General features: G+C 70.6%; 41 protein-coding genes. 17 read left to right on the top strand and 24 right to left on the bottom strand.

The window, feature by feature from the left end; all coding sequences use genetic code 11:
• On the top strand, nucleotides 1-1,708 hold a 1,708-nt coding region (locus IDM40_RS26040), incomplete at its 5' end, for a serine/threonine-protein kinase (RefSeq protein WP_193124725.1).
• 2 nt (nucleotides 1,709-1,710) lie between these two features.
• Here the strand turns inward: IDM40_RS26040 and IDM40_RS26045 are convergent.
• A complete protein-coding gene (locus IDM40_RS26045) occupies nucleotides 1,711-2,295 on the bottom strand; it encodes a uridine kinase family protein (RefSeq protein WP_193124726.1) in 585 nt (194 codons plus the stop codon).
• A 329-nt stretch (nucleotides 2,296-2,624) separates the two neighbouring features.
• On the opposite strand from IDM40_RS26045, the gene IDM40_RS26050 reads away from it, so the two are divergent.
• From IDM40_RS26050 to IDM40_RS26090, 9 genes are all read left to right on the top strand, one after another.
• A complete protein-coding gene (locus IDM40_RS26050) occupies nucleotides 2,625-3,797 on the top strand; it encodes an ROK family transcriptional regulator (protein WP_193124727.1) in 1,173 nt (390 codons plus the stop codon).
• A 233-nt stretch (nucleotides 3,798-4,030) separates the two neighbouring features.
• Nucleotides 4,031-5,149 carry an ABC transporter substrate-binding protein gene (locus IDM40_RS26055; RefSeq protein WP_193124763.1) on the top strand — a complete coding sequence of 373 codons (1,119 nt, stop codon included), beginning with the start codon at nucleotides 4,031-4,033 and terminating at the stop codon, nucleotides 5,147-5,149.
• A gap of 90 nt (nucleotides 5,150-5,239) precedes the next feature.
• Complete coding sequence (locus IDM40_RS26060; RefSeq protein WP_193124728.1) at nucleotides 5,240-6,031, top strand: ATP-binding cassette domain-containing protein; 792 nt, start codon at nucleotides 5,240-5,242, stop codon at nucleotides 6,029-6,031.
• Nucleotides 6,028-7,305, top strand: coding sequence for a sugar ABC transporter permease (locus IDM40_RS26065; RefSeq protein WP_193124729.1), 1,278 nt, complete (start codon nucleotides 6,028-6,030; stop codon nucleotides 7,303-7,305). The genes IDM40_RS26060 and IDM40_RS26065 overlap by 4 nt, the downstream gene beginning before the upstream one ends.
• A gap of 494 nt (nucleotides 7,306-7,799) precedes the next feature.
• Complete coding sequence (locus tag IDM40_RS26070; protein ID WP_193124730.1) at nucleotides 7,800-9,059, top strand: styrene monooxygenase/indole monooxygenase family protein; 1,260 nt, start codon at nucleotides 7,800-7,802, stop codon at nucleotides 9,057-9,059.
• A 75-nt stretch (nucleotides 9,060-9,134) separates the two neighbouring features.
• Complete coding sequence (locus IDM40_RS26075; protein ID WP_193124731.1) at nucleotides 9,135-9,905, top strand: sulfite exporter TauE/SafE family protein; 771 nt, start codon at nucleotides 9,135-9,137, stop codon at nucleotides 9,903-9,905.
• Nucleotides 9,906-10,106: 201 nt separating this feature from the next.
• Complete coding sequence (gene dxs / locus IDM40_RS26080; protein WP_193124732.1) at nucleotides 10,107-12,020, top strand: 1-deoxy-D-xylulose-5-phosphate synthase; 1,914 nt, start codon at nucleotides 10,107-10,109, stop codon at nucleotides 12,018-12,020.
• Between the two features lie 68 nt (nucleotides 12,021-12,088).
• Nucleotides 12,089-13,492: an FAD-dependent oxidoreductase gene (locus tag IDM40_RS26085; protein WP_193124733.1), complete on the top strand. Its 1,404-nt coding sequence runs from the start codon at nucleotides 12,089-12,091 to the stop codon at nucleotides 13,490-13,492.
• Nucleotides 13,493-13,699: 207 nt separating this feature from the next.
• Complete coding sequence (locus IDM40_RS26090) at nucleotides 13,700-15,133, top strand: alkaline phosphatase (RefSeq protein WP_328807134.1); 1,434 nt, start codon at nucleotides 13,700-13,702, stop codon at nucleotides 15,131-15,133.
• A 110-nt stretch (nucleotides 15,134-15,243) separates the two neighbouring features.
• On the opposite strand, the gene IDM40_RS26095 is transcribed toward IDM40_RS26090, so the two are convergent.
• Nucleotides 15,244-16,392, bottom strand: a complete 1,149-nt coding sequence (locus tag IDM40_RS26095; protein WP_328807130.1) for a neutral zinc metallopeptidase — start codon at nucleotides 16,390-16,392, stop codon at nucleotides 15,244-15,246.
• Between the two features lie 138 nt (nucleotides 16,393-16,530).
• Nucleotides 16,531-17,283, bottom strand: coding sequence for a TetR/AcrR family transcriptional regulator (locus tag IDM40_RS26100; RefSeq protein WP_193124735.1), 753 nt, complete (start codon nucleotides 17,281-17,283; stop codon nucleotides 16,531-16,533).
• A 149-nt stretch (nucleotides 17,284-17,432) separates the two neighbouring features.
• Here IDM40_RS26100 and IDM40_RS26105 point away from each other — a divergent pair, with 149 nt between their 5' ends.
• Nucleotides 17,433-19,664 (top strand): MMPL family transporter, encoded by a 2,232-nt coding sequence (locus tag IDM40_RS26105; RefSeq protein WP_193124736.1) that lies wholly within the window; start codon nucleotides 17,433-17,435, stop codon nucleotides 19,662-19,664.
• A gap of 67 nt (nucleotides 19,665-19,731) precedes the next feature.
• Here the strand turns inward: IDM40_RS26105 and IDM40_RS26110 are convergent, their stop codons facing one another.
• The 3 genes from IDM40_RS26110 to IDM40_RS26120 are packed head-to-tail and all read right to left on the bottom strand — an operon-like array spanning nucleotide 19,732 to nucleotide 20,518.
• Nucleotides 19,732-19,962, bottom strand: coding sequence for a hypothetical protein (locus tag IDM40_RS26110; protein ID WP_193124737.1), 231 nt, complete (start codon nucleotides 19,960-19,962; stop codon nucleotides 19,732-19,734).
• On the bottom strand, nucleotides 19,959-20,204 hold the full coding sequence (locus IDM40_RS26115) for a hypothetical protein (RefSeq protein WP_193124738.1): 246 nt from the start codon (nucleotides 20,202-20,204) through the stop codon (nucleotides 19,959-19,961). Before IDM40_RS26115 ends, IDM40_RS26110 begins: the two co-directional genes overlap by 4 nt.
• Nucleotides 20,201-20,518 carry a hypothetical protein gene (locus tag IDM40_RS26120; RefSeq protein ID WP_193124739.1) on the bottom strand — a complete coding sequence of 106 codons (318 nt, stop codon included), beginning with the start codon at nucleotides 20,516-20,518 and terminating at the stop codon, nucleotides 20,201-20,203. Before IDM40_RS26120 ends, IDM40_RS26115 begins: the two co-directional genes overlap by 4 nt.
• An 848-nt stretch (nucleotides 20,519-21,366) precedes the next feature.
• On the opposite strand from IDM40_RS26120, the gene IDM40_RS26130 reads away from it, so the two are divergent.
• The gene (locus tag IDM40_RS26130; protein WP_193124740.1) at nucleotides 21,367-22,017 is read left to right on the top strand and encodes a hypothetical protein; all 651 of its coding nucleotides are present in this window, start codon (nucleotides 21,367-21,369) and stop codon (nucleotides 22,015-22,017) included.
• A 96-nt stretch (nucleotides 22,018-22,113) separates the two neighbouring features.
• Here IDM40_RS26130 and IDM40_RS26135 read toward each other — a convergent pair whose 3' ends face one another.
• From IDM40_RS26135 to IDM40_RS26155, 5 genes are all read right to left on the bottom strand, one after another.
• Complete coding sequence (locus IDM40_RS26135; RefSeq protein WP_193124741.1) at nucleotides 22,114-24,207, bottom strand: 3-hydroxyacyl-CoA dehydrogenase NAD-binding domain-containing protein; 2,094 nt, start codon at nucleotides 24,205-24,207, stop codon at nucleotides 22,114-22,116.
• Nucleotides 24,204-25,403, bottom strand: coding sequence for a thiolase family protein (locus IDM40_RS26140; RefSeq protein ID WP_193124742.1), 1,200 nt, complete (start codon nucleotides 25,401-25,403; stop codon nucleotides 24,204-24,206). Before IDM40_RS26140 ends, IDM40_RS26135 begins: the two co-directional genes overlap by 4 nt.
• Before the next feature lie 301 nt (nucleotides 25,404-25,704).
• Nucleotides 25,705-26,682: a tetratricopeptide repeat protein gene (locus IDM40_RS26145; protein ID WP_193124743.1), complete on the bottom strand. Its 978-nt coding sequence runs from the start codon at nucleotides 26,680-26,682 to the stop codon at nucleotides 25,705-25,707.
• A gap of 215 nt (nucleotides 26,683-26,897) precedes the next feature.
• Nucleotides 26,898-28,160, bottom strand: coding sequence for a ribonuclease D (locus IDM40_RS26150; protein WP_328807132.1), 1,263 nt, complete (start codon nucleotides 28,158-28,160; stop codon nucleotides 26,898-26,900).
• Between the two features lie 62 nt (nucleotides 28,161-28,222).
• On the bottom strand, nucleotides 28,223-28,801 hold the full coding sequence (locus IDM40_RS26155) for a DUF3000 domain-containing protein (RefSeq protein WP_193124744.1): 579 nt from the start codon (nucleotides 28,799-28,801) through the stop codon (nucleotides 28,223-28,225).
• Between the two features lie 300 nt (nucleotides 28,802-29,101).
• On the opposite strand from IDM40_RS26155, the gene hemE reads away from it, so the two are divergent.
• Nucleotides 29,102-30,070, top strand: coding sequence for a uroporphyrinogen decarboxylase (gene hemE, locus IDM40_RS26160; protein WP_407940048.1), 969 nt, complete (start codon nucleotides 29,102-29,104; stop codon nucleotides 30,068-30,070).
• A gap of 57 nt (nucleotides 30,071-30,127) precedes the next feature.
• Here hemE and IDM40_RS26165 read toward each other — a convergent pair whose 3' ends face one another.
• Nucleotides 30,128-31,198: a DUF4349 domain-containing protein gene (locus IDM40_RS26165; protein ID WP_193124746.1), complete on the bottom strand. Its 1,071-nt coding sequence runs from the start codon at nucleotides 31,196-31,198 to the stop codon at nucleotides 30,128-30,130.
• Between the two features lie 248 nt (nucleotides 31,199-31,446).
• On the opposite strand from IDM40_RS26165, the gene IDM40_RS26170 reads away from it, so the two are divergent.
• The 3 genes from IDM40_RS26170 to hemQ are packed head-to-tail and all read left to right on the top strand — an operon-like array spanning nucleotide 31,447 to nucleotide 34,911.
• On the top strand, nucleotides 31,447-32,760 hold the full coding sequence (locus IDM40_RS26170; RefSeq protein WP_193124747.1) for an RNA-guided endonuclease InsQ/TnpB family protein: 1,314 nt from the start codon (nucleotides 31,447-31,449) through the stop codon (nucleotides 32,758-32,760).
• Nucleotides 32,753-34,207: a protoporphyrinogen oxidase gene (gene hemG, locus IDM40_RS26175; protein WP_193124748.1), complete on the top strand. Its 1,455-nt coding sequence runs from the start codon at nucleotides 32,753-32,755 to the stop codon at nucleotides 34,205-34,207. The genes IDM40_RS26170 and hemG overlap by 8 nt, the downstream gene beginning before the upstream one ends.
• Nucleotides 34,204-34,911 carry a hydrogen peroxide-dependent heme synthase gene (gene hemQ, locus IDM40_RS26180; protein WP_193124749.1) on the top strand — a complete coding sequence of 236 codons (708 nt, stop codon included), beginning with the start codon at nucleotides 34,204-34,206 and terminating at the stop codon, nucleotides 34,909-34,911. The genes hemG and hemQ overlap by 4 nt, the downstream gene beginning before the upstream one ends.
• Nucleotides 34,912-35,012: 101 nt before the next feature.
• Here the strand turns inward: hemQ and IDM40_RS26185 are convergent, their stop codons facing one another.
• The 3 genes from IDM40_RS26185 to msrB form a co-directional block, all read right to left on the bottom strand.
• On the bottom strand, nucleotides 35,013-35,816 hold the full coding sequence (locus tag IDM40_RS26185) for a CDP-alcohol phosphatidyltransferase family protein (protein WP_193124750.1): 804 nt from the start codon (nucleotides 35,814-35,816) through the stop codon (nucleotides 35,013-35,015).
• Nucleotides 35,803-36,471, bottom strand: a complete 669-nt coding sequence (locus IDM40_RS26190) for a phosphatidylserine decarboxylase (RefSeq protein WP_193124751.1) — start codon at nucleotides 36,469-36,471, stop codon at nucleotides 35,803-35,805. Before IDM40_RS26190 ends, IDM40_RS26185 begins: the two co-directional genes overlap by 14 nt.
• 206 nt (nucleotides 36,472-36,677) lie before the next feature.
• Nucleotides 36,678-37,121 (bottom strand): peptide-methionine (R)-S-oxide reductase MsrB, encoded by a 444-nt coding sequence (gene msrB / locus IDM40_RS26195; protein WP_193124752.1) that lies wholly within the window; start codon nucleotides 37,119-37,121, stop codon nucleotides 36,678-36,680.
• 203 nt (nucleotides 37,122-37,324) lie between these two features.
• Here msrB and IDM40_RS26200 point away from each other — a divergent pair, with 203 nt between their 5' ends.
• On the top strand, nucleotides 37,325-37,759 hold the full coding sequence (locus tag IDM40_RS26200) for a hypothetical protein (RefSeq protein ID WP_216631348.1): 435 nt from the start codon (nucleotides 37,325-37,327) through the stop codon (nucleotides 37,757-37,759).
• Nucleotides 37,760-37,902: 143 nt separating this feature from the next.
• Here the strand turns inward: IDM40_RS26200 and IDM40_RS26205 are convergent, their stop codons facing one another.
• The 9 genes from IDM40_RS26205 to IDM40_RS26245 all read right to left on the bottom strand — a co-directional run bounded on the left by IDM40_RS26205 (nucleotide 37,903) and on the right by IDM40_RS26245 (nucleotide 48,778).
• Entirely contained in the window at nucleotides 37,903-38,691 is a 789-nt protein-coding gene (locus IDM40_RS26205) for a GntR family transcriptional regulator (RefSeq protein WP_193124754.1), read from the bottom strand.
• A 165-nt stretch (nucleotides 38,692-38,856) separates the two neighbouring features.
• On the bottom strand, nucleotides 38,857-39,657 hold the full coding sequence (locus tag IDM40_RS26210) for a dihydrofolate reductase family protein (protein ID WP_193124755.1): 801 nt from the start codon (nucleotides 39,655-39,657) through the stop codon (nucleotides 38,857-38,859).
• A 73-nt stretch (nucleotides 39,658-39,730) separates the two neighbouring features.
• Nucleotides 39,731-41,875: a glycogen debranching protein GlgX gene (gene glgX / locus IDM40_RS26215; RefSeq protein ID WP_193124756.1), complete on the bottom strand. Its 2,145-nt coding sequence runs from the start codon at nucleotides 41,873-41,875 to the stop codon at nucleotides 39,731-39,733.
• A 266-nt stretch (nucleotides 41,876-42,141) separates the two neighbouring features.
• The gene (locus IDM40_RS26220) at nucleotides 42,142-43,773 is read right to left on the bottom strand and encodes an acyl-CoA dehydrogenase family protein (protein WP_193124757.1); all 1,632 of its coding nucleotides are present in this window, start codon (nucleotides 43,771-43,773) and stop codon (nucleotides 42,142-42,144) included.
• A gap of 213 nt (nucleotides 43,774-43,986) precedes the next feature.
• Nucleotides 43,987-44,655 carry a pyridoxine/pyridoxamine 5'-phosphate oxidase gene (locus IDM40_RS26225; protein WP_193124758.1) on the bottom strand — a complete coding sequence of 223 codons (669 nt, stop codon included), beginning with the start codon at nucleotides 44,653-44,655 and terminating at the stop codon, nucleotides 43,987-43,989.
• Nucleotides 44,652-46,013: a type III-B CRISPR module RAMP protein Cmr1 gene (cmr1, locus tag IDM40_RS26230; protein ID WP_193124759.1), complete on the bottom strand. Its 1,362-nt coding sequence runs from the start codon at nucleotides 46,011-46,013 to the stop codon at nucleotides 44,652-44,654. The genes IDM40_RS26225 and cmr1 overlap by 4 nt, the downstream gene beginning before the upstream one ends.
• Nucleotides 46,014-46,017: 4 nt before the next feature.
• Complete coding sequence (locus tag IDM40_RS26235; RefSeq protein WP_193124760.1) at nucleotides 46,018-47,652, bottom strand: hypothetical protein; 1,635 nt, start codon at nucleotides 47,650-47,652, stop codon at nucleotides 46,018-46,020.
• 5 nt (nucleotides 47,653-47,657) lie between these two features.
• A complete protein-coding gene (locus IDM40_RS26240; RefSeq protein ID WP_193124761.1) occupies nucleotides 47,658-48,641 on the bottom strand; it encodes a hypothetical protein in 984 nt (327 codons plus the stop codon).
• A complete protein-coding gene (locus IDM40_RS26245) occupies nucleotides 48,638-48,778 on the bottom strand; it encodes a hypothetical protein (RefSeq protein ID WP_193124762.1) in 141 nt (46 codons plus the stop codon). The genes IDM40_RS26240 and IDM40_RS26245 overlap by 4 nt, the downstream gene beginning before the upstream one ends.
• Nucleotides 48,779-48,830: the final 52 nt, after the last annotated feature.

Consider the following 48,830-nt stretch of genomic DNA (forward strand, 5'->3'; position numbering starts at 1 on the left):
GGTGCACCGGGATCTGAAGCCGGACAACATCATGCTGGCGGCGGACGGTCCGCGGGTGATCGATTTCGGGATCGCGCGTGCGGTGGAGTCGACGTCGGTCACGGCCTCCGGGGTGATCGGCACGATCGGTTACATGGCGCCGGAGCAGTTGGAGGGTATGCGGCTGACCTCGGCCGTGGACCTGTTCTCGTGGGGTGCGGTGATGGTCTTCGCGGCGACCGGGCGGGAGGCCTTCCCCGGTCCGACCCAGGCCGCGCGCATCGCGAAGGTGCTGTCCGGGAACGCCGACCTCGACGGGTTGCCCGAGAGCCTCGCCCCGGCCGTGCGCGCCTGCCTGTCCGGAGACCCCGGTGCGCGGCCCGACGCACGGACCCTGCTCGATCACCTGGTCACCGGTGGTCCGCTGCCCGCGCAGGCACCCACGACCGCGGAGCCGAAGGTCGAGCCGACCCTGGTCGAGGGGGTCGACGACGGGCTCACCCGCGGGTACGAGCCCGGGTCCGCGGCCGGGGCCGAGCCGGGCCCCTCGGCCGGGCCGGAGCACCGGGCGCCTTCCGGGGGCGCGTACACCCCGCCGTCCTCCGGGCCGCAGAGCCCGCCGCCGAGCGGGAGCGGGTCCCACAGCCCGCCGTACCACTTCGCCGGGAAGCGGCTGCACACCGTCGAGGAGCTCGCCGCCGCCCTGCAGGAGAACTGGCCGGACGCGGTCAAGGTCATGTCCGACGACCAGGAGCGTGCGGCCCTGGGCGCGTGGATCATCGACGACCTCAACGACACCCTCGTCGACCGGGCCCTGTTCCGCCGCACGGTCAACGACGCCAACGCCGCGGTCGCCACCGTCATTGCGCAGGCACGGCCCGACCTGCCCCCCGTCTTCCGCGGCCACGACTGCAGCATCGCCGGGCTCGGACGCCTCTTCTCCGACCCCCGGCCCCTGCTGTCCGGTGACCCGCGCAGCAACGAACTCGGCCTGCTGGCGCGCCCGCAGGTCCTGCGCCTCATGGCCCAGCACGAGGGGCCCGACTCCGGTGTGCTGCGTTCCCTCGCCGAAGACCTGGTGGAGGCCGAACGCATCGGGGTGCGCTTCCACGAGCAGCTCGCCCGCGGGCTCGGCGGGTGGCGCGGAACCCAGAACCACGTCGACCCCGCGGTGGCGCTGGTCTTCCTCCTGCACCCCGACCTCGTGCGCCGGCCCGACCCGGGGGACCGGCCCGGTGTGGCCGAGTGGGTCGACATCCTCTGGACCCGGGTGGAGCGCTCCGAGGGCGCCGCACGCGCCGGGCACGCCGCCGCGGTGTACGGGGCGCTGGAGACGGTGGCCGTCCTGGCCCACCAGCGTGAGCAGTGGATCTCCCAGCACCGGTCCGTCGCCGTGCAGCAGCGGCAACTGGCCGATCAGGGCGACTCGGACGAGGGGATGCGCCGGGGGAAGGTCTTGCTGTACTGGCTGACCGGGATCTTCGCCTTCATCGCGTTGGTGACCAGCGACGTCGCCAGCTTCGTGTTCGTGGTGTTCGCGTTGGGGACCGGGATCGGCGGCGCGGTGGTGGCCAACCAGCACACCCGTCGCTACGGCACCGCGCAGGAACGGCAGTGGCGCTCCCAACGTGCGGCGCAGCTGCCACGGGTCAGGTCCAGCCTGGACAGCGGCCTGCAGAACATCGAACGCGACCTGGCCGAGGCCCGGCGCATCTGCTCCTCGGGCTGAGCTCAGCCGTTGTCCACCCGGACCCGGGCGTGCTCCTCGGGGCGGTGGAGAGCGAGATGGCGCGCCTCCTGCTCGGCCCAGGCCGCGCGGAAGGGGGAGTACAGGTGTGCGTCCTCGCGCCGGTCCAGCCGCCGGGCGCGCACGGTGTCGGGGGCGTGCACCCACACGAGCAGGTCGACCGGGCCGGGGCGGACGCCGGACCCGGTGCCCTCCACGATCAGGACCCCGTCCCGGGCCACCTCCGAGGGCAGGGACGACGGGGCGGTGGAGAAGGTGCCGTGTTCCCAGTCCCAGCGGTGCCACACCGGGGCCTCGCCGCGCGCGAGCGGTTCCAGGACCCGTCCGCGCAGGAGTTCGGCGCCCTCGGCCAGGCCTTCCCAACCGGCGTAGAGGTCCTCCATGGTCAGGACGTGCACCGCCTCGCCGCGTGACCGCAGGACCTCGGCCAGGTGCGCGGCGACGGTGCTTTTACCCGCCCCCGATCGGCCCTCGACCGCCACCACCCGGGCCCTGCCCTGACCTGGCACCAGTGCCGTCACCGCCCCGGCCCATCCGGGCGTCCCGGTGGCCACCTCCAGCTCGCTCATCCCCGCAGGGTAGGGCCTGCCGGCCCGCCACGGTGCCCCACACCCGACCGCCGCCATCGGCGCCATCAGCACACGTGGTGCACGTCGTCGCTGTCCGTCATGTCCGGCGCCGATGAACGCCCTTCCGGCGGCCCGCTGCCTGTCACCGACCTGGCCGGGGGCACGTGCGTGGTCGGTGAGCTACCTGGACGGGCGCCTCGGGCGTCGTGTCCCGGGCGCGTTCGGGCGGGAAGGGCGCAGTGGCCGGGTTCTCAGGTCCGTTCACGGCTTGTAACATGCTCGGGCGCAGCATGCACAACACGGACGAGCGACGGACGAGGGGCCGCCCGGTGACCGAGGCCGACACGACCCCGGGTTCGCAGTCGGCGCTGCGCCAGGCCAACGAACGCCGCGTCGTCGACGTGCTGCGCCGCGAAGGCACCTGTACCCAGGCCGAACTCGCCCGCGCCACCGGCCTGTCGGCGGCCAGCGTCTCCAACATCGTGCGCGGCCTGCGCGCCTCGGGCACCGTCACCGCCCGGGCGACCTCCTCCAACGGCCGCCGCGCCCGCGCGGTCACGCTCGTGCGCCCGCCCGGAACCGTCGTGGCCGTCGACTTCGCCGCCGACCGCCTGCGGCTGGCCGTGGCCGACCACGAGGGCGGCCTCCTCGAACGGGAGTCCATCGACTACGACGTGGCCGCCGACCCCGGGCGTGCGGTGCGCCGCGCCGCCTGGCTCACCGAGACCGTGCTCTTCCGCGGCCGCATCGACCTCGCGTCGGTCGCCTCGGTCGTGGCCTCCGTGCCCGGCCCGCTCGACTCGTCCACCGGGGCCGTCGGCGCGGTCTCCTGCCTGCCGCGCTGGACGGGCTTCCGTCCAGCCCAGGCCCTGCAGGAACGCCTCGGCCGACCCGTGCGGGCCGAGAACGACGCCAACCTCGCCGCGCTGGCCGAACGCCGGCGCGGGGCCGCGCGCGGGGCCGACACCGTCATCCACCTGCACCTCGGCGAAGGGGTGGGGTCCGGGCTGCTCCTGGACGGACGGCTGCTGCGCGGCGCCGACGGTACCGCCGGGGAGATCGGGCACATCGGCCTGGACCCGCGCGGACAGGTCTGCCGCTGCGGCAACCGCGGCTGCCTCGAGACCTTCGTCGGCATCTCCTACCTGCTGGCGATGGTGCCCCGTGACAGCGGCCCTGCCCGGGACGGCCGCGCCGCGCTGCCCCAGCTCATGGCCGCGGCACACGAGGGAGACCCCGCCGCACGCCGCATCCTCTCCGAGGCCGGGAGCGCGCTCGGACAGGGCACGGCCGTGGTCGCCAACCTGCTCAACCCCGACCGCGTCGTGGTCGGCGGGCCCCTCGCCGCCGCGGGCGACCTGCTCCTGGACCCCATGGTGCGGGCGATGCAACTCGGCACCCTCGGCAGCGCCCTGGAACGGTTGCAGGTGGTCACCGGCGAGCTCGGCGAACACGCGGCCCTGTACGGAGCGCTCCTGACCGCCGCCGAGACCCCCGCCTGAAACACGGTCCGGCGCGGGGCGGGACCGCCGCCGAGCACACGCGCGGCCTGACCAGCCCACCTGCGTGTTCACAGCTTGAACGCAAGATCTGTGATGTTTCGGTTATGTGTTCAGGAGTTGACCCCAAGCCCGGGCCGCGGTTTGACTGCACTGCACCGAACGCGGTGCCGCAGATCACCTCCCCCCACGAGAAGGGCCCGGCGTTGACGACACGACGCTCCTCCCACACACGCATGGTCACAGGCGGGCTCGCCGCCGTGACCACCGCCCTCGCACTCGTCGCCGCCACCGGGTGCGACGCCATCACCTCGGCCGGGGGAGAGGGCGAGGGCGAGACCCACTCGGTGGAGGAGGGCTTCCACGTCGGGCTCCTCCTGCCGGACCTGTACACAGCCCGGTACGAGGCCTTCGACTACCCCTACTTCGAAGAGGCCCTCGAGGAACAGTGCCCCGCCTGCGAGCTCTCCTACGCCAACGCCGACGGCGAGGTCGACGAGCAGCAGACCCAGGCCCAGGCCATGCTCACCGACGGCATCGACATCCTCGTGCTGGACGCCGTCGACGCCGAGGCCGCCGCCGGCACCGTCAACGAGGCCTCCTCGCAGGGAGTGCCCGTGCTGGCCTACGACCGCCTCGCCGAGGGCGGAGTCGACGCCTACGTCTCCTTCGACAACCACCGCGTCGGCCAGGTCCAGGGCGAGTCCCTCCTCGCCGCCCTGGAGGAGGACGGCACCGCGGGCGACGGCCAGATCGTCATGGTCAACGGCTCACCCACCGACCCCAACGCCGCCGACTTCAAGGCCGGCGCCCACGAGGTGCTCGACGGCCAGGAGGAGATCGGCCAGGAGTACGACACCCCCGACTGGTCGCCCGAGGAGGCCACCACCCAGATGGAGGGCGCAATCACCTCCCTGGGCGCCGACGAGATCACCGGGGTCCTGGCCGCCAACGACGGCATGGCCTCCGGTGTCATCGCAGCCCTCCAGAGCGCCGGGGTCTCCACCGACGACCTGCCGCCCGTCACCGGACAGGACGCCGAACTCGCCGGCATCCAGCGCATCGTCGCGGGCGAGCAGTACATGACCGTCTACAAGGCCATCCGCCCCCAGGCCGAGCTGGCCGCGCAGATCACCGTCGACCTGGCCACGGGTTCGGACCTCCAACCCGGTGAGCACACCCTCACCCAGCTCGAGGACGGCGGCGGCGAGGAGATCGAGTCCGTGCTGCTCGAACCGGTCGCCCTCACCATCGACAACATCGACGACACCGTGGTCTCCGACGGCTTCTACACCGTCGAGGAGATCTGCGAGGGCGAGTACGCCGACACCGAGTACTGCCAGGAAGCCCTCTGACCCCGGCCACCGCCGGCACCCTCCGCCCGGGCCGCCCCGCCACCGTCCGGCGGGCGCCCGGGACGGCGTGAGGAGAAGGAAGACCGCCCCATGAGCACACCCGTCCTGGAACTCTCCGGGATCTCCAAGACCTTCGGGGCCGTGCGCGCCCTCGACGAGGTCGACCTCCACGTCCAGGAGGGCGAGGTCGTCGCCCTGCTCGGCGACAACGGTGCCGGCAAGTCCACCCTCGTCAAGGTCATCGCCGGCGCCCACGCGGCCGACACCGGCGGAACCGTCGCCTGGGACGGCCGAGCGGTCGACATCAGCGCCCCCGCCGACGCCCAGCGCCTGGGCATCGCCACGATCTACCAGGACCTCGCCCTCTGCGACAACCTCGACATCGTGGCCAACCTCTTCCTCGGCAACGAGCACCTGCACTTCCCGGGCACCCTGGACGAGGTCGAGATGGAACGCCGCGCCTGGGAACTCCTGCGCTCACTCTCGGTCGACATCCCCGACCTGCGGGTCCCCGTGGCGTCGCTGTCCGGTGGCCAACGCCAGATCGTGGCCATCGCCCGCGCCCTGCTCGGGAAGCCGCGGGTGGTCATGCTCGACGAACCCACCGCCGCGCTCGGTGTCGCCCAGACCGCGCAGGTCCTCGACCTCATCGAACAGCTGCGGGACCAGGGCCTGGGCGTGATCCTCATCAGCCACAACATGGCCGACGTGCGGGCGGTCGCCGACCGGGCCGCCGTGCTGCGCCTGGGCCGCAACGCCGGTGACTTCCCCATCGCCGGGACCAGCTACGAGGAGATCGTCGCCGCCATCACCGGGGCGGCCGACAACCCGGTCGCACGCCGGGACGGACGGCAGACCACCGGGGCGGAGGAGAGCCGATGAGCCGGAACACCCCCGTCACCGATCCGCCCGCCACCCCGGAGGAACCCGGAGCACGCCGCGACCCCCGCCTCCTGGAGACCGCCGCCTCACCCAGCGGATGGTGGGCGGCGATCAAGCGCAACGTCCGCGCCGGCGAGCTGGGCGCCGCGCCCGTGATCATCGGGCTCCTGCTCATCGCGCTCGTCTTCCAGGGCCTCAACGACCGGTTCCTGTCACCGCAGAACCTGTCCAACCTGACCGTGCAGATCGCCGCCATCGGGCTGATGACCACCGGCGTCATCGTGGTCCTGCTCCTGGGGGAGATCGACCTGTCCATCGGGTCGGTGGCCGGGCTCTCGGCCGCGATCCTGGCGGTCACGGTGATGCGGCACGGGTGGCCCGAGTGGGCGGGGATCGCCGCGGCCCTGGGCGTGGGCCTGCTCGTCGGGCTCTTCCACGGCTTCGTCTTCGCCAAGATCGGGGTCCCGGCGTTCGTGGTCACCCTCGCCGGGTTGCTCGGGTGGCAGGGGCTCCACCTGTGGGTCATGAGCCCCGACGGCACCATCAACACCCGCTCCGAGGGTCTGATCGCGTCCCTGACCCAGACCTACTTCGTGCCCTGGATCGGCTGGTTCCTGGTCCTGGTCACCCTCACGGTGTACCTGGCCGCGTCACTGGCCACCGAGAGCGGCCGCCGCACCTCCGGGCTGCCCTACCGGCCCCTGGCCGAGACGCTGCTGCGCACCGGCCTGTTGGCGGTGCCCCTGGTCGTGGGCGTGTGGATCCTCAACCAGCACAACGGACTGCCGCTGGCCTTCCTCATCTTCGTCGGGGCGGTCGTCGTCCTCGACCTGATGCTGCGCAAGACCCGCTACGGCCGCATGATCTACGCGGTCGGGGGCAACGCCGAGGCCGCGCGCCGGGCAGGCATCAACACCGTACTCATACGCATCTCCGTCTTCGGGATCGCCTCGACCCTGGCCGCCCTGGGCGGGGTCATGCTCGTGTCCCGCAACATCGCCGCCAGCACCACCACCGGCGGCGGCTCGGAGCTCATGATGGCCATCGCCGCCGCGGTCATCGGCGGCACCAGCCTGTTCGGCGGGCGCGGCAACGCCTACTCCGCGCTCCTGGGCGGCCTCGTGCTGGGCGCCATCACCTCGGGACTGCTCCTACTGCCCGGTGTCGACACCTCCGTGCGGTTCATGATCACCGCCGCGGTGCTCCTCGTCGCGGTGATCATCGACGCGGCCTCGCGCCGGGGCCGCGCGACCCATGCCCGGGGCGGAGGCTGACCACTCCCCACCTCCTCCCCGCCCGCCCCCGGCCGCGTCCTCCCGTGCGGCCGGGGGTTCCCCGTGTCCGGGGCCGGGGGAGCCGGTCCGAAACCGATCCTGCACCGAAGAGGTCGGACCTCCGTGGGTGGGATCACGTCACGGTCCGGCAGCTCCGCGCACGTGCACCTGCCCGTACACAATCCGGTGCGACGCTCACCGTCAGTGACCTGCGCCGACATCGGCCCGGCGGGTGTGCGCGGCGTTCGGTCAACGTGGCCTGTGTCGTAAAGCAGGCATGGAGTCGCAGGTCCCAGGGGTGCAGGGTCGAAGGTCCCACCTGCGGGGGCCGCGTCCGAGCGCCTCGTCGGGCGCTGTTAGGTTCCCTCACGTGGCAACGGAACGTGACCGGACGCGGTGTTACAAGCACCCGGAACCCGGTCGCCCCGCCCACGAGAGATCGGACCACCTCGTACCCGTGACCCCGCACAGGGGCGGGCCGAAACAGGAGACCCATGCGTAAGATCCTCGTCGTCGGAGCCGGGCAGTCCGGCCTCCAACTCGCCCTCGGCCTGCTGGCCGAGGGCTACGACGTCACCCTCGCCACGCTCGCCGGTCCCGAGGAGGTCCTCGCCGGCAACGTGATGTCGACCCAGTGCCTGTTCGGCCCCGCCCTGCGCCGTGAACGCCGCCACGGTCTCGCCCTGTGGGACGACCATGCCACCGGCATCGGGGGTGTGGGCGTGCGCGTGGGCGACCCCGGCGGCGCCACCCCCGCGATCTCCTGGCTCGGCCGCCTCGAGGAGCCTGCGCAGTCGGTCGATCAGCGCGTGAAGATGTCCACGTGGATGCGCCTGTTCGTCCAGGGCGGGGGAACCCTGCTGCGCCGCCGCGTCACCCCCGAGGAGCTGGCGGAGACCGCGCGGGGGTACGCCCTCGTCGTCGTGGCCGCCGGCCGAGGAGACCTGGCCGAGCTCTTCCCCCGGGACGAGCAGCGCTCCGCTTTCCGCGCACCCCAGCGCCGCCTGACCCTCGCCTACGTGACCGGGGTGGAGGACGACCCCTCGGGCCCCGTGCTCGAGCGCACCTCGATCACCGGGGCCGGCGAGGTCTTCACCCTGCCCACGCTGTCGGTGTCCGGCCCCTGCCACGCGCTCATGGTCGAGGCCGTCCCCGGCGGCCCCATGGACCGTCCCCTGCCCCGTGAGGCCGGTGGCGAGGAGGTCGTGGCCGCGCTCCAGGGCGTCCTGCGCCGGCACGCCCCCTGGTACCGCGACCGGTTCGCCCGGGCGCGCCCCGCCGACCGCGGCGCGACCCTGCACGGCGCCTACACCCCGGTCGTGCGCGAACCCGTCGCCCACCTGGCCGACGGCACCCCCGTCCTGGGCATGGCCGACTCCGTGGTCAGCAACGACCCCATCACCGCCCAGGGCGCCAACATGGCCTCCCTGGCCGCCGACGTGCACCGGCGTGCGATCGTCGACCACGGCAGCCGCCCCTTCGACGAACGGTTCATGCGCGCCACCTTCGCCTCCTACTGGCGGTACGCGCGCCAGGTCACCGCGTGGAGCAAGGTCATGCTCACCGGCCCGCCCCACGTGTGGGACCTCTTCCGCCTGGCCGAACGCCACCAGGAGACCGCCGACCGGTTCGCCGACTCCTTCAGCGACCCCACCGGGCTCATCGACTGGTTCCTGCACCCGGAGCGCGCCTCCGCCTACATCGACGGGGTTCGCCGTACCCATCCCCGGGTGGGTGAGCACGTCGCGCTCTGACCGGGACGGGGCCGCCGCGCCCCGTCCCGACCCGGCCCCGGGCCGGGACGGGGCCACGGTGTAGTTTGCGCTCTTATGCTCTCCGACCTCCTCAGACCCGTCCCCGGAAGCCTGTTCGCCGCGGCCGACCCGTGGGTGCTGCTGACCGTCGCCGCCCTCGCCGTCCTCGTCGGCGCCGCCGTGCAGAGCACCGTCGGTCTCGGGCTCGGCCTGGTCGCCGCCCCCGTCATCTCCTTCCTCGACCCCTCGCTCATGCCGGGGGCGATGCTCATCACGGTGGTCCTGCTGCCGGTGCTCACCCTGGTGCAGGAGTGGCGCCACGTGCACTGGCGCGGGATCGCCTGGGGGGTACCCGCCCGCCTGCCCGGAACCGTGCTGGCGGTGTGGGTCGTGGCCGTCCTGGAACCGCGTGCGCTGGCCGGCGTGGTCGGGGTGATGGTGCTGACCGCGGTCGTGCTCACCGTGTGGTCCTTCCGCGTGCGCATCACACCGGCCTCGCTCACCGTGGCCGGAGCCCTCTCCGGGTTCGCCGGGACCGCGACCTCCATCGGCGGACCGCCCATCGCGCTGCTCTACCAGTACGAGGACCCTCCGCGCGTGCGTGCGACCCTGGCCGCGTTCTTCCTCGTGGGATCGACCATCTCGCTGACCGCGCTCACCCTCGGCGGACAGATGGACCTGCGCACCGTCGTGGCCGGGCTCGTGGCCGTCCCGCTCGTCGCGGTCGGGTTCGTGCTGGGCAACGTGCTGCGCGGCCGTGTACCGCCCCGGACCCTGCGCCTGGGCATGCTCACCGTGGTGACCCTCTCGGCCTCGGGCCTGCTCGTGCAAGCGGCTCTCGGATAGCCTCGACAGCGCGTACCGGGGCCAGAGGGACCCGAAGAGCGAGTAATGTACGCGAAAACCCGGCAACGGGGGCGGGTACACCCGTGGGCTCACGCCCATAGGATCGGGTGTGCATACCCGCCAGTAGCCATGTGCGGGCCACCTCCCGGGCCCTCGATGGCAAAGGCAACGGACACGCTGGACGAGGGGACTGACGAGACAGTGGCACTGTTCGAGTCGATACACAATCCGGATGCGCTCAAGCGGCTGCCCGCCGACCAGCTCCCCGAACTGGCTCGGGGCATCCGCGACTTCCTCGTCGACTCCTGCTCACAGACCGGCGGCCACCTGGGCCCCAGCCTGGGCGTGGTCGAACTGACCGTCGCACTCCACCGGGTCTTCGACTCCCCCCAGGACCCGATCCTGTTCGACACCGGCCACCAGGCCTACGTGCACAAGGTGCTCACCGGGCGGCACGACTTCACCGCGCTCAAGTCCGAGGGCGGCCTGTCGGGTTACCCCTCGCGCGAGGAGTCCGAGCACGACTTCATCGAGAACTCCCACGCCTCCACCGTGCTGTCCTACGCCGACGGCATGGCCAAGGCCAACGAGGTCCAGGGCGACCGCGAGCGCACCGTCGTGGCGGTCATCGGCGACGGCGCCCTGACCGGCGGCATGGCCTGGGAGGCGCTCAACAACATCGCCGAGCGCAAGGACCGCCGCCTGGTCGTCGTGGTCAACGACAACGGCCGCTCCTACTCGCCCACCCGCGGCGGCCTCGCCGAGCACCTGTCCTCGCTGCGCATGGCACCCGGCTACGAGCAGGCCCTCGACCTGGCCAAGTCCACCCTCAACCGCACCCCGGTGGTCGGCCAGCCCCTCTACGAGGCCCTGCACGGCCTCAAGAAGGGCGTCAAGGACGCCATCCAGCCGCAGATGATGTTCGAGGACCTGGGCCTGAAGTACCTGGGCCCCATCGACGGCCACGACGAGCCCGCGCTGGAGAAGGCGCTGCGTCAGGCCCGCGACTTCGGCGGACCGGTGATCGTGCACTGCCTCACCCAGAAGGGCAAGGGGTACGCACCCGCCGAGAACCACGACGAGGACCAGTTCCACGCGCCGGGCCCCTTCGACGTCACCACCGGCCAGGCCAAGCCCGGCCCCAAGGTCGAGAAGTGGACCGGGGTCTTCTCCGAGACCATGGTCGAGCTCGGCCGCGAGCGCGAGGACATCGTCGCGCTCACCGCCGCGATGCTGCACCCCACCGGCCTGAACAAGTTCGCCGACGCCTACCCCGACCGCATCTTCGACGTGGGCATCGCCGAACAGCACGCGGCGACCTCCGCCACCGGCATGGCCATGCAGGGCCTGCACCCGGTCGTGGCGGTCTACGCGACCTTCCTCAACCGCTGTTTCGACCAGGTGCTCATGGACGCGGCCCTGCACGGCCAGGGCGTCACCTTCTGCCTGGACCGCGCCGGCATCACCGGAAGCGACGGGGCCAGCCACAACGGCATGTGGGACCTGTCGATCCTCCAGGTCGTCCCGGGCCTGCGCATGGCCGCACCCCGTGACGCCGAGCGCCTGCGCACCCAGCTGCGCGAGGCCGTGCAGGTCGACGACGCCCCGACCGTCGTGCGCTACCCCAAGGGCGCGGTCGCCGAGGAACTGCCCGCCGTGGGCAAGGTCGGCTCCATGGACCTGTTGCGCCGTGCCGAGGACTCCGGTCACGGCAAGGACCTGCTCATCGTCGGCGTGGGCACCATGGCCCAGGTCGCCGTCGAGGTCGCCGACCGCATGGCCGACCAGGGCATCGGCGTCACCGTCGTCGACCCGCTGTGGGTCAAGCCCCTGGACGAGGCCCTGGTCGCCGAGGCCGCCGAGCACAGCGTCGTCGCGGTCGTGGAGGACAACGGCCGCACCGGCGCCGTCGGGGACGCCGTCTCCCGCCTGCTGCGCGACCACGAGGTCGACGTTCCGGTGCGCTCCTTCGGCATCGAGCAGGAGTTCCTCACCCACGCCAAGCGCGAGCGCATCCTCGAGGAGCAGGGCCTGACCCCGCAGGAGCTGTCCCGCAAGCTCACCGAGACCGTCGCCCGCCGGACCGAGAACGAGCCGGCCGCCGAGCCCGCCTGACCCGCTCCGGCGATCCTCACCACGGCAGTACCGGGGTGGCCCGGCCCCGGTACTGCCAGAATGAGGGCATGACCTCTCCCGTGCCCGAGCCCCGTGAGACCGAGTCCGTGCCGTTGAGGGTGGCCGTGATCGGTTCCGGCCCCGCCGGCATCTACACCGCCGACGCCCTCACCCGCCAGCAGCGGGTCCCCGTGGCGGTCGACGTCCTGGACCGCCTGCCCACCCCCTACGGGCTCGTGCGCTACGGGGTCGCGCCCGACCACACCAAGATCAAGGGTGTGGCGCGTGCCCTGCGTGCCGTGCTCGAACACCCCGACGTGCGCTTCGTCGGGGGAGTGGAGTACGGCCGGGACCTGACCCGCCAGGACCTGGAACGCTCCTACCACGCCGTGGTCTACGCGACCGGGGCCAGTGTGGACCGCCGCATGCACGTGCCCGGCGAGGACCTGGCGGGCAGCGTGGCCGCCACCGACTTCGTCAACTGGTACTGCGGCCACCCCGACAGCGAGCTCGAACGGTTCGTGCTGGATGCCCAGGAGGTCGCGATCGTGGGCGCGGGCAACGTCGCCCTGGACGTGGCCCGCATCCTCGCCAAGACCGCCGACGAGCTGCACCACACCGACATCCCCCAGCCGGTGCTCGACGTGCTCGCCGCCAGCCGTGTGCGCACCGTGCACCTGCTGGCCCGCCGGGGCCCGCTCCAGGCCAAGTTCACCGCGCCGGAACTGCGCGACCTGTTGGGCCTGCCCGGGGCCGACGTGGTCATCGACCCGGCCCAGATGGACATCGACCCCACCGCCGTGGGCGGGGGAGGGGCCGAGACCGCGCAGGTCTCCCGCGCCGCCCGCACCAACCTCAGGCTCCTGCGCGAGCACGCCGACAGGCCGACGGGGGAGGCGCCCCGGTCGGTGCGTCTGCACTTCTGGTCCCGCCCGGACGAGATCGTGGGCGAGGACGGCCGTGTGCGCGCGGTCCGGGTCGAGCACACCCGCCTGGACGCCGACGGGCGCCTGCAGGGCACCGGCGAGACCACCGAACTGCCCGTCGGCATGGTGCTGCGCTCGGTCGGCTACGCCGGGGTGCCCCTGCCGCAGGTGCCCTTCGACGAACACGCCATGACCGTGCCCCAGGAGGACGGGCGCGTGCTGGACGCCGAGGGCCGCCCCGTGACCGGCTCGTACGTGGCCGGGTGGATCAAACGCGGTGCGACCGGGGTCATCGGCACCAACAAGTCCGACGCCGCCGCCACCGTGCGCACCCTGCTCCAGGACGCCCCCGCCCTGCGCGAGGGGCAGGGCGACCTCGTGCCCCTCGAGGAGGTCCTCGACGAGCGGGGGCTGGCCCACAGCGGTTACGAGGACTGGCTCCGCATCGACACCGCCGAGGCCCGCCAGGCCGCCGACCTGGAACGCGGGGAACGGGTCAAGCTGCACGGCTGGGAGGCCTATCGCCGGGTGCTCGGGGACTCCTGAGCCCCCCCGTGCCGGACGCCCGGGGCCCCACGTGTGGGGAGATCGGGGACGGGAAGGACACCGGGCACGGCGGCGCCGCCCCGCCGGTGGTACCCCGTTCGCCCGGAGGTGTCCGGGGCTTCACGCGCGGGCCACCGGGGCTCCTTAGCGTGGTGCCGCACGTGAGCACGTGCACGCTTGCCCCCGATCCCCCAAGGAGCAGTGTTGGTGCTTCACAACCGGGCGCGCCCAGCCCCGGCCCCCTCGATCGCGACCGCTGCGGCCCTGGCCTTCGGCCTGGTCGCCGCCACCGCATCGCCCGCCCTCGCCGACGACCCCGAGGCACAGGGCTTCGGCCCGGACAACGTCATCGTCCTCATCGGCGACGGCATGGGCTACGACCAGATCGACGCGGCCAGCCTCTACCGCGACGGGACCTCCTACAACCAGTTCGGGGTCGACCCCGACACCGGTGAGGTCGAACGCGAACCCTCCGAGGCCTCCGCCGTCTACGAGGACTTCGACGTCCAGCTCTCGGCCGCCACCTACCCCGAGGGCGGCAGTTACGACCCCGCGACCGCGTGGTCGGACTTCGACTACGTCAACAACGGCTACACCGACTCCGCCGCCTCCGGAACCGCCCTGGCCACCGGGGTGCACACCGACAACGGGCTGGTCGGCCTCGACCCGGACCTGCTCCCGGTGCGCAACCTGACCGAACGCGCCCAGGAGACCGGGCGGGCCAGCGGAGTGGTCTCCGACGTCCCCTTCAGCCACGCGACGCCGGCGGCGTTCGTCGCCCACAACGAGGACCGCAGCGCCTACGACCAGATCGCGCGCGAGATGCTCACCGAGCACGAACTGGACGTGGTCATGGGGGCCGGCCACCCCCACCGCGACGAGGACGGCCGGCCGGTCGACGAAGCCCAGTACGACTACGTGGACGAGGACACCTACGAGTCCGCGTCCGCGGGCGAGACCGGCTTCACCTTCGTCGAGGAGGCCGACGACTTCGCCGACCTCGCCGAGACCTCCACCCCGCCCGAGCGCGTCTTCGGGCTCGCCCAGGTGGCCGCGACCCTGCAGTACGACCGCAGCGGGCCCGACCTGGACGAGGACGGCGAGCCGATCGAGGGATCGGAGCCCTACGACGCCGCGTTCAACGAGGACGTGCCCAGCCTGGCGGAGATGGCCTCCGGTGCGCTCAACGTGCTCGACCACTCCTCGGACGAGGGCTTGTTCCTCATGGTCGAGGGCGGTGCGATCGACTGGGCCGGCCACGACAACAACATCAACCGGCTCATCGAGGAGCAGAACGAGTTCGACCGGGCCGTGGAGGCGGTCGTGGACTGGGTCGAGGCCGAGAGCAGCTGGCAGGAGACCCTCGTGGTGGTCACCGCCGACCACGAGACCGGCTACCTGGCCGGCCCGGGCGCCGGTGAGGACGGCGGCTGGACGCCCCTGACCGGCGAGGCCGGCGAGCTGCCCGAGCACTCCTGGCACAGCGGCGACCACACCAACATGCTGGTCCCCGTCTACGCCCAAGGGCCCGGCGCGAGCCGTATGCAGCACCACGCCCACTACGAGGACCCGGTCCAGGGCGCCTACCTGGAGCACACCGACATCGCCAACACCGTCTTCGACTTCTGGGGACGCGGCTGACCGCGGCCTTCCCGGCCGTGTGACGGGGCCCGGGGCGCCGCCGGAACACCGGTGGCCCCCGGGCCCCGCCCGTGTGCGGTGGCCCGGACCCTCCGGAGAACGGCGCGGGGTCAGGTCACTCGGCGCTGCTCGGCCTCGTAGGTGTTGCAGCCGCCGACGGTGTCCTGGGCCCACCCCTGCTCGAGCCAGAACGCGCGGTTGGTGGCCCGGCCGTGGGTCTCCAAGTCGCCGCCGCTGTTGAAGTGCTCGTTGACCGTCTCCAGGTCGCCGGACCCGACCTCGGCGATGCTGCCCAGGGCCACACCCGCCATGCACTCGGCCTGCAGCTCGGTGCGGCGCAGGGTGTCCAGCTCCTCGCTGTCGTTCTCGGCGTCGCGGCGCAGGTCGTGGGTGACGGGCAGGATCCCCGTCGCGTACTGCACGTGGTGGCCGTACTCGTGGCCCATCAGGGCGAGCCACACCATTTCCTGCTCCGAGTCGGGCACGTTCTCGCCGAGCTCGCGCACGTTGGGCAGGACCACGGTGATGCGGTGGTGGTCGATCTCGTAGTAGGCCAGCGTGTACCCGTCGGCGTTGTCGGCGTCGGGTGAATCCGTGGAGACCTCGAACTCCACGGGCTCGGGGTGCAGGCCCAGGTCCTCCATGACGGGGGCCCAGACCGTGTCCAGGCACTCGCCGGCCGCGGTGGAGAACTCCAGCCACGACTCGTCGGAGGAGGTCTCCAGGGAGGGCAGGTCGCAGTCCACGGCCTCGGGCATGGGCGCGTCGTAGAGCGGGTGTTCGACCAGGTCGATCTCCATGGGCACGGGCCGGTCCAGCAGGTCCTCGTCGTAGTGCGTGGACAGGTCGGTGCCGGGGACGGGGGAGGGATCCTCGCGCGGGCCGTTGACCACCATGAGCACACTCGCGGCCATCGCCGTCACCGCCACGGCGCCCGCGGTGACGGCGCCGAAGACCACCCCGGGGATGCCCTCGTCGGGCGGGCGCGGCGAGGGCGGCGGCGCCCACGCGGGCGGCTGCGGCCCCCGGGTGTCCCACGCTGGGGGCGGATGCCCGTGGTCGTGGGGGTGTCGCCCGTCCCACGCGTGCGGGTGGAACCCCTGCGGCGGGGGAGGGGACCGGGGGTGCTCCGGCTGTGGTGGAGGCTGTGCCTGCGGGTGCTTCGGGGCGTACGGACCCTGAGCCCCGTGGGCGGCGTAGGGCACCGGGGGAACGTCGAACGGGGGCTGCCGGTGGTCGGGTCCGGGTCGGTTCTCCACGGTCCGTCCTCGCCATCGTGCCAACGCGTTCCGGGCCCGGCCCACGGTCGAAACCGGCAAGTTTCGCAGACCCCCATTATGCGGCCCAACCGGGCATCACGATGGTAGCGGACCCGCGCGGTGCGGGCCGTCGCGCCCCTACCCGGCCGGCGGGCGGTACTCGACCCCGATCCGCTCCAGCACGCCGCGCAGCTCCGACTCGAACAGGGGCTCCATGTCGGCCATCACGAAGTTGAGGTGCTGGAAGATCTCCATGCACACCACCCCGTACAGGCGCACCCAGCAGGAGCTCAGCACCATCACCGCACCCAGTGGCGCGTGCGGTGTGGACACACCCACCGTGTCGGCGAAGGCGCGCAGCTCACGCGCGAGGTCGGCGGGTACCTCGTCCTCGGGCGGCACCTCGAACCGCTGCTCGGCCACCAGCCGGTCGAAGAGCGTGAAGAACGTGGCACCGAACCTGCGCCCGGCCTCCAGGGCCGCGGTGATGTCGGCGTCGGGGTCGAGCCGGCTGCGAGGGCCGAACATGGTCGAGAACTCGGCGCGGTGCTCCAGCGCCCAACCGCGGAAGGCCCGCAGCGAGGTGAGGATGCGCTGGTCGGTGTCGTGCTCGGGGACGCTGGCGTCGGCGGCGGCCACGCAGTCGGCGAGGTCGTCGTACATGTCCGCGGTGATCAGCACGAGCAGCGCGTCGATCCCCGAGACGTAGCGGTACAGCCCGGGTGCGGTCATGCCCATCTCGCGCGCGACCGCTCGCAGGGAGACCCCCTGGGACCCGTGCTCGACGAGATGGCGCCGGGCGATCTCCTTGATCTCCGCGAGTGTGGCTTCACGCACACGTTCGCGGCGGCTCGTTCTGACCCCGGAGCGGTCGAGCTGCGGTTTTGTCATGTGTGGAGGTCCACCTCGTCTCACGCGCCGGGGCAGGGCGCTCTCGGTCGTCGTCGGTGACATTGACATAGTAACGCCCAGACGCTTTAGTGAACGCCGTTAGCAAACACTGTTCACGGACATGACGACCGTTCGCTCAAGGGGTACTCATGCCAGCACGAACCGGGCTCTTCGGCCGCATCGGCCACGGCGCCCACCGGGGCCGCTGGTGGGTCCTGGCACTGACCGGACTGTTCACCGCGTTCTCCCTCGTGTGGGGTCTCGGGGTCTTCTCCGACGTCAGCGACAGCGGCTTCGAGGACCCGGGCTCGGAGTCCACCAGGGCCATGGACGTGCTCCAGGACGAACTCGGGCACGCCGACATCGACGTCATCGCGGTCTTCCGCAGCGACGAGATGGAGGTCGACAACCCCAGCTTCGCGGCGGCCATGGAACGGATGGCCGACGACCTCCCCGAGGACGTCATCGCCGACTACGACATCTACCTTGACGAGGACCTCTCCGAGATCGAGCGCGGCATGCTCGTGGCCGAGGACATGCAGGCCACCTACATGCCCATCACGCTCACCGGGGAGACCCACCAGGAGCGTCTGGACCAGTTCGAGGACGCCGCGGCCGCCCTGGAGGCCGGACCGCTGGAGACCGAACTGGGCGGGCCCATCGCGGTCGAGCACGAGCTCTCCCACACCGCCGAGACCGACATCGTGCGCGCCGAGCTCATCACCCTGCCGCTGCTGCTCCTGCTCCTGGTCATCATCTTCGGCGGGCTCGTCGCCGGGCTGGTCCCGCTGGCCGTCGGCGGGCTCGCGATCCTCGGCTCACTCACCGTGCTGCGCGCCCTGACCCACGTCACCGAGGTGTCGGTCTTCGCCATCAACGTCGCGACCCTCCTGGGGCTCGGGCTGGCCATCGACTACGGCCTGTTCATGGTCAGCCGGTTCCGGGAGGAGCTGAACAAGGGCCGTGCGGTGCCCGACGCGGTACGCCGAACCGTCGACACCGCCGGGCGTACCGTCGCCTTCTCCGGAATCACGGTCGGGATCGCCTTCGCGGGGCTGCTGTTCTTCCCCCAGCCGATCCTGCAGTCCATCGGGTGGGGCGGTATCGCCGTCGTCGCCTTCGACCTCGTGGCCGCGCTGGTGTTCCTGCCCGCCCTCATGTCGGTCGTGGGCCACCGGATCGACCGCCTCAAGCTGCCGCTGCCCGGGCGCACCGTCACCGGGAAGATCGACGAGAGCACCGGTACCTGGGCACGCCTGGCCCGCACCGTCATGCGCGGACCGGCCGTCTCCCTCGTGGCCGTGGCCTGCGTGCTCATCACCTTCAGCGCCGGACTGTTCTCCGCCGACCTGGGCTCGACCGACCAGCGCTACCTGCCCGCCGACGCCGAGGCCCGCGCGGGCACCGAGGCGATGGGGGAGGAGTTCCCCGCCGGCCAGGTCGGACGTGTCGAGGTGGCGGTGCTCGGCGAACCCTCCGAGGAGGCCGTCGAGGACTACGTCGAGCGCCTGGACGACCTGCCCGCAGCGGTGCGCACGCAGGTGGAGCGCACCGGCGAGGGCATCACCCACGTCGAGGTCGCCTACCAGGGCCACACCGACGACCCGGAGATCAGTGCGCTCGTCGAGGACGTGCGCGCCGAACCCGGGCCGGAAGGGGCCGACGAGGTCCTGGTGGGGGGTGTGGCCGCCCAGCAGCTCGACAACCTCGACGCGATCGTCGACAACGCCCCGGTCACCGTCGCCTTCATGGTCGGCGCCACCCTGGTGCTGCTCTTCCTGGCGTTCGGGTCGGTGGTGCTGCCGATCAAGGCGGTGCTCATGGGCGCCTTGTCGTTGGGTGCCTCGCTGGGTGTGGTGATCTGGGGGTTCCAGGACGGGCACTTCGCCGGGATCCTCGGCTTCGACGCGGTCGGAACGATCGACCCGACCTACCTGGTCCTGATCACGATCGTCTCCTTCGGGCTGGCGATGGACTACGAGCTGTTCCTGCTCAGCCGGGTGCGCGAGGAGTACCTGCGCAGCGGGGACAACGCCCGTTCGGTCCAGCTCGGCCTGCAGCGTACGGGCGGCATCATCACCAGCGCGGCGATCCTGCTGGGCGTGGTGCTGCTGGCGATGGGCACCTCGGGGCTGCTCTTCCTCAAGATCATCGGCGTCGGCCTGGCGCTGGCGGTCCTGGTGGACGCCACCCTGGTGCGTGCCGTCATGGTCCCGGCGACCATGCGCCTGCTCGGGGACTGGAACTGGTGGCTGCCGCGCCCCCTGCGGTGGCTGCACGACCGGGTCGGGATCTCCGAGGGCAGCGATGACGAGGACGAGGAGCCCGCGCGCCCGGACGCCCCGACCCAGGCCCCGGAGAAGGCGCCCGCGAACGCCTGACGGCGCTCTCACGCACGGTGGGCCCCGGCCTCGCGGCCGGGGCCCACTCTGCTGTCAGGGGCAGGGGTCAGCCCGTGAGCTCCTGGTGGATGACGGTCGTCAGGGCTGCATCGAACCACGTGTGGAACTGGTCCGGGTCGGTGCAGGAGAAGATGCGGTCGCGGGTCTGGTCCGTGAGGGTGTGCCCCCGGCTCTCCAGTACCATCACCAGCGCCTCTGCCATGCCCAATGCCTTGCCCTTGGCCTCGCCTTCGGCCTTCAGGCTCTCGGTCCACGCACTGGTGTAGGGCGGGATCATGCGTCGAAGATCTGGTCGAAGGGGACACCGCTCCCGGCCCGGACCAGCCAGGTGTCGATCTGGTCGGGGTCGGTGCAGGTGAGGATGCGGTTGCGGGTTTCGTCCGTGAGGACGTCATCCCTGCCTTCGAGAACCAGGATCAGTGCATGTGCCTTGCCCTTGGCCGCGCCCTTTACCTCGCCTTTGGCCTCGCCTTCGGCCTTCAGACGCTCGGTCCACGCACTGGTGTACGGCGCGATCATTCGCCGAAGATCTGGTCGAGAGGGGCGTTGCTCAGGGCTCGGGCGAACCAGGTGTCGATCTGGTCGGGGTCGGCGCAGGTGAGGATGCGCTCGCGGGTCCCGTTCGTGAGCGTGCGGCCCTGGCTCTCGAGGAGCAGCAACAGCAACTGGGACTTCCCCTCGGCCTTCCCCTCGGCCTTTCCTTCGGCCTTCAGACGCTCGGTCCACGCACTGGTGTACTCGTAGGTTTCCGTCATCATCAGTTCCTCCAGAGCCCGCTGGCCGGTGCTGTCGGTGAGCAGGTGCAGCGCGTATCCAATGTACTTCGTCGCCATGTCCCGGTCGATGGAGTCCAGGCCGGTGTGCAGGGCCTCGAGCACCGCCGGCTCGGCCGGCCNTCGTAGGTTTCCGTCATCATCAGTTCCTCCAGAGCCCGCTGGCCGGTGCTGTCGGTGAGCAGGTGCAGCGCGTATCCAATGTACTTCGTCGCCATGTCCCGGTCGATGGAGTCCAGGCCGGTGTGCAGGGCCTCGAGCACCGCCGGCTCGGCCGGCCCGTGTGCCGCGGCCGAGAGCACGCCCACGGTCGGACGGCGGCCGACCTCCTCCGGCGAGGTGATCAGGGGGATGCGGTCCGGCCCCAGCACGATGGGGTCGAGCACGAACCCCGGATGCCCGAGGGGGATGGGGGCCTCGTACCAGTCGGCCACGTCCTGCCGCGGACAGATGACCAACAGGGTCACCGGGCATTCGTGCTTGGCACGCAGCGCCGCGACGTACTCGGGCCAGGTGAAGCGCTTGCGCCCCTTCTGGTCGCGCTGGACCTCGACCACGACCCCCATCACCTTGCCGAAGGGGTCCTCGCCGACCTTCCCGCGCAGCATGATCGCCACGTCCGAACGGCGTTCCACCGGGTCCACGTGCCCGAGGTCGCACGAGGTGAGCTCACTGCGCGTGTAGTGCGGTACCTCCACTCCGAGGTCTCGTAGGAATGCCACCGCTGTGTCCGGGGCATCCGCGAACAGTTCTGCGTAGATCTGGTGTTCAGGTGTGATTGCCACGGGAGAACCGTACGGAGCGTGTGTGACATTTTGCGTTGTGTCATGACGGCTGCTCCGCGGCGGTTCTGGAGAGCCCGTGAGTCGAACCGGACACTCGGGTACTTCCATCACATGGATACCTCTGTGACCACCAAGGGATTCGGGTTCCTCCCGGTTGCGGCTGTCGCCGCGGCGCTGGCCCTGGCGTCGGCGACCACCGCGTGCGAGGGCGACCGGGCTTCCCAGGACGGGACCAACCCGGGCGAGGGGCCGGACAACCCGCCCGACGAGGACGGCGGCCGTGAGGAGATCGCGCACCACAGCATCGACCTCGGGGAAGAGGGGTCCGAGGTCTGGGACGAGGAGCTCCTGGGGGAGGCGCCCCGCGCCGACCTGTCCATCGTGGACGAGGGCGCCGACGTGACCTCCTTCGAACTGGACGTCACCGGCTTCGGGGGCGACGAGTTCTTCCTCGCAACCGCACACGTCGGGCCGTGCGAGGGAGACCCGGAGGATATCGGTGACCTCTACGAGGGCGACCAGGACGATCAGGAGGAGGACGACCAGGACACCGAGGAAGCGCCCGAGAGCGAGACCCACCAGGGCGCCGTCATGATCCAGCTGGGCACCGACGCCGAGGGCAACGGCACCGGCCAGATCCAGATCGACGGCGAGGTCGACGGGGACGACATCGGATCGATGGTGATCTCCGCCGACCCGACCTCCGGTTCCGAGCAGCCCGACCCGGAGGACGGCGAGCCGGTCGCCTGCATGGACGTGGAACTGGAGAGCTGACCGCGGGGCAACGCGCCCCAAGACGCAGAACGGGCCCGGTACCCCCGAAGGGGTGCCGGGCCCGTCACCGTCCTCGCAGGACCGCCGGGGCGGCTCCTAGAGCGCCTGCGGGGCGCCCTCGTGGAACGGCTTGCCGTTGACGGCCTCGGAGACGCCGACCTTGTCCAGGTACGGCGTGATGCCGCCGGTGTGGAAGGGCCAGCCGGCGCCGGTCAGCAGGCACAGGTCGATGTCGGCGGCCTCGGCCACGACACCCTCGTCCAGCATGATCCGGACCTCCTTGGCCAGCGCACGCAGGGCGCGGTCCAGGATCTCCTTCTCCTCGGAGGGGCTGTCGCCGCCGCTGAGCAGCTCCTTGACCTCCGGGTCGATGCTGAGGTCGGGGCCGAAGATCTCGTTCTTGCCGGCCTCGACGACCTTGCCCAGCTGCGGGGAGACCGCGAAGCGCTCGGGGAACGCCTCGTGCAGGGTCTCGGACACGTGCAGGGCGACCGCCGGGCCGACCAGCTGCAGCAGCATGAGCGGCGACATCGGCAGACCCAGCGGCGCCACCGAACGGTCGGCCACCTCGGGCTCGGTGCCCTCGGAGATCGAACCGAGCACCTCACCCATGAACAGGGTGAGCAGGCGGTTGACGACGAAGGCCGGGGCGTCCTTGCACAGGACCGCGGTCTTCTTGAGCTTCTTGGCGGTGGCGAAGGCCGTCGCCAGAGCGGCGTCGTCGGTCTTCTCGCCGCGCACGATCTCCAGCAGCGGCAGGACCGCGACCGGGTTGAAGAAGTGGAAGCCCACGACCCGCTCGGGGTGCTTCAGCTTCGAGGCCATCTCGGTGACCGACAGCGACGAGGTGTTCGTGGCCAGGATCGCCTCGGGGGAGACCACGGCCTCGACCTCGGCGAAGACCTGCTGCTTGATCTCCATCTTCTCGAAAACGGCCTCGATGACGAAGTCGGCGTCGGAGAAGGCGTCCTTGCTCAGCGAACCGGTGACCAGGGCCTTGAGGTGGTTGGCCTTGTCCTGGTTGATGCGGCCCTTGCCGAGCAGCTTGTCGACCTCGCCGTGGACGTAGGCCACGCCCTTGTCCAGGCGCTCCTGGTCCAGGTCGGTGAGCACGACCGGGACGTCCAGGCGGCGGGCGAACAGCAGCGCGAGCTGGCCGGCCATGAGACCGGCACCCACGACGCCGACCTTGGAGACCTTGCGGGCCAGGGACTTGTCGGGGGCGCCGGCCGGACGCTTGGCGCGCTTCTGCACCAGGTCGAAGGCGTACAGGCCCGCCTTGAGCTCCTCGCTCATGATGAGGTCGGCCAGAGCCTGGTCCTCGGCGGCGAAGCCCTCGTCACGGCTGCGGGTCTTGGCCTCGGCGACCAGCTCGACCGCGCGGGCCGGGGCCGGTGCGGCGCCGTGGAGCTTGCCCTCGACGCTGAACCGGGCCATGTTGACCGCGTTGTCCCAGGCCTCGCCCTTGTCGACCTCGGGGCGCTCGACCGTGACGTCGCCGTTGAGGACCTTGGCGGCCCAGCGCAGCGACTCCTCGACGAAGTCGGCGGGCTCGAAGATCTCGTCGGCGATGCCCAGCTCGTGGACCTTGGGGCCCTTGATCGTCTTGTTCTGGGCGAGCGGGTTCTCGATGATCAGCTTGAGGGCCTTCTCGGCGCCGATCAGGTTGGGCAGCAGGTAGGTGCCGCCCCAGCCGGGGACCAGGCCGAGGAAGGTCTCGGGCAGCGACACGGCCGGCACACCGGAGGAGACCGTCCGGTAGGTGCAGTGCAGCGCCACCTCGAGGCCGCCGCCCATGGCCGCACCGTTGACCAGCGCGAACGTGGGAACGTCCAGCTCACCGAGCTTGCGGAAGACGTCGTGGCCCAGCTTGCCGATGGCCAGCGCCTGCTCGTGCGTCTCGATCCGGGGCACACCGGTCAGGTCCGCGCCCACGGCGAAGATGAACGGCTTTCCGGTGATCGCCACGGCGACGATGTCCTTGCGGGCCTTGGCCGCCTCGATCTGCTCGTCGAGGCTGAGGAGCCCGCCGGGGCCGAAGGTGTTCGGCTTGGTGTGGTCGTGGCCGTTGTCCAGCGTGATCAGGACGGCGGTACCGGCCCCGTAGGGGAGCTGGACGTCACGGGAGTTCGCCTTGGTGACGACCTCGTCGTTGAACAGTTCTCGTGCCTGCTCGATCGCGGTGCTCACTTGCCCCCCTCGTAGTTCGGGTTCTCCCACAGGATCGTGCCGCCCATGCCCATGCCGACGCACATGGTGGTGAGGCCGTAACGCACGTCGGGACGCTGCTCGAACTGGCGCGCGAGCTGCATCATCAGGCGGACGCCGGAGGAAGCCAGCGGGTGGCCGATGGCGATCGCGCCGCCCCAGGGGTTCACACGCGCGTCGTCGTCGGAGAGGCCGAAGTGCTCCAGGAAGGCCAGCACCTGGACGGCGAAGGCCTCGTTGATCTCGACGAGACCGATGTCGTCGATCGAGATGCCCTGGCGGGCGAACAGCTTCTCGGTGGCCGGGACCGGGCCCACGCCCATGACCTCGGGGTCCACACCGGCGAAGGAGAAGTCGACCAGGCGCATCTTGCCGGTCAGGCCCATCTCCTCGGCCACGTCCTCGGCCGCGAGCAGCGCACCGGTGGCGCCGTCGTTCAGGCCTGCGGCGTTGCCGGGCGTCACGTTGCCGTGCGCACGGAACGGCGTCTTCAGGGAGGCGAGCGACTCCATGGTCGTGCCCGGGCGGGGCGGCTCGTCCTCGGTGGCCAGGCCGTAACCCTGCTCGATGGAGCGGACCAGGACCTCGACCAGGTCGGGCTGGAGGTTGCCGTCGGCGTAGGCCTTGGCGACCTTCTCCTGGCTGCGCACGGCGTAGGCGTCGGCGCGCTCCTTGGTGATGCTCGGGAACCGGTCGTGCAGGTTCTCGGCGGTGTTGCCCATGACCAGCGCGTCGGGGTCGACGAGCTTCTCGGACAGGAACCGCGGGTTGGGGTCGACGCCCTCACCCATGGGGTGGCGCCCCATGTGCTCGACGCCGCCCGCGATCACGACGTCGTAGGCACCGAAGGAGATGCCCGCGCCGGAGGTGGTCACGGCGGTGAGCGCACCGGCACACATGCGGTCGATCGCATAGCCGGGCACGCTGCGGGGCAGGCCGGCGAGGATCGCCGCGCTGCGCCCGATGGTCAGGCCCTGGTCGCCGATCTGGGTGGTGGCGGCGATGGCGACCTCGTCGACGCGCTCCGGGGGCAGGCCCGGGTTGCGGCGCATCAGTTCGCGAATGACGCGGACGACGAGGTCGTCGGCGCGCGTCTCTGCGTAGAGGCCCTTGCCAGACTTGCCGAACGGGGTACGGACCCCGTCGACAAACACGACATCGCGGGCAGTTCGCGGCACGATGGCCCCTCCTTCTCCAAAGGGGTGGGTGGACTGTCAGAGCCATGCTACTGGCCAGTAACAAAATGCGCGAGTACGGGTGTGTGCTCCCCGTCACACTAGTGTCCTCGTGATGTCCTCGCTGGTGCGACCGCATGCACACGCCCGGCGCCCGCACACGCGGCAACGTCGACGGTCCCGCCCCGATTCCGGCCCCGGGAGCGCCGGTCCGAGAACGCCGCGGACTCCGAAACCCCCGGACACGAAGAACGGGCACGCCCCGAAGGAACGTGCCCGTCTCGAACGCTGTGCGCCGGCGCCCTCACAGGAGAGCGTCGGCCTCCCTGCGGCGCCCCGCGGCGCTGTAGGCCCCGGCGAGGTCGCGGCGCAGGCGCATCGTCAGCCTGCGCACCTCGGGGTCGCCCGAGGAGTTGAGGGCCGCGCGGTAGGCCTCGCGCAGGGTGTCCACCGCGTCGTCGGAGCGGCCGGCCTGCGTGTAGCAGCGGCCGAGGCGGTGGTGCACGGTGAGCGTGTCCAGGTGGCCCTTGCCCAGTCGGCGGCGGCGCCCGGCCAGCACCATCCGCAGCTGCGTGATGGCCTCGTCGTAGCGGCCCGACATGTTCAGCGCGGCGCTCAGGCCCAGGCGCAGCTCCTCGCGCGCGAGCGTGCCGGCCACGTCCTCCACCGCGCGCTCGTAGTGGATGACCGCCGCGTCCAGACGGCCGCTGCGGCGGTAGCAGACGGCCAGGCGCGTGCGCGCCTCCACGGTGTCCTCGTCGGCCGAACCGAACTGCCCCTCGCGCTCGCGCAGGAGCCCCTCCCAGTGCTGGGCGGCGTCGGCCGGGCGGCCGGCGTCCTCCAGGGCCCAGGCGAGGTTCTCGCGGATGATCTCGGTGCGGGGGTGCTCCTCGCCGTAGACCGCGACCGCCTCGTCCAGGGCCAGCTCGAACTGCTGCACCGCGGCCTGGCGGCGCCCCATCTGCGCGTACTTGGTCGCCAGGTTGTTGCGGGCCGTGATGGTGTCCGGATGCTCGGTCCCGTGCCGCTCCACGAGGGAACGCAGCGTCCGCTCCAGGGCGGCCGCGCGCATGCCCGCGGTGGGCGCGGAGCCCTCCTGGTCGTGCTCGGCCTCCGGGGGAGGGCCGAGCGGGGCGGGGGACCCGGCAGGGGCGGGGACGGGAACGCCGGCCGGCTGCTCGGCCACACGTTCCTCGCGAGAGGGCATCGCGGTATCGACCGACTGCTTCTCGGTCTCAGCCGTCAGACCGGTCCCGCGCAGCAGGGCACGCCAGAACGACAAGCAGACTCACCACACTTCCCTCATCGCGACGAACGGCTCCGGGAGCCGCCATCGTCCGTCCTCAGAAGTGCCCCGTCAGGTCAAGTCGACCTGAGCAACGAGGGCACGTTTCTATAACTTAATCGGACACGCGGCTACGGACCAGACGTACAAGGGGCTTTGTGTGTGGTGAGTTCGGTCACTTCTGGGTTTGGTGCGTCAGAACGGGGTAAAGATCAGCTCTTTTGGGCATCCGTCAGCGCTGTGGCCAGCGGCTGCGCGGTCAGCCCGATCTGCCACTCGCGGGCCCCGCGCGAACGCAGGAACTCGCCCACCGACCCGGGTTCGACCTCTTCGGGCGGGGTCCATGCCAACCGCCGCACCGTGTCGGGCAGCAGCAGGTTCTCCGCCGGCATCACGACGTCCTCGGCCATCTGCGCCACCGTGGCCCGGGCCGACTCCAGGCGGCGCGCGGCCTCCGGTGAACGGTCCGCCCAGCGGTTGACCGGGGGAGGTCCGTCGCCCGGGGCGTTGGGGCGGGGCAGTTCGGACTGCTCCATGTCCCGCGCCCGGTTCACCGCCGAGATCCACGTCGGCACGTAACGCCGCGCGAGCTTGATCCCGAACTGCCGGATCTTGGTCAGCTCCGCCGACGTGCGCGGCATCGTCGAGGCCGCCTCCACGATCGCCGCGTCGGGCAGCACACGCCCGGGGGAGATGTCCCGCTCCTGCGCGATGCGGTCGCGCTCGTACCAGAGCTCGCGCACCGCGGCCAGGGCACGCTGATTGCGCACACGGTGGATGCCCGACGTGCGGCGCCAGGGGTCGCGGCGCGGCTCCTTGGGCGGGGCGTTCAGCACGGACGCGAACTCCTCCAGCGCCCACGGGAGCTTGCCGGACTCCTCGAGCTCGGCCTCCAGGCGGTCGCGCAGGTCGACGAGGATCTCCACGTCCAACGCGGCGTAGCGGAGCCAGTCCTCGGGCAGGGGGCGCTGCGACCAGTCGACGGCGGAGTGCTCCTTGGCCAGGCGCACATTCAGCAGCCGCTCGACCATCGAGCCCAGGCCGACCCGGTGGTAACCCAAAAGGCGGCCGGCCAGCTCGGTGTCGAAGAGGCTCTCGGGGCGCAGGTACACCTCGGTCAGGCAGGGGAGGTCCTGGTGCGCGGCGTGCAGCACCATCTCCGTGTCCCGGAGGGCGGAGTTGAGCTCGCTGAGGTCGGGGCAGGCGATCGGGTCGATCAACGCCGACCCGGCGCCCTCGCGCCGCAGCTGGACCAGGTAGGCGCGCTGTCCGTACCTGTAACCCGAGGCCCGCTCGGCGTCCACGGCCACGGGGCCGCTCCCCGAGCTCAGCGCCGAGACCACGTCCGACAAGGCGTCGGGGTCGGCGGTGACCTCGGGCAGACCCTCGCGTGGTTCCCGCAGGAGAGGTGCCGTCTCCTCGTCGTCCTTTTCCGGTTCGCGGGATTCTGTCTTGGGGTTCAACGCGTTCGCCACCCCTCTACGGTATGTGCTGTGGCCACCGGACGCCGAAGAGGGCCTTTCCCGTGGCCACCGCCTCAGGGGCGCGAACGCTGTCTGCTGATGTCGGCCACGTCCAGAGGGGGCAGGCCCGCGGCCGACGCCAGCAGGGCCAACCACGCGTTCACGTGGCCCGAAAGGTCGTCGCTCTCGGGGGTCCAGGAGGCACGCAGTTCCACCTCCGTGGTGGAGCCCTCGTCGGCCTTGGTGCCGAACCCCTCGGTGGTGGCGCGGGTGACGGTGCCGCTCAGGGTGTGATGGGTGGCGCCCTGGGCCTCCAGGGCATCGGTCAGCCAGCTCCAGGCGACCGGGCCCAGCAGGGGATCGGTCGCGATCTCCGATTCCAGCTCGGAGTTGACCTGGCAGACCACACGGAAGGGTCCGGGCCAGTCGCGGGTGTTCTCGGGGTCGTAGAGGAGGATCAGACGGCCCCAGGCGACCTCGTCACCACGGACCTCCACCGCCGCCGAGGACGCCGCTGTGTGAGGGGCGAGCCGCTGCGGAGCGGGGATCTCCGCAACAGAGATCTCGGGGCGGGTGAGGAGGGGTTCGCGGAGGGCCTCGACCGCTCGCCGGAACGTCTCAGGCGCGTTCTCGGCGCTACCGACATCGGGCATTGTGGAAACGTCAGCCTTCGTCTTGTGGTGATCACGGATCGACGGACATGTCCCGGACGCGCGCGGTGCGCACCCGTGGGACACGGCACCGACCGTGGCACGAGTCACGGCCCCGGAGACGTAATCGGCCCGGCGTGTCGGTGTTTTGTGATGATCTCGGTACCGGCTCGCCGCACCGGCTCCACGGCTTCGGCGATCCGAGTGAGAGCACCGCGGACGGCATGGCACGATCAAGGGGTGACGCTCCAAGATTCTCCGTTCCTCCGCGCCTGCCGGCGCCTGCCCGTGGACCACACGCCGGTGTGGTTCATGCGCCAGGCCGGGCGCTCTCTGCCCGAGTACCGCCGCGTCCGCGCCGACGTGCCCATGCTGGAGGCGTGCGCGCGGCCCGACATGATCACCGAGATCACGATGCAGCCGGTGCGCCGGTACGGCGTCGACGCCGCGATCTTCTTCAGCGACATCGTCGTGCCGCTCAAGGCCATCGGGATCGACCTCGACATCAAGCCCGGTGTCGGCCCCGTGGTGGCCGAACCGATCCGGGACGCCGGCGGTGTCAAGCGTCTGCGCGAGATCGAGCCGGACGACATCCCCTTCATCAGCGAGGCCGTGGGGCAGCTCACCGGTGAGCTCGGCGACACCCCGCTCATCGGGTTCGCCGGCGCACCCTTCACGCTGGCCTCCTACCTCATCGAGGGCGGCCCGTCGAAGAACCACGAGCACACCAAGGCGCTCATGTACGGCGAGCCCGAGCTCTGGGACGAGCTCATGCGCCGCCTGGCGAGCATCACCCTCGGCTTCCTGCGCACCCAGATCGAGGCCGGCGCCAGTGCCGTGCAGCTCTTCGACTCCTGGGTGGGCGCGCTGAGCGCCGAGGACTACCGCACGTCCGTGCTGCCCTACACCTCGTGGATCTTCGGTCAGCTCAGCGAGTACGAGGTGCCGCGCATCCACTTCGGTGTGGGCACCGGCGAGCTGCTGGGCCTGCTCGGCGATGCCGGGGCCGACGTCGTGGGCGCCGATTGGCGGGTCCCGCTGGACCAGGCCGCCGAACGCATCGGCCCGGGCAAGGCGGTCCAGGGCAACCTGGACCCCGCCACCCTGTTCGCGCCGTGGGAGGTCGTGGCCGAACGGACCCGCGACATCCTCGCGCGCGGCCGCGAGGCCGAGGGCCACGTGTTCAACCTCGGCCACGGCGTACTGCCCAGCACCGACCCGGACCAGCTCCAGCGGCTGACCGAGTTCGTGCACGAGCAGACCGCTTCCTGAACATCCGCCGCGGGGGCGCCGGGCCGTGCCCGGCGCCCCCGACGTGTGTCCGGCGGGTCAGCGGGGATCGGACCCGTCACCGTCCGTGTCCGCGCTGCCGGAGGCCTCGTCCCCGTCCCCGTCAGGGGAGCCGTCGGTCCCCGGGTCGGTCGTGGACGACCGCGTTTCCTCCGAGTTCTCCGCGTCCGGGGCGCCCCGTCCGGACCCGGAGCCGGAGACGAGCGCGGTCAGCTCGGCCCGCTCCTTCCGCCGCTTGCGCCACTGCAGGGCCGGCCACGCACCGATCACGGCCACCACGAGCGCGAACGGCAGCAGCCAACCGACGCCGGCGGCCAGGAAACGGGCCGCCGTGAGCAGGGACTCCGCGCCCGAACGCAGGCTCTCCAGGAACCCGGGCGCCTCCGCGGCCTCATCGTCCTGTGTGGGCGCGTCCGGCGGCAGCAGCGTCAGCTCCACCGTCGAGTAGGCGGTCCGGTCCTCCAGCGACGCCAACCGGGCCTGGAACGCCTCCAGGTCCTCCTGCCGCTCCAGGATCCGCGACTCGACGTCCAGCAGCTCCTCCACGCCGTCGGCCTCGTCGAGGTACCCGCGCAGGGTCTCCAGGGAACGCTCGGCCGACTCCGTGCGGGCCTCCACGTCGGCGACCTCCTCGGTGACGTCCTCCACCGACCGCTCCAGGCCGGTGCGCTCACCCAGGTCACTCAGCTCCGCCAACACAGCCTCGTAGGAGTCGGTGGGCACACGCAGGGTCATCGACGAGCGGGTCGGGCCGGACGACGGGTCCTCGTAGGACTCGCGGGACACGTGGCCGCCGGCCTCGCCGGTCAGCTCCTTGGCCGCCTCGCTCGACGCGTCCAGCTCGTCCACGCGCACGGTCAGCTCCGCATGGTGCACCAGGTCGCGGTCGTCGACCTCCACGTCGTCGCCGACCGCGGAGTCCTCGCCGTCGCCTTCCTCTCCGCCACCGTCGCCGTCCTCCTCGGCCGGCAGGGCCTCCTGCTCGGCCGCATCATTGCGGGGCGCCCCCGCCCCGTCCGACTGCTGGGTCGACCCGCACCCGGCCAGCAGCAGGGCCACGAGGAAAGCCGCGAACAGACTGCCGGGGGTACGCCACTTCGCTGAATCCATGCACGGTCGGACGGCCCCCGCCCCGCCTTCGTTCCGGGACGTCCGGTCACGACCGCGCAACGGGACGGGCGGCGGCCCCGGCCTGCGACGAAGGACCGTGCGCGGGAGCGCCCGGGTACCCTTCCGAGTACACACGGGGCCCGCGAGACTGGTGCAGCGACAGGGGCGCACGTGCGCCGGTTCAGGGTTCCCCCGTTTTAACGATCTAGGCGCAGGGCCACGAGGACCGCTGCGAAAGGAGGTGTTCCATGCTGTCGGGTCGCCGCTACCGGCTTGCTCTGACCGATGAGCAGGCTGAGCAGTGCCAGAAGTTCGGTGATGTGTGCCGTGCGGTGTGGAACGCCGCCTTGGACCAGCGCCGCCAGTACGTGGACCGGTTCACGCGCGGGCGGCGGGGCCCATTCTGTGGATACCACCTCCAAACGAGTGAACTGGCCGAGGCCAAGGCCGAAGCGCCCTGGCTCAAGGAGGCCCCCTCGCACGTGCTCCAGCAGACGTTGAAGGACCTGGACCGGGCCTGCCGGGACAGGGGCGCCTTCAAGGTCCGGTGGCGGGCCAAGCACCGGTGGAGCCCGTCGTTCCGGTTCCCGGCCGGGAACCGGATCAGGGTGCAGAAGCTGAACCGCAGGTGGTCCCGGGCCAAGCTTCCCAAGCTCGGATGGGTGCGGTTCCGGTCCTCCCGCCCCGTAGGCGGCGCCATTCGCTCGGCCACGCTCTCTCGCAAAGGCACCCGCTGGTTCGTCTCGTTCCTGGTGGAAGACGGTCTGCTCACCCCTGAACACCACCCGGGTACTCCGGTGGGGGTGGACCGGGGCGTGGCCGTGGCGGCGACCACCAGCACCGGACAGTTCCACGACCGCGAGTTCGCCAGGCCCGGGGAGAAGGCGCGACACCTCAAACTCCAGAAGAAGCTCTCCCGGCAGAAGAAGGGGTCGAAGAACCGGGCCAGAACGTTGAAGGCCATGGGCGCCGTCTCCACCCGTGCGGTGGATCGGCGCGGCGATTTCTGCGCGCAGCTCGCCCGCCAGCTGACCACCCGCCACAACGTGGTGGTGTTGGAAGAGCTGCGCACGACTAACATGACCGCTTCTGCCCGGGGCAGCGTCGACGCCCCTGGCAAGTATGTGCGGCAGAAGGCGGGCCTGAACCGGGCCATTCTCGACAAGGGATGGCACCGCCTCGAAATGGCGCTGCGCAACGCAGCCCGCAAGAGCGGTACCAGGATCGTGTTGGTCAATCCGGCCTACACCTCGCAGACGTGTTACCCGTGCCGGGTGGTGGATGCCGACTCGCGCAAGAGCCAAGCCGAGTTCGTGTGCACCGCCTGTGGCCATACCGACCACGCTGATGTGAACGCTGCGAAGAATGTCTGTCGCGCCGCAGGGCATGCGGTGCCAGCCTGTGGAGACTTCGGGGTTGCCCGGTCTGTGAAGCAGGAACCCCCGGGAACCCGCGAGGAAGTACCGGCCCAGCCAGCTCTTGAGCTGGCCGGAAACCCCCGCGCCCATGAGGTGCAGGGAGGAAGCCAACCACAGCATCTGGGAAGCTGGAGACATGCCTGAAGCACCGCACGTCGTCGTGGTCGGGGGAGGGGTCTCCGGACTCACGGCCGCGCACCGGCTCCGCGGCCACGGAGCCGCCGTCACCGTGATCGAGGCCGCGGACCGCCCGGGGGGCAAGCTGCAGGCCTCACCCGTGGTCGGCGCCCGCGTCGACGCCGGTGCCGAGGCCGTCCTGGCCCGCCGTCCCGAGGCCGTCGACCTCTTCGAGGAGCTCGGACTGGGCGACCGCGTCGTCCACCCCGGCCAGGGCTCGGCCTCCCTCTACAGCCGTGGGCGCCGCCGCCCCCTGCCCAAGGGCCAGCTCATGGGCGTACCCGGTGATCTGCGCGCCCTCGCCCGGAGCGGGGTGCTGTCCTGGGGCGGCGTCCTGCGCGCAGGGCTCGACCTCGTGCGCCCCCGCACGCCCGTGCAGGGCGACGTGTCCGTGGCCGACTACATCGGGACCCGCATGGGCCACCAGGTCGTGGACCGCCTCGTCGAACCGCTCCTGGGCGGGGTCTACGCCGGACGCGCCGACCGCCTCTCCCTCGACTCCACGCTGCCGCAGATCGCACCCATGGCCCGCACGGAACGCTCGCTCCTGCGCGGGGTCCGCACCAGCCTGGCCGGACGCGGCAAGGCCCCCACCGCGCCGGGGCCCGTCTTCGCGTCCCTGCGCGGCGGCGTGGCCGGGCTCGTGGAGACCCTCGCCGAACGCCAGGGCGAGCGCCTGCGTACCGGAACCCGCGCCCGGGCCCTGGAACGCCGCGAGCACGGCTGGCGGGTGCACCTGGAGGGCTCCGATCCCCTCGACTGCGACGGTGTGCTGCTGGCCTGCCCCGCGCCCGAGGCCGCCCGTCTCCTGCGCGAGCACGTGCCCGAGGCCGCCTCCGGGCTCGAGGGCATCGACTACGCCTCCATGGCGCTGGTGACCTTCGCACTGCCCGCCTCGGCCTTCCCCGGCCCCCTCACCGGAACCGGGTTCCTCGTGCCGTCCGGCGAGGGGCTGACCGTCAAGGCCGCCACGTTCTCCTCCAACAAGTGGCCCTGGCTCGCCGAGGAGGTCGCCGAGGCCAACCCCGGGGAGGACCTCGTCGTGCTGCGCTGCTCCATCGGCCGGTTCGGGGAGCACGCCACGCTGCAGCGCTCCGACGACGAGCTCGCCGAGGCCGCCCTGGCCGACCTGGCGCGCGTGACCGGCCTGTCCGGAACCCCGGTGCAGACCCGCGTCACCCGTTGGGAGAACGGCCTGCCCCAGTACTCGGTCGGCCACGCCGACCGCATCGAACGTGTCCGCGGCGCCGTGGGCCGCCACCCCGGCCTGGGTGTGTGCGGCGCCGCCTACGAAGGCGTGGGGGTGCCCGCCTGCATCGCCGACGCCGGACGCGAGGCCCGGCGCCTCGCCGAGGGCCTCACCGCCCACCCGCACACCACCGACGCAACTGACCAGCAAGGAGCCAACCCGTGACCGGCCAGAACGAAGCCCGCTCCAACGACGGCACCGACCTCAACGCCCTCATCCGGTACACGATGTGGTCGGTCTTCAAGGTCGACCTGCCCGAGGGCACCGACCGCACCACCGCCGCCGGCGAACTCCAGGCCTTCCTCGACAAGGCCGCCGAGAGCGGTGTGACCACCCGCGGCAGCTACGACGTCCAGGGCCTGCGCGCCGACGCCGACATCATGTTCTGGTGGATCGCCGACGACCCGCGCCAGCTCCAGGACGTCTACTCCGCCTTCCGCCGCACCGAGGTCGGCCGCGCCGCCACCCCCGTGTGGTCGGTCATGGGCCTGCACCGCCCCGCCGAGTTCAACCGCGGACACGTGCCCGCCTTCCTCGCCGGCGAGGAGCCCAAGGACACCATCTGCGTGTACCCGTTCGTGCGCTCCTACGAGTGGTACCTGCTGCCCGACGACGAGCGCCGCTCGATGCTCGCCGAGCACGGCAAGATGGCCGCCCCCTACGCCGACGTGCGCGCCAACACCGTGTCCTCGTTCGGGCTCAACGACTACGAGTGGCTGCTGGCCTTCGAGGCCGACGAGCTGCACCGCACCGTCGACCTCATGCGCCACCTGCGCGGCGCCAAGGCCCGCCTGCACACCCGCGAGGAGCTGCCCTTCTACACCGGGTTCCGCAAGCCCGTCGCCGAGCTCGTGGAGTCCCTGGCCTGACCGCCGGCGCCGGGCACGCCCGCCCGGCGCCGGTACCGCACATGAAGGAGCCCCCGTACACGTCCTGGTGTACGGGGGCTCCTCCGTGTGTCCGGGGTCGGTCAGGCCGCGTTGGCCCGCCGCACCGCCAGTACGTAGAAGGGGATGGTCACGATGAACAGCAGCACCAGGGCGCTCATGAGGTAGATGAGCACGTCGCCGGCGGGCACACCCAGCGCCCAGGCCGCCAACAGCGCCACGGCCACACCGATCGCACCCAGCACCGCGTAGATGCGCTTGCCACGCGGCTTCGGGTACTCCATGCGGCTCACCATGAGCCAGGAGATCAGCAGCACCGCGGCCAGACCCCCGTAGACCGGCGGGTCCAACAGCACCACGGTCACGATCGCCATCGCCCCGAAGGGCGAGGGCAGCCCGGTGAAGTAGTCCGTGCCCGGCGCCTGGCAGGAGAACCGTGCCAGGCGCACGATCGCGGCGGTCAGCACCGCACCGCCGGCCAGCACCGGCAGAACGTTCATCCCGCCGGAGAGCACACCCCAGGTCACCACGAAGAAGGCCGGGGCGAACCCGAAGCTGATGACGTCGGCGAGGTTGTCCAGCTCCGCGCCCATACCGCTGCCGCCGAACCGGCGGGCGATACGGCCGTCGAGCACGTCCAGGGCCGAGGCGGTCAGCAGCAGCGCACCGGCCGTGGCCACGGCGGCGCGGGGCAGCGACCCCTCGGCGCCCGCGGCCAGGTGCCCTGCCTGGGCCATGGCCAGCGCCCACACCGCGAGGAACCCGCAGAGGGCGTTGCCGAGCGTCAGGTAGTCCGCGACGCCTAGACGCAACCGCGGCGCGTCGTCGGTCTCGGCGGGGGGAGGTGCCTCGGCATCGGGGTCGACGGCGTTCTCAGTCGGCGTCAAGGCGTGTTTCTCCGGCCCGGACCTTCTGGCCGACCTCCACCGCCGGGGTGACACCGGGCGGGAGGTGGATGTCGACCCGGGACCCGAACCGGATGAGGCCGATCCTCTCGCCTTGCTCGACCTTCTGCCCCGCAGCGAGATACGGGACGATACGCCGGACCATCGCGCCGGCGATTTGAACGACCGTGATCTCACCGATCTCGGTTTCAAGGGTCCAGATGACGCGTTCATTACGCTCGCTGTCCTTGTCGAATGCGGGACGGAAGCCTCCGGGGCGGTGTTCGACACCGGTGATGACACCGGCCAGCGGCGCACGGTTGACGTGCACGTTGAGGGGGTTCATGAACACCGCGACGCGGGTGCGACCGTCGGGCTGGGGATCGATGCTCTGAACGACGCCGTCTGCCGAGGACAGCACCCGTCCGGTGGCCGGCCCTCGTTCCGGGTCGCGGAAGAACCAGGTCATGCCGGCCGCCAGGGCGACGACGGGTGCCGCCGCCAGCGCCCGTGCCCGTGATCCGCGGGAGGCCAGACCGGCCGCGGCGGCAGCGCCCAGTGCGGGCAGCAGCCAGGGCGCCGACCCCTGGGCCATGCCCATGCGCGGGCGTGCCGGGGGCCGGTGGGCGAGGGCGGTGTTGGGTGAGTCGTCGGTCATCGAGCGCTTTCGTCGCGGGTGGGTCTGGTCGCCCGCACATCGGATTCCGCTGTGGGGGACGGGCCCCGGGGTCGCCGGGCCCTCTGGTGCGCGGACAACCCGGGTGGTTCACCCATTCCGCGCGGCGCTCCTCGGCCGGCGAGGGCCGGCTTCGGTGCACTGGTTGCGATTATCCCTGATCCCGGGGGAGGACCAGGCTGGTAAGACTACTGCCTCGGTTCCAGGGACAGTGCGACGGAGTTGATGCAGTACCGGGTGTCGGTGGGGGTTCCGTGCCCCTCACCGTAGAAGACGTGGCCCAGGTGGCCCTCGCAGGTGGCGCACCTGACCTCGGTGCGGACCATGCCCATCGAGCGGTCCTGGTGCAGGGTGACGGCGTCGGTGTCCGCCGGGTCGAAGAAGCTGGGCCATCCGCAGCGGGAGTCGTACTTCTCGTCCGAGCGGAAGAGTTCGGCGCCGCATCCGCGGCAGCGGTAGACACCCTCGGTCTTGGTCTCGACGTAGTCGCCGGTCCACGCGCGTTCGGTCGCCGACCTGCGAAGGACCTCGAAAGCCACCGGGTCGAGGCGCTCGCGCCACTCGTGGTCGGTCCTGGGAAGCTCTGGGGCCCCGTCGCCTCCGGCCGGGGTCCGATCCGCTGAGTCAGCCATGCATACGACGCTACCCGGAATCGTGCGCGAACGCTGCCAGGGTCTTCGTCCACGCGAAAGGGGACCAAGCCCCACGGAGGAAGATAAATCGTCCTTACGTGCTACATAAACCTAACTTCATCCCTGGCCACGTTCAGTACCCAAAGTGACGGGTAGGGGCTAGGTAGAGGGTCAGTGTTCAGTGGATCACTGAGGCAGGTGGCATGGCAGTAACCGTTCAACAATCACTAGGAGTGACTAAGCAGCCGCTACGCGTAGGAAGAATCCGATACGGATTGTGGTGGCTCGAAGAAGCAACCGCAGGGGCCCGCGCCCGGGTCCGTGCCGTCGCCGACGGCACGGCCACCGCGGGACGGGAACTGCGTTGGGCGGCAGAACTCAGTGTCCGGGCCGCGACCGTACAGATCGACCACGTCCGCCCCGAACCCCTGAACGACCGCGGACTCCTGAAGCTCATGGCGTTCCTCGCCTTCGCAGCTCTGGGTATCGCGTTCGTCCTGGGGATCGGGGTGTCCCAGTGGTTGATGACCGCGGAGAACAGCATGGTCTTCGCGGCCGCCGGCGCCCTGGCGGTCGGGCTCGCGGTGCTCGCACTGGCGTTCCTGGTGTTCGCCTCCAGACGGAGGCGGAACCGGTAACCCGCGACACCCGGGGCGGCGCCCGGGGGCGGACGGTACCCGTCGGTACTCTCCGCCCCCGGGCGCCGTCGTGTCACGGCAGGGGGCGGACGAGCCCGGCGGGCGCGGCCGGGCGGGGCCCGGTCCGCACGGGGCCGCTGCGTTCAGGCCTCGAAGTCGTACTGCAGCACGTAGGCCGAACCGTCCATCGTGATCTGGTTGAACTCCACCGGACGGTGTTCCGAGGCCAACGCCGTGCGCGCCACCTCCAGCACCGGTGTCCCCGCCGCCAGGTGCAGCTCACCGCTCTCCTCCGGCGTGGGCATCCGCACACGGATCTCCTCGGTGAAGTGCACCGGCGCCATCCCCAGCTCCGACAGCCGGGCGTAGATCCCTCCCGGGCCGGTGTCCTGCGAACGGATGCTCCGCGCCGCCGGATGGTCCGCGTGCTCGACCAACAACGCCAGAGGGAGGAAGGACACCGCCGTCTGCACCGGCCGGTCCTCCACGAGGTAACGACGGGAACGCCGCAGCACACCCGCGCCCTCCTCCAGGTCCAGAACGCGCGCGACGTGCTCCCGGGCGGCGGCCTCCTCCACCCGGAGGTCGTCGACCCGGTAGGCGCGGTCGGCCCCGTCGGTCTGCCAGATCGCCCGCCCGTTGCCCCACAGCTCCTTCGACAGGCGCCGGGCCCCGTGTCTTCGCACGGGGCGGAACAGCCGGACGTAGATGCCCGACCCGCGCACGGCCACGGCCAGGCCCTCGTTGATCAGGACCGACAGAGCCTGGCGCGCCGTGGCCCGCGCGACGCCGTGGCTCTCCATGATCGTGTTCTCCCCGGGGAGACGGTCGCCGTCGGCGTACTGTCCGGAGCGGATCAGCGCGCGTATCTCCTCGGCTATCTCTCGGTAGACCGGAGGGGACCCGTTTTCGGACGTCGGCACTACGTTCATCCTCTCGGCCGGGGGGCCAAGCCGATAAGCCCCGTCAACACTGATGTGTGAAGTCGCGGTGAGTCCATCAAGGCACACATCGGGTATGTCCGGTTGCGGGGCCGTTCATGCGTCGTTGTGGGGTGGCCGAAACCGACCGGTTACGGGGCCGTCACGCCCCTTTCCTCAACCACGCAGGTAACGGGCGAACAGGTGCCCGTCCGACTCCAACAGACGCGCCAGGCGGACCGGGGTGCTGCGCGCCGGCACGTGCTCGGGGGCACCGGGAGTCCCAGGGCCACCGGCCACCACACGCGGCGGCCCCGACCCCAGCAGGAACGGGCTCGTGGTCAGGCACAACTCGTCCAACAACCCCGCCGCCACGAACTCCGCCAGCAGGTGCGGGCCGCCCTCGGTCAGCACCCGGTACAGGCCGCGCTCGGCCAACGCCTCGATCACGTGCACCGGTGTCACCGAGGCTCCCTCGACGACCACCACGTCCGCGTGCTCGGCCGCCCACCCCCGCCGTGCGGCCGGGGCGCGGTCCGTGGTGAGCACCAGGGTGCGCGCGTCCTCGGGGGCCTCCGTCAGCAGCGCCTCGGGCACGTCCAACGACCGCGAGACCACCGCCACACGCGGACTCGGCGACCGCCCCTCCCGCAGGTGCTGCCACGCAGGACGCGGCCGCACCGGGCCGTAGTCCTCCACACGGGCCGTGCGGGCACCCACCACCACGACGTCGCACAGCCCCCGCAGGGTGCCGAGCACACGCCGGTCCGCGGGTGAGGACAGGTCCCGGCTGCCCCCGGAGGTGCCCACCGCCCCGCCGTCGGCGCTGGCGACCATGTTGGCGCGCACCCAGGGACGGTCCAACCCCGCCGGGTACGCGTAGGCCTCGCCCAGATCCACCCCCGGTGCCCCGGGGTCGGGCAGGAGTTCACGGAAGGCGATCTGTTCGGGCGCCGCCGCGCCGGTGCTGTGGGCCATGGTCACCCAGGGTAGGACCCGGAACCGCTGCGGCGGGGGAGGGGTCGCCGCCCCCGCCGCCCCGCGGGCCGGGTCAGTCGCCGCGGTGGGAGACCCGCCGCAGCAGCACCAGGGCCCGGTCGATGACGCGCACCGGACCCGACGCCGACACGTAGGGGCGGCCCGCCACGTCCGGCTCGGCGGTGTCCAGCACCGTCTCCCACGCCATCCCGTACTCGGTGCCGGGGAGCGTGAAGTCGACCGCGTCCGCACCGCTGTTGAACAGCATCAGGAACGAATGGTCGCGGATGCGGCGGCCGCGACGGTCCGGTTCGGTGATCGCGTCGCCGTTGAGGAACACCCCCAGCGCCTGGCCCGCGTGGTCCCAGTCGCCGCCGGCCATCGGTTTGCCGTCCGGTCGCAGCCACGCGATGTCGGGCAGGCCGTCCTCACCGGTGGCCGAACCCTCCACCGGGCTGCCGCGGAAGAACCGGCGGCGCCTGAACACGGGGTGCTCGCGCCGCAGCCGGGACAGTTCCCGCACGTACTCCAACAGGTCGTCGGCGGGCTCGTCCTCGCCCAGACCGGCGCCGGACCAGTCCACCCACGCGATCTCGTTGTCCTGGCAGTAGGCGTTGTTGTTGCCGCCCTGGGTGCGGCCGATCTCGTCGCCGTGCGAGAGCATGACCACGCCCTGGGACAGGAAGAGCGTGGTCAGGTGGTTGCGCACCTGCCGGCGACGCAGGGTCAGCACCGCCGGATCGCGGGTCGGGCCCTCCACCCCGTGGTTCCAGGACCGGTTGTCGTCGGTGCCGTCCCGGTTCTCCTCCCCGTTGGCCTCGTTGTGCTTGTGGTCGTAGGAGACCAGGTCGGCCAGCGTGAAGCCGTCGTGGCAGGTGATGAAGTTGATCGAGGCCACGGGGCGGCGCCCGTCGTCCTGGTACAGGTCGCTGGAGCCGGACAGGCGCGAAGCGAGCTCGCCCACGACCGCGTGCCCCCGCCAGTAGTCGCGCACCGTGTCCCGGTACTTGCCGTTCCACTCGGTCCACAGCGGGGGGAAGTTGCCGACCTGGTACCCGCCCGGTCCCACGTCCCAGGGTTCCGCGATGAGCTTGACCTGCGAGATCACCGGGTCCTGCTGGACGATGTCGAAGAACGTGCTCAACCGGTCGACGTCGTGGAACTCCCGCGCCAGCGCCGAGGCCAGGTCGAAACGGAAGCCGTCCACGTGCATCTCGAGCACCCAGTAGCGCAGGGAGTCCATGATGAGCTGCAGTGAGTGCGGGTGGCGCACGTTCAGGCTGTTGCCGCACCCGGTGTAGTCCAGGTAGTAACGCTGGTCCTCGTCGGAGACCCGGTAGTAGCTCAGGTTGTCGATGCCCCGCAGCGACAGGGTCGGGCCCATGTGGTCGCCCTCGGCGGTGTGGTTGTAGACCACGTCCAGCAGCACCTCGATGCCGGCCTCGTGCAGCGACCGCACCATCGCCTTGAACTCCTGCACCTGCTGGCCCCGTGAACCCAGAGCCGCATAACCGCTGTGGGGTGCCAGGAAGGACAGAGTGTTGTAACCCCAGTAATTGGTGAGTCCGCGGGCCACCATCGCGTGCTCGGGAACAAAATGGTGCACCGGCATCAGTTCCACCGCGGTGACCCCCAGGGAAGTGAGGTAGTCGATCACCGCCGGATGAGCCAGGCCGGAATAGGTTCCTCTCTGGTGTTCGGGGATACCCGGATGCCGCATCGTCAGGCCGCGCAGGTGCGCCTCGTAGATCACCGTCTGGTGGTAAGGCGTGTTCGGCCTCGACTCGTTGCCCCAGTCGAAGAAGGGGCTCACCACCACACACTTGGGCACGTACGGAGCACTGTCGGCGGTGTTCTTGCGGGCGGGGTCGGAGAAATGGTAACTGAACAGCGATTCGTGCCAGGTCAGATTGCCGTTCAGGGCCTTCGCGTAAGGGTCGGTGAGTAGTTTGTTCGGGTTGCAGCGCAGGCCGTGCTCAGGGGCGTAGGGCCCGTGGACCCGGTAACCGTACTGCTGTCCCGGGCCGATCCCCGGAAGGTAACCGTGCCAGACGAAACCGTCGTACTCGGTCAACGGGACACGTGTCTCGCGCCCCGCATCGTCGAACAGGCACAGGTCCACCCGTTCTGCGGCCTCGGAGAACAGGGAGAAATTGGTGCCGGAACCGTCGTAGGTCGCACCGAGCGGATAGGAGTTTCCCGGCCAGACTTCCACCATAGGCGTCGTCAGTCTCTTGGTCTCTCGGCCCTCGCGGGCGTGGGCAAGCGGACGCCTTGTTCCTTCCGCTCACCCAGCCGAAGTATGCCGACCTGGCGCGATGATCATTCGTCGGCTGTCCCGCCACGGGGTTTCATGGGCCGATTGTCGGTACAAGGAACGACGAGAGGGGACGATGTTTCCCAAGAGAAAGAAAACGGGACGACAGGTGACAGAACGGCCGGGCCCGGGGAGGCGGGCACAGAAACACGGGCCCGGCCGCGGAATCACCGGCGCGGACGCGCCCGGTCCAGGATCAGCTCCGTGTCGACGTCCGTGGGCAGCGTGCCGAACACCCGGCCCGAACCCCCGCCCAGGCGCGAGAGCGTGAACGCCTCCGCCACCGGTGTGGGCGCGTATCGCAACAGCACCGAGGCCTGAAGCGTCACCGCCATCAGCTCGACCACCGACCGCGCACGGTACTCGAGCTCGTTCAGGTCGCCCAGGCTCTGCTCCAGACGCTTGACCGCCGCGTCGTAGTGGTCGTCCACGCCCCGGGCCGCCGCGAGCTCCGCGGTGAAGGCCTCCACCGACTCCGGGCTGCGCCCCATCGCCCGCAGCACGTCCAGCGCCGCCACGTTGCCCGAACCCTCCCAGATGGAGTTCAGCGGCGAGTCCCGGAACAGCCGCGGCATACCCGACTCCTCCACGTACCCGTTGCCGCCCAGGCACTCCAACGCCTCGGCCGCGTGCGCCGGCTGGCGCTTGGTGACCCAGAACTTGCCCACGGCCACACCCAGGCGCCGGAACGCCGCCTCCGACTCGTCGCCGCGCACCGAGCGGTCCATCGCACCCGCCAGACGCATCATCAACGCCGTGGCCGCCTCCGACTCCAGCGCCAGGTCGGCCAGCACGTTGCGCATCAGCGGCTGCTCCACCAGGCGCTTGCCGAAGGTCTGGCGGTGCTCCGCGTGGTGCAGGGCGTGCGTGAGGGACGCGCGCATCCCCGCCGCCGAACCGATCACACAGTCCAGACGCGTGCAGTTGACCATCTCGATGATGGTGCGCACACCCCGGCCCGGCTCACCCACCATGTGTGCGACCGCGCCGTCGTACTCCAGTTCCGCCGACGCGTTCGACCGGTTGCCGAGCTTGTCCTTCAACCGCTGGATGTGGAGCGTGTTGCGGCTGCCGTCCGGCAGCACCCGCGGCACCAGGAAACAGCTCAACCCCTCCGGCGCCTGCGCCAGAGTCAGGAACACGTCGCTCATCGGCGCCGACGTGAACCACTTGTGCCCCGTCAGCCGGTGGAAACCCTCCGACGTCGGAACCGCGCGCGTGGTGTTGGCGCGCACGTCCGAACCGCCCTGCTTCTCGGTCATCGACATGCCCGCGATGAGGCCCCGCTTGGTCTCGGGGGCACGCAACCCGAAGTCGTACTCGCGCGCGCTCAACAGCGGCTCGTACTGCTGTGCCAGCTCGGGGGAGTGGCGCAGCGCCGGGACCGCCGCGTAGGTCATCGAGATCGGGCAGCCGTGGCCCGCCTCCGGCTGCGACCACAGGTAGAACTTGGCCGCGCGCGCCACGTGCGCGCCCGGGCGCTCGTCCGCCCACGGGGCCGCGTGCAGACCGTGGCCGACCGCCTGGTCCATGAGCACGTGGTAGGCGGGCTGGTACTCGACCTCGTCGATACGGTGCCCGTAGCGGTCGTGGGTGTGCAGCACCGGGGTGTAGGTGTTGGCGGCCTCGCCCCAGGAACGCACCCGCTCCGACCCGGCCGCCTCGCCCACCTCCCGGACCTCGTTCTCGGCCCACTCGGCGCCCTCGCGGCGCAACCCCTCGACGAGCGCGGGGTCCTCGGCGGCGGAGTGGTCGCCGAGCGGTGCGGCCTGGTTGAACACCTCGTGGGTCGGGGGCATCGCGATTACCGCCCTTCTTGGTTCGCGGAGGGGACGTCGTGGGGGGAAAGTGCCGGAATCCTATCCCTGCGGTGCGGGCGGCGGCAGCAGGAGGTCGTAACGTACGCGAAACGGTTGGCGGAGGTGGGGGAGGGCGTGGGCGCGTGCCTGGCGGGGGTGCCGGGGCCTGACCGGCACCCCGGCTGTTCCGGGGGTTCTGGGCGTCCTGGGGGGTCAGGGCCAGAGGAGCCCGCGGGTCCACGCGTCACCCGGTCCCGTGCGCTCGTACCGCAGGCGTGTGTGCCGCCGGTCGGGGTCGCCCTGCCAGAACTCGACCTCGTGCGGGACCACGACGTACAGGCCCCAGTCGTCCGGGGCGAGGTCCGGCTCCTGCACCAGGCGCTCGCGCGAGGCGTCGGCGATCCGGTCGATCTCGCCGAGCTCCTGCAGCGGCTCGCTCTGGCGGCCGTGCAACCCAGCGACCCGTGACTCGAGCGGGCGCCGGCGGAAGTCCTCCGCGCTCGCGCCGGTTCCCGCGTACTCGGCCACGCCCTGCACCCGCACCTGGCGGCCCTGCTCCTTCCAGTGGAAGACCAGTGCTGTGCCCGGGTTCTGCGCGAGTTCGCGGCCCTTGCGGGAGGTCGTGGTCGTGGCGAACCACCAGCCGCGGGAGGAGAGGTCCTTCATGATCAGCACCCGCGCCGACGGGGCACCGCGCCCGTCGGCGGTGGCCACCACCATCGCGTGCGGCTCCGGGACGCCCGCCTCGACGGCCCCTGCGAACCAGGAGCGGAAGAGGTCGAGCGGGTCGTCGGGTGCCCCGCCCGGGTCGAACGGGGGCGTTCCGGAGGCGAACACCGGGAGGCCGGTGAGGAGGTCGCGGATGCTGTCGGAGTTGGTCATGGTCGGTCCCGGTCGTCTTGAGTAGTGCCGCGGACGAAGGTCTCGCCCTTGGAGAGCGTCTCGATCCATTGATCGGTCAGGTTGTGGGCGTCCTCGGCCCGCACGTCGAGCTTTCGTCCGTCCGCCCGACCCCCGAAGATCTTCACGTCGGCGTCGGTAGGCAGAAGTGCACTGCGGAACCCGAAGGAGAACAGGCGCCACCCCCTCTGATCATTACCGACCGGGAACATCCTGAGTGGTGAGGCGCGGCGGAGCTGTTGCTCGTTGTCCCCGCGCCCCCGGGTGACCCGTACCTCCTGGCCGCCCTTGTAGACCAGCGGAAGGCCCAGCGCTGCTCGGAGCATCCGCGTCTCCCCCTGGACCTCTCCGCCGATGATGTCCGTCCAACCCTGGGTCTTGATCTCCGGGGGGAGGTACGTCCCGTTCTCCTTCCGGGCAATTCTCCCCGCAGTGTGTTCCCGGTTCCTCTCGGCCCGGAAGAAGCGCAGCTCTCGCCCGGCGGAGCTCAGGGCTTCGTGCCACTTGGTGAACCGTTCGGAGCTGATACCCGCGACCGTGTGTCCTGCCCCCATCACAGGAAAGGGCGTGATCGCGCCGTCCGGCCACACGTCGCGCGAGAGTTGCTCGGGGGAACAGCCCATGACTTTTGCGCAGATCGCCCGCAGAGCAGGTTGGCAGTCCTCGGCCGGCCCTGACCGTTCGAGGTGGTCCAAGCCCTCGAAGAAGTCCAGCGAGGGTGTGTCCATCGTGCTCGACCACCCGTCAGGCAGGCTCTCTCCCCGGTCGGTGATGCTCAGCCGACCGAACCCTCGTCTTGTCCGCGCGCCTACGCCGCCATAGGCCAGGAGCAGCCAGAGAGCACCGAGAGCGCACTGGTAGGCGCGATCCGTGTCCTCGTTGTTGCTGCCGTTACGCGCGATCCTCAGCGTGTATGTCACGCCTGGTGGGATGAAGGTTCCTTTGGGCAAGTTGCCTTTCTTGGCCAGCCCCGGGCCGAGCATGTAGGCCAACCACATCCGCTGGTGCGTCTCCTGAGGGAAAGTATCGTGCGGCTGCTTGCGGTGGCCCGAGGAGGAAGAGCTAGGTCCCTCGGCAATGCGCATCCGAACAGGTGACGAGAGACGTTCATCTGAACTCTCCGTGCGTGCGGTCGTCCCGAAGACCAGGTCCTCCACCTTCCGTAGACGACGAGGGTCATCGCCCACGTACATGGCGGCCATGGCGCGCAACCAGAACCGCATGCCGCCACGTAGCGAGGGCACTCGGATCTCCGGCGGGGTGTGCAGATGGGGTACCCCCTCGGTCCCGGCCGAGTTGAACACCGGTGTTTCTACACGGAGCTCGAGCGTGTGCCACATGGGTTCACCTTTCTTCCGCGCGCCAGTGCGCGTGGGCGAGGGGAGCGGTGAGGGGACGGTCGTCCCACAGGATCTGGGAGAAGACACCTGCGACGAGGCACCAGGCGCTCGCCTGGAGCAGGGCGGTGACGGCGGCTTCGGGGTGTCCCGACCACACAGCGACGAACACGTCGCCGTCCTCGCTGAAGAGGGGCACCACCCAGGTCAGGCCGAACAGCGCGACAAGCACGGAGTGGACGGCAGAGACCACCCACACGGCGAGCGCGCGCCCAGCTGCCATCACGCCGCCGACCCCGGTGTTGCGTACGTTGACCAGCAGGTACGCGAACGCTGCCGCTGCCAGGAGTAGGGCCACCCAGAGCGGGTGCGGACCGGACCACGACGACGGGACGTCCTTGGACACACCGGTGCCGGCGAAAGCCGCGTGCCACCAAGCGGGGTTCATGGTGGTCAACATGAGCAAGCCGATGGCGGCGGCTGCTGGGACACGGAGCATCCAGGGCATGGCCCACAGTCGGCCGAATGTAGCGACCCCGACCAGGCCCACGGCGGCAGTCAGCGGCGCCGCCCACATAGCTGTCCCGTCCGCGGGGGGCAACGGAAGCAGAGCGAAGGCGGAGAAGGACAGGGAGACGGTTCCCACTGCCAGGGCGGCCGTGAGGCCTGCCAACATCCACGCGCCTTTACGGAACTTCGTCAACGACAGCGAGGCCTTTGCTGCTGTCCAGAGCCGGAAACGGGGAAGGTGGTGGGTCTCCAAGAGTGACGTCGCGACGCTTAGGTCTTCCCGGCTGAACCTCTCCCCAGGCTTTAGCTCTCTGGACCAACGATTCTTGTGGATCGCCAGCGGCTGTCCCCGATGTCCGGAGACAGGGTCCTGAGATTCGAACAGTAAAAGGTCCGTTTCGCTCTCCAGATCGTTCCACTCGACCTGATCGAACGCCGGGAGTGATTCGTGTCGCGCCAGGAGTTTTGCCCATTCCTCGCGCGCCTCACGCGCGCGCGTGTGAAAGAGGGTTGAGGCGGATGGCCCTCTCCCGAAAACTCGCTCGACCGAGCTCGGGCGCACGTAGCCGTGGAGTCTGAGTCCATCACGTGAGTATCGGTAAACCTCGCTCAGGGCGAGAAATCTCTGGCGTGCGGCGATGGGTGTGAGTAGTGAAATATCGGCATTGCTCAACGAAAACTCGCCGACCTGGAACTGTGGAAGTAGCGCGCGCCATGCGGCCTCGGAGATCCAACACCATGCGGCCCACTGAAAAGACACCTCGGCGGCCGCATCTCCCAGGTGGGAGATAATTGCGAGAGGGGTGTAGAGTGCGGCGCGTAGTGTGTCGGAGTTTCTGCTGAGCTCTCTCGCGATCTCATTTAGAGAGTTATCTACTTCGTTCCCGCTCCCCCATCCGGGCTCATCCCGAATTAGATCCGGAATGTGGGCGAAGGAAAGATGTTCACCGACATATTTGAGCTTCTTTTCCTCTTTGGTGAAGATGGTGTGCCGGTGTCGATTCAGTGCTCCCCCGAGGCCGCTATCGCAGCGTGACTTCAGGAGCGGGGACAATTCGTATCGATCAGGATCTTTCTTTGCCTGATTCGTGCACTCCTGTTCCTCTGAGTTTTTCCCGGACTGTGGGGGCATTCGTATCATCCCTCAGGGATGAAGAGTGTGCGCATGCACTTGCCGAGCTCGTTGAGTTCGAATCCACCCCTTGTTTTTGTATAGGCGTAACCGAGCAACATGCGTGTTTGTGGGCCCTTGCGTGACCATGAGCCACCTGCGAATGCGCTGAGTTCGTCCTTCACGTCGTTTGGGTCCAGTTTACGAAGAGGGAGGCTCATCGTCTCTCCGCCCTTCTTGGGGAGGAGTTGTGCGCTGACTTCTGAACGCAGGCTGCGCAGCCATTCGGCGATTGCAATGAGGTAGGGGAGAGTCGACCGGTACCCGCCGGTGATGTGGAAAACCAGTTCGTCTCCGTCTCTGACCGGATTTTCGTCGTCGGGAACGCCGTGACCCTGGATGAGCTCGGCGAGGTCGGTCAGGCTTTCCAGGGCGGACTGGAACTGGCTGTTCGTCTCCACATCCAGGTGGGGGATGCGCATGATGACGACCTGCTGCCTGGCGCCGGCATCGGGCGTCACGTGGTTGAGTGAGTCCCGATACCACACACGCTTGTGATCGCCCCTGGCAAGGATCAAAGCGTTCCAGATCGCATTGGCCAGCCCTTGTGTGCTGTCGCTGGCCAGGAGTAGTACGAGGTCGTCGTTGTCAAGATCGATGTCGTGGGCGCGCAGAGCATCGATTTCTGCCGACATGCGGGTGTTGTAGTTCCAGTTCGCGAGGTCAGCCTCGTTGATCATCTGCAAGAGCCCTTGAAGGTTCTGCTCCGAGACGTTCGGCCTCTCGGAGGATTCAGAGTTCTCGCGCCCGGACTGTGAACCGAAGAGCCTCTTCAGTAGTTCCGAGGAGTCCACATGCTTACCGTCCAAGCCGAGCTGCAGCCCCCCGTCGTGTGGGTCTCTGTTCTCACGCCACTTGCTGAGAACGTTCTCCGGGACGTCGCGTTCATGGCCGTGAGAATCGAGGGTGTCGGCGAGGCTCAACCCGACCGGGACGATATGGACGGTCAAAGTTCCTCCCGTGTTGCTGTCATGTAGCCGTAGCCGGCTGCCGTCTTGGCCCCGACCCCCATCAGATCGGCGCCACCCTCGAGCCAGCAGGCCGCTTGCCGCGTCAGGTCGCCGTTGTCCCCGACCAGGTCGGCCACGAACGTTCCCGCGGTGAGGTGATCTCAGTGAGTTTGCTTTTCGATAGTGGTC

Origin of the sequence: Nocardiopsis coralli (assembly GCF_014892575.1) — a bacterium.
Classification (GTDB): Bacteria; Actinomycetota; Actinomycetes; order Streptosporangiales; family Streptosporangiaceae; genus Nocardiopsis; species Nocardiopsis coralli.

Bases quoted from the DNA above. Each gene is read 5' to 3' on its own strand.
- IDM40_RS26045 (WP_193124726.1), bottom strand. From the start codon at position 2,295: ATGAGCGAGCTGGAGGTGGCCACCGGGACGCCCGGATGGGCCGGGGCG.
- IDM40_RS26055 (WP_193124763.1), top strand. From the start codon at position 4,031: ATGGTCACAGGCGGGCTCGCCGCCGTGACCACCGCCCTCGCACTCGTC.
- IDM40_RS26060 (WP_193124728.1), top strand. From the start codon at position 5,240: ATGAGCACACCCGTCCTGGAACTCTCCGGGATCTCCAAGACCTTCGGG.
- IDM40_RS26065 (WP_193124729.1), top strand. From the start codon at position 6,028: ATGAGCCGGAACACCCCCGTCACCGATCCGCCCGCCACCCCGGAGGAA.
- IDM40_RS26070 (WP_193124730.1), top strand. From the start codon at position 7,800: ATGCGTAAGATCCTCGTCGTCGGAGCCGGGCAGTCCGGCCTCCAACTC.
- IDM40_RS26075 (WP_193124731.1), top strand. From the start codon at position 9,135: ATGCTCTCCGACCTCCTCAGACCCGTCCCCGGAAGCCTGTTCGCCGCG.
- IDM40_RS26085 (WP_193124733.1), top strand. From the start codon at position 12,089: ATGACCTCTCCCGTGCCCGAGCCCCGTGAGACCGAGTCCGTGCCGTTG.
- IDM40_RS26100 (WP_193124735.1), bottom strand. From the start codon at position 17,283: ATGACAAAACCGCAGCTCGACCGCTCCGGGGTCAGAACGAGCCGCCGC.
- IDM40_RS26105 (WP_193124736.1), top strand. From the start codon at position 17,433: ATGCCAGCACGAACCGGGCTCTTCGGCCGCATCGGCCACGGCGCCCAC.
- IDM40_RS26110 (WP_193124737.1), bottom strand. From the start codon at position 19,962: ATGATCCCGCCCTACACCAGTGCGTGGACCGAGAGCCTGAAGGCCGAA.
- IDM40_RS26115 (WP_193124738.1), bottom strand. From the start codon at position 20,204: ATGATCGCGCCGTACACCAGTGCGTGGACCGAGCGTCTGAAGGCCGAA.
- IDM40_RS26120 (WP_193124739.1), bottom strand. From the start codon at position 20,518: ATGGCGACGAAGTACATTGGATACGCGCTGCACCTGCTCACCGACAGC.
- IDM40_RS26155 (WP_193124744.1), bottom strand. From the start codon at position 28,801: ATGCCCGATGTCGGTAGCGCCGAGAACGCGCCTGAGACGTTCCGGCGA.
- IDM40_RS26165 (WP_193124746.1), bottom strand. From the start codon at position 31,198: ATGGATTCAGCGAAGTGGCGTACCCCCGGCAGTCTGTTCGCGGCTTTC.
- IDM40_RS26170 (WP_193124747.1), top strand. From the start codon at position 31,447: ATGCTGTCGGGTCGCCGCTACCGGCTTGCTCTGACCGATGAGCAGGCT.
- hemG (WP_193124748.1), top strand. From the start codon at position 32,753: ATGCCTGAAGCACCGCACGTCGTCGTGGTCGGGGGAGGGGTCTCCGGA.
- IDM40_RS26190 (WP_193124751.1), bottom strand. From the start codon at position 36,471: ATGACCGACGACTCACCCAACACCGCCCTCGCCCACCGGCCCCCGGCA.
- msrB (WP_193124752.1), bottom strand. From the start codon at position 37,121: ATGGCTGACTCAGCGGATCGGACCCCGGCCGGAGGCGACGGGGCCCCA.
- IDM40_RS26200 (WP_216631348.1), top strand. From the start codon at position 37,325: ATGGCAGTAACCGTTCAACAATCACTAGGAGTGACTAAGCAGCCGCTA.
- IDM40_RS26205 (WP_193124754.1), bottom strand. From the start codon at position 38,691: ATGAACGTAGTGCCGACGTCCGAAAACGGGTCCCCTCCGGTCTACCGA.
- IDM40_RS26210 (WP_193124755.1), bottom strand. From the start codon at position 39,657: ATGGCCCACAGCACCGGCGCGGCGGCGCCCGAACAGATCGCCTTCCGT.
- glgX (WP_193124756.1), bottom strand. From the start codon at position 41,875: ATGGTGGAAGTCTGGCCGGGAAACTCCTATCCGCTCGGTGCGACCTAC.
- IDM40_RS26220 (WP_193124757.1), bottom strand. From the start codon at position 43,773: ATGCCCCCGACCCACGAGGTGTTCAACCAGGCCGCACCGCTCGGCGAC.
- IDM40_RS26225 (WP_193124758.1), bottom strand. From the start codon at position 44,655: ATGACCAACTCCGACAGCATCCGCGACCTCCTCACCGGCCTCCCGGTG.
- cmr1 (WP_193124759.1), bottom strand. From the start codon at position 46,013: ATGTGGCACACGCTCGAGCTCCGTGTAGAAACACCGGTGTTCAACTCG.
- IDM40_RS26235 (WP_193124760.1), bottom strand. From the start codon at position 47,652: ATGCCCCCACAGTCCGGGAAAAACTCAGAGGAACAGGAGTGCACGAAT.